The organism is Flavobacterium sp. (assembly GCF_025352425.1).
Taxonomy (GTDB): Bacteria; Bacteroidota; Bacteroidia; order Flavobacteriales; family Flavobacteriaceae; genus Flavobacterium.
The window spans coordinates 1-50,266 of the sequence record NZ_JANXTI010000032.1; the positions used below are offsets into that span (position 1 = coordinate 1).

Annotated in this window: 37 protein-coding genes; 27 read left to right on the forward strand and 10 right to left on the reverse strand. The window is 39.1% G+C overall.

The annotated features are described in order from the left end of the window. Positions 1 to 203 precede the first annotated feature (203 nt). The 3 genes from galK to Q0Q99_RS04700 form a co-directional block, all read right to left on the reverse strand. Positions 204 to 1,463, reverse strand: a complete 1,260-nt coding sequence (gene galK / locus Q0Q99_RS04690; protein WP_293892198.1) for a galactokinase — start codon at positions 1,461 to 1,463, stop codon at positions 204 to 206. Between the two features lie 127 nt (positions 1,464 to 1,590). Next, positions 1,591 to 2,589, reverse strand: a complete 999-nt coding sequence (locus Q0Q99_RS04695) for a glycosyl hydrolase 53 family protein (protein WP_293892201.1) — start codon at positions 2,587 to 2,589, stop codon at positions 1,591 to 1,593. A gap of 2 nt (positions 2,590 to 2,591) precedes the next feature. Then, positions 2,592 to 3,632 carry an aldose epimerase family protein gene (locus Q0Q99_RS04700; RefSeq protein ID WP_293892204.1) on the reverse strand — a complete coding sequence of 347 codons (1,041 nt, stop codon included), beginning with the start codon at positions 3,630 to 3,632 and terminating at the stop codon, positions 2,592 to 2,594. A 96-nt stretch (positions 3,633 to 3,728) separates the two neighbouring features. On the opposite strand from Q0Q99_RS04700, the gene Q0Q99_RS12880 reads away from it, so the two are divergent. Both Q0Q99_RS12880 and Q0Q99_RS12885 read left to right on the forward strand, forming a co-directional pair. Continuing rightward, entirely contained in the window at positions 3,729 to 4,013 is a 285-nt protein-coding gene (locus Q0Q99_RS12880) for a GntR family transcriptional regulator (protein ID WP_367174987.1), read from the forward strand. Positions 4,014 to 4,159: 146 nt separating this feature from the next. Continuing rightward, on the forward strand, positions 4,160 to 4,726 hold the full coding sequence (locus Q0Q99_RS12885) for a substrate-binding domain-containing protein (RefSeq protein WP_367174988.1): 567 nt from the start codon (positions 4,160 to 4,162) through the stop codon (positions 4,724 to 4,726). Positions 4,727 to 4,780: 54 nt separating this feature from the next. Here Q0Q99_RS12885 and Q0Q99_RS04710 read toward each other — a convergent pair whose 3' ends face one another. Beyond that, positions 4,781 to 6,802: a M13-type metalloendopeptidase gene (locus tag Q0Q99_RS04710; RefSeq protein ID WP_293892206.1), complete on the reverse strand. Its 2,022-nt coding sequence runs from the start codon at positions 6,800 to 6,802 to the stop codon at positions 4,781 to 4,783. A 245-nt stretch (positions 6,803 to 7,047) separates the two neighbouring features. Here Q0Q99_RS04710 and Q0Q99_RS04715 point away from each other — a divergent pair, with 245 nt between their 5' ends. The 3 genes from Q0Q99_RS04715 to Q0Q99_RS12890 all read left to right on the forward strand — a co-directional run bounded on the left by Q0Q99_RS04715 (position 7,048) and on the right by Q0Q99_RS12890 (position 15,515). Next, positions 7,048 to 14,103, forward strand: coding sequence for a PKD domain-containing protein (locus tag Q0Q99_RS04715; RefSeq protein WP_293892208.1), 7,056 nt, complete (start codon positions 7,048 to 7,050; stop codon positions 14,101 to 14,103). A gap of 12 nt (positions 14,104 to 14,115) precedes the next feature. Continuing rightward, the gene (locus tag Q0Q99_RS04720) at positions 14,116 to 15,144 is read left to right on the forward strand and encodes a PorP/SprF family type IX secretion system membrane protein (protein ID WP_293892209.1); all 1,029 of its coding nucleotides are present in this window, start codon (positions 14,116 to 14,118) and stop codon (positions 15,142 to 15,144) included. A gap of 134 nt (positions 15,145 to 15,278) precedes the next feature. Next, entirely contained in the window at positions 15,279 to 15,515 is a 237-nt protein-coding gene (locus Q0Q99_RS12890) for a DUF5763 domain-containing protein (protein WP_367174992.1), read from the forward strand. A gap of 32 nt (positions 15,516 to 15,547) precedes the next feature. On the opposite strand, the gene Q0Q99_RS04725 is transcribed toward Q0Q99_RS12890, so the two are convergent. After that, entirely contained in the window at positions 15,548 to 16,273 is a 726-nt protein-coding gene (locus Q0Q99_RS04725) for a hypothetical protein (RefSeq protein WP_293892212.1), read from the reverse strand. Positions 16,274 to 16,667: 394 nt separating this feature from the next. On the opposite strand from Q0Q99_RS04725, the gene deoC reads away from it, so the two are divergent. The 17 genes from deoC (at position 16,668) to Q0Q99_RS04810 (ending at position 34,778) form a co-directional block, all read left to right on the forward strand. Continuing rightward, on the forward strand, positions 16,668 to 17,570 hold the full coding sequence (deoC, locus tag Q0Q99_RS04730; RefSeq protein ID WP_293892215.1) for a deoxyribose-phosphate aldolase: 903 nt from the start codon (positions 16,668 to 16,670) through the stop codon (positions 17,568 to 17,570). 5 nt (positions 17,571 to 17,575) lie between these two features. After that, positions 17,576 to 19,042, forward strand: a complete 1,467-nt coding sequence (locus Q0Q99_RS04735; RefSeq protein ID WP_293892217.1) for an aldehyde dehydrogenase family protein — start codon at positions 17,576 to 17,578, stop codon at positions 19,040 to 19,042. Between the two features lie 11 nt (positions 19,043 to 19,053). After that, on the forward strand, positions 19,054 to 19,935 hold the full coding sequence (locus tag Q0Q99_RS04740) for an aldehyde dehydrogenase family protein (protein WP_293892220.1): 882 nt from the start codon (positions 19,054 to 19,056) through the stop codon (positions 19,933 to 19,935). Between the two features lie 356 nt (positions 19,936 to 20,291). After that, complete coding sequence (locus Q0Q99_RS04745; RefSeq protein ID WP_293892223.1) at positions 20,292 to 21,749, forward strand: CoA-acylating methylmalonate-semialdehyde dehydrogenase; 1,458 nt, start codon at positions 20,292 to 20,294, stop codon at positions 21,747 to 21,749. 39 nt (positions 21,750 to 21,788) lie between these two features. Next, positions 21,789 to 23,141 (forward strand): aminotransferase class III-fold pyridoxal phosphate-dependent enzyme, encoded by a 1,353-nt coding sequence (locus tag Q0Q99_RS04750; RefSeq protein ID WP_293892226.1) that lies wholly within the window; start codon positions 21,789 to 21,791, stop codon positions 23,139 to 23,141. 107 nt (positions 23,142 to 23,248) lie between these two features. Then, entirely contained in the window at positions 23,249 to 24,688 is a 1,440-nt protein-coding gene (locus tag Q0Q99_RS04755; RefSeq protein WP_293892229.1) for an NCS1 family nucleobase:cation symporter-1, read from the forward strand. A gap of 105 nt (positions 24,689 to 24,793) precedes the next feature. Beyond that, positions 24,794 to 26,176: a dihydropyrimidinase gene (gene hydA / locus Q0Q99_RS04760; protein WP_293892231.1), complete on the forward strand. Its 1,383-nt coding sequence runs from the start codon at positions 24,794 to 24,796 to the stop codon at positions 26,174 to 26,176. 31 nt (positions 26,177 to 26,207) lie between these two features. Continuing rightward, positions 26,208 to 27,074 carry a nitrilase-related carbon-nitrogen hydrolase gene (locus tag Q0Q99_RS04765; protein WP_293892233.1) on the forward strand — a complete coding sequence of 289 codons (867 nt, stop codon included), beginning with the start codon at positions 26,208 to 26,210 and terminating at the stop codon, positions 27,072 to 27,074. 116 nt (positions 27,075 to 27,190) lie between these two features. Beyond that, on the forward strand, positions 27,191 to 28,573 hold the full coding sequence (locus Q0Q99_RS04770) for an NAD(P)-dependent oxidoreductase (protein WP_293892235.1): 1,383 nt from the start codon (positions 27,191 to 27,193) through the stop codon (positions 28,571 to 28,573). 91 nt (positions 28,574 to 28,664) lie between these two features. Beyond that, positions 28,665 to 29,933, forward strand: a complete 1,269-nt coding sequence (gene preA, locus Q0Q99_RS04775; protein WP_293892237.1) for an NAD-dependent dihydropyrimidine dehydrogenase subunit PreA — start codon at positions 28,665 to 28,667, stop codon at positions 29,931 to 29,933. Between the two features lie 126 nt (positions 29,934 to 30,059). Then, on the forward strand, positions 30,060 to 31,295 hold the full coding sequence (locus Q0Q99_RS04780) for a M20 family metallo-hydrolase (protein ID WP_293892240.1): 1,236 nt from the start codon (positions 30,060 to 30,062) through the stop codon (positions 31,293 to 31,295). Positions 31,296 to 31,403: 108 nt separating this feature from the next. After that, positions 31,404 to 32,357, forward strand: coding sequence for a 2-hydroxyacid dehydrogenase (locus Q0Q99_RS04785; protein WP_293892243.1), 954 nt, complete (start codon positions 31,404 to 31,406; stop codon positions 32,355 to 32,357). Next, complete coding sequence (locus Q0Q99_RS04790) at positions 32,350 to 32,748, forward strand: VOC family protein (protein WP_293892246.1); 399 nt, start codon at positions 32,350 to 32,352, stop codon at positions 32,746 to 32,748. The genes Q0Q99_RS04785 and Q0Q99_RS04790 overlap by 8 nt, the downstream gene beginning before the upstream one ends. Positions 32,749 to 32,803: 55 nt before the next feature. Further along, a complete protein-coding gene (locus Q0Q99_RS04795; protein WP_293892248.1) occupies positions 32,804 to 33,142 on the forward strand; it encodes a TM2 domain-containing protein in 339 nt (112 codons plus the stop codon). Then, positions 33,143 to 33,550: a DUF2752 domain-containing protein gene (locus tag Q0Q99_RS04800; RefSeq protein WP_293892250.1), complete on the forward strand. Its 408-nt coding sequence runs from the start codon at positions 33,143 to 33,145 to the stop codon at positions 33,548 to 33,550. Beyond that, positions 33,547 to 33,978: a DUF4870 domain-containing protein gene (locus tag Q0Q99_RS04805; RefSeq protein ID WP_293892253.1), complete on the forward strand. Its 432-nt coding sequence runs from the start codon at positions 33,547 to 33,549 to the stop codon at positions 33,976 to 33,978. The genes Q0Q99_RS04800 and Q0Q99_RS04805 overlap by 4 nt, the downstream gene beginning before the upstream one ends. Next, a complete protein-coding gene (locus Q0Q99_RS04810; RefSeq protein WP_293892256.1) occupies positions 33,978 to 34,778 on the forward strand; it encodes a M48 family metallopeptidase in 801 nt (266 codons plus the stop codon). The genes Q0Q99_RS04805 and Q0Q99_RS04810 overlap by 1 nt, the downstream gene beginning before the upstream one ends. 27 nt (positions 34,779 to 34,805) lie before the next feature. Here the strand turns inward: Q0Q99_RS04810 and Q0Q99_RS04815 are convergent, their stop codons facing one another. After that, entirely contained in the window at positions 34,806 to 36,623 is a 1,818-nt protein-coding gene (locus Q0Q99_RS04815; RefSeq protein WP_293892258.1) for a lysophospholipid acyltransferase family protein, read from the reverse strand. Positions 36,624 to 36,787: 164 nt separating this feature from the next. Between Q0Q99_RS04815 and Q0Q99_RS04820 the strand changes: the two genes are divergently transcribed. From Q0Q99_RS04820 to Q0Q99_RS04830, 3 genes are all read left to right on the forward strand, one after another. After that, positions 36,788 to 37,549: an exodeoxyribonuclease III gene (locus Q0Q99_RS04820; protein WP_293892260.1), complete on the forward strand. Its 762-nt coding sequence runs from the start codon at positions 36,788 to 36,790 to the stop codon at positions 37,547 to 37,549. A 115-nt stretch (positions 37,550 to 37,664) separates the two neighbouring features. Next, positions 37,665 to 38,630, forward strand: coding sequence for an OmpA family protein (locus tag Q0Q99_RS04825; protein ID WP_293892263.1), 966 nt, complete (start codon positions 37,665 to 37,667; stop codon positions 38,628 to 38,630). 313 nt (positions 38,631 to 38,943) lie between these two features. Next, the gene (locus tag Q0Q99_RS04830) at positions 38,944 to 41,757 is read left to right on the forward strand and encodes a leucine-rich repeat domain-containing protein (RefSeq protein ID WP_293892265.1); all 2,814 of its coding nucleotides are present in this window, start codon (positions 38,944 to 38,946) and stop codon (positions 41,755 to 41,757) included. Positions 41,758 to 41,857: 100 nt separating this feature from the next. On the opposite strand, the gene Q0Q99_RS04835 is transcribed toward Q0Q99_RS04830, so the two are convergent. Together Q0Q99_RS04835 and Q0Q99_RS04840 are read right to left on the reverse strand one after the other, a co-directional pair. Beyond that, positions 41,858 to 42,022 carry a transposase gene (locus tag Q0Q99_RS04835; RefSeq protein WP_293892279.1) on the reverse strand — a complete coding sequence of 55 codons (165 nt, stop codon included), beginning with the start codon at positions 42,020 to 42,022 and terminating at the stop codon, positions 41,858 to 41,860. Between the two features lie 71 nt (positions 42,023 to 42,093). After that, the gene (locus tag Q0Q99_RS04840) at positions 42,094 to 42,822 is read right to left on the reverse strand and encodes a DUF6261 family protein (protein WP_293892267.1); all 729 of its coding nucleotides are present in this window, start codon (positions 42,820 to 42,822) and stop codon (positions 42,094 to 42,096) included. 309 nt (positions 42,823 to 43,131) lie between these two features. Here Q0Q99_RS04840 and Q0Q99_RS04845 point away from each other — a divergent pair, with 309 nt between their 5' ends. Both Q0Q99_RS04845 and Q0Q99_RS04850 read left to right on the forward strand, forming a co-directional pair. Further along, positions 43,132 to 45,732, forward strand: a complete 2,601-nt coding sequence (locus tag Q0Q99_RS04845) for a T9SS type A sorting domain-containing protein (RefSeq protein WP_293892270.1) — start codon at positions 43,132 to 43,134, stop codon at positions 45,730 to 45,732. Between the two features lie 125 nt (positions 45,733 to 45,857). After that, positions 45,858 to 46,892: an NADP(H)-dependent aldo-keto reductase gene (locus tag Q0Q99_RS04850; RefSeq protein ID WP_293892272.1), complete on the forward strand. Its 1,035-nt coding sequence runs from the start codon at positions 45,858 to 45,860 to the stop codon at positions 46,890 to 46,892. Here Q0Q99_RS04850 and Q0Q99_RS04855 read toward each other — a convergent pair whose 3' ends face one another. Together Q0Q99_RS04855 and Q0Q99_RS04860 are read right to left on the reverse strand one after the other, a co-directional pair. Beyond that, positions 46,893 to 48,335, reverse strand: coding sequence for a PQQ-dependent sugar dehydrogenase (locus Q0Q99_RS04855; protein WP_293892276.1), 1,443 nt, complete (start codon positions 48,333 to 48,335; stop codon positions 46,893 to 46,895). A 60-nt stretch (positions 48,336 to 48,395) separates the two neighbouring features. Further along, on the reverse strand, positions 48,396 to 50,228 hold the full coding sequence (locus tag Q0Q99_RS04860) for a DUF4139 domain-containing protein (RefSeq protein WP_293892282.1): 1,833 nt from the start codon (positions 50,226 to 50,228) through the stop codon (positions 48,396 to 48,398). Positions 50,229 to 50,266: the final 38 nt, after the last annotated feature.

Genomic DNA, 50,266 nt, shown 5'->3' on the forward strand with positions numbered 1-50,266 from the left:
TCTAAAACTCTAAAATAATTTTTTACTATATTTGACATAGATATTGGTTTGTTTGGCGACATCAAGATACTGAATTTCAGTATCTTGACCAATATCTAATCAATTTATTTTACTTCAAATAATTACACCCAACGGGTTAAGGTAATTAAGTCTTAATGACACGAGCATTGCTAACTGGCGAAGCAAACTTAATCTCTTAATGGTTAAAGAATATTATTTTTATATTGAGTTGTTCCTTTTGAGATTTTTACTTTGTAAGCTTTTAGTTCGATACCAAAAGTGTCTGCGTAGCGTCCAGAAATAGTTTTAATTAGTGCTTCTTCGGTTCCTTTTTCAACTAAGTTAATTGAACAGCCGCCAAAACCCCCGCCCATCATCCGGGAACCTAAAACGGTTTTTTCATGTTGAACGGCATCGACTAAAAAGTCAATTTCTTTGCAACTCACTTCGTATTCTTTTGATAAACCTTGATGCGTTTCCGACATCAATTCACCTAGTTTTTTAAAATCTGATTCTGATAAAGCGGCGGCCGCATCCTGAACACGTTGAATTTCCCTGACTACAAAATGACAGCGTTTAAAAATAGTTTCGCCTAATTGGTCCTTCAGTTTCAAAACCATTATTTCATCACAATCACGAAACGTTTTTACCATAGGGAAATGTTCTTTAATAATCCTCAAGCCTTGCTCTACTTCCTGTCTGCGTACATTATAACCCGAAGTTAAATGCGTATGTTTTACATTGCTGTCTAATAAAAGTAACGAATATTTCTTGAAGTCGGCTTTGTAATATTCATATTCCAGTGAATTGCAATCAAGTTTGATGACTTTGTTTTTTTTGCCAAAAACCGAAGCAAATTGATCCATAATCCCACACTTTACGCCTACAAATGTGTGTTCTGATTTTTGTCCAATTAGGGCGATTTTCTCTTTGGTTAAACCCAAATCAAACAACGTATTCATCGCATAACCAATTCCACATTCAAGAGCTGCCGAAGAAGAAAGTCCGGCTCCCATAGGAATGGTACTGCTGAAAACAATATTGAAGCCTTGTGCCAATCCATGCGTATTTTTTAGCTGGCTCAATACGCCCAAAATATAATTGGCCCACATCGTATCGACAGGCTCAAGTTCGTCTTTCAGATTAAATTTGTAGGTTTCGTTGAGATCCATCGCAATAAGATTACACTCGCTGTTTTGATTTTTGGAAATGGCAAAGCAAATGTACTTGTTGATGGCAGCGGGCATTACAAAACCGTCGTTATAGTCAACGTGTTCACCAATTATATTGATTCTCCCCGGGGAAAGAAAAATGTATTGAGGTTGCGTATGAAACAACTTTTCAAAATGCTCTGAAGTAGGTTGAATTAATTTCTTTTTACTCACAACTTTAAAGTGTTTTTTTTGTGTTCGTGAATCTTCGATGATTTGCTGAATTCCCAAAATGGAACTTCCAATCTTCATCGAGACTTATTTTAGCTTTGCTCCGTTCGGCTTCGGCTCGGGTGCTCGGGTCTTTTGTGCATTTGCTAAAGCAAACGACAAAAACAAGAAACAAATAAGAATCGATTTTTTATACATCTTTAGTAATTTATTCTTTAAAAGCATCCAATGCGGGCGAAGGTTTTCCGTCCGCTTGCCAAGCACTTAAGTTATAATGGCTCCAGCTTCTTGCGCCTTCCGGTTCCCAATATAATACGCCAATCCCTTTGTGATTCGGAACGTTCTTCGCGGCTTTAATCGCGGTGGCCAAGAGTTGGTAAGTATTCTCGACTTTGTCATCTTCGCCGCCAATTTCTACAATCATAACTTCTTTGCCGTAGCGTTTTGCCATGTCGTTTAAATTGGATTCTAATTCGGCGATGACTTCAGTATAATCTTTTTTAATCCAAAACGGATAATACGAAAGACCGATTACATCATAACGTACTTTTTGTGCGGTAGCATTATCAAAGAACTTCCTAAATTTGGCATTGTTATTTCCTTCGTCTACGTGCACAATAACTTTTATTTTTTTGTCCACGGCTTTTACTGCATCATAACCTTTGTTTAATAATTGTCCCAGTTGTTGCCAATTATCGGTGCTGCCATCAGGCCATAGCATTCCTACTGGGATTTCGTTTCCAATCTGAACCCATTCCGGAGTTACGCCAGCTTTTTTTAGAGCAGAAATCACATCAAAAGTGTGATTATAAACATCGTTTAATAATTCGGGAAAAGAATGATTTTTCCAGGCTTTCGGTTTATATTGCTTTGTCGGATCGGCCCAGGAATCAGAATAATGGAAGTCAATCATAACGCGCATTCCCATTTTTTGTGCACGCAAAGCCATAACTACGGTTTCTTCCTTACTACAATGTCCGCTTGCTTTATCATCATTTGGATTCACCCAAACGCGTAAGCGAATTGAATTCATTCCGCGGTCTTTCAGTAATTGCAGACAATCTTTTTCTTTGCCATCTGCATCATAAAATTTGTAACCGGTAGCTTCCATTTGAGGCAGCCAGCCTACATCCGCGCCTTTGGCAAAAGGTTTATTCTGGCTGAAGCCAAATGTCGAAAAAAGCAATAATAAAAGAAATTTATTCACGATTATAAATTTTCAAATTTGAATGTAGTTTGATGATGATATATTTCTCCTTTTTTCAAAACAGAATTTGGAAAATGAGCATGATTTGGAGCATCAGGAAAATTTTGTGTCTCAAAACAAATGCCACTGTTTGTGTGATAATCTGCATTTTCCCTTCCTTTGATCCTGCCGAAACAGTTTCCTCCCACATAAATATGCACCGCAGGCTGATTGGTTATAACAGACAATTTTAGTTTATTTTTTTCACTAATGAGCGTGGCTGCATCCCGCCCTTCCACAACAAACGTAGTGTCTATGGAAATTGGCGGTGGTTTTTCTTCATCAAAATCAAAAGCATGATTTTTCAGGTCAATAAAATTCCCTGACGGAATAAGCTTTTCATTCATTTCTAATATTTGTTTCGAATTAATGACAAGTTTTTGATCTGAAATACTGTTCAAATGTCCGTCAAGATTAAAATAACTGTGCTGCGTTAAATTGACAATGGTATCTTCTGATGCGGTAGCAGTAAATCTGACTTGGAGTTCATTCTCTTCTGTCAAAGTATACGTAACCTGAACTGTCAATTCTCCCGGATAGTTTTCTTCATTGTTTTTGCTGATATATTCTAACGTAATGGACGGATTCTCCTCTGATGAAATTGAAATAACTTTCCAAAGTTTTCTGCTAAATCCTAAAAATCCACCATGCAGATGGTGTTCGCCATGATTTTTGTTTAGGAAGTATTGTTTCCCGTTCAATGAAAATTCTCCGTTGTTTATCCGTCCTGCATAGCGCCCGGCAACGGTTCCAAAATAAGGTGGACTCGACAGAGAATAGGAATTGATATAATCCTCCAACGTATCAAAGCCCAAAACAATATCAATTTTTTCGCCATTGACCAAAGGGATTTTTAGCGCCATTATCGTCGCGCCGTAATCCATAACCTTGAGTTCAGCGCCTTTTTTATTAACCAGCGTGCGGCAAAAAACCTGACCTTCGTCCGGTACTGAACCCAGTAATGTTGCATTTGCGGTATCCATATGTAAATTATCTGAAAGCATCTTATTTTTATAAACTACTAAAAGTATAAAACATTATAATGCGACCACACCAGTACCTACCGGTTTTTCCGTATCTTCCCACCAGTTATTATGATTATGAAAATAATAAACATAGAAAACCAATCGGGGACACCCAAATACAAACAGATTGTTTCGTCCGTAGAAATAGCCATCGCGGAAAACCGGTTGCAAAAGGGCGACAGATTGCCTTCGGTAAATAAAGTCAGCTTAGAGTTTTCGATTTCAAGAGATACGGTTTTACTAGCTTATGACGAGCTCAAAAAAAGAGGAATTGTTTTCGCCATTTTAGGCAAAGGATATTACATCAAAAGCGTTGAGTTTAGTTTTGAGCAGAGGATTTTTTGTTGTTTGATGAACTGAATTCTTTTAAAGAGGATATTTATAATTCCTTTAAGGAAGAAATAAATAACGTTGCTCAAATTGATATTTTTTTTCATCATTTTAATATTGAGATGTTCAAAAAACTTGTTTCTGAAAGCAACGGTAATTATTCAAAATATATCATAATGCCAACAAACTTGACTGGTACAGCTTCCATAATCAAAACCTTACCGAAGCAGGATGTTTACATTTTGGATCAAACCAACAACGGCTTAAATGATTTCCCATCGGTTCATCAGAGTTTTTCAAAAGATATTTATGCTGCTTTGCAGAAAGGTAAATTACTCTTGTCAAAATACAAAAAAATGATTTTGATTTTCCCCGGAGATAAAGAACCTTTGGGAATGGTAGATGGATTTACCAAGTTTTGTAATGACGCAGCATTTGAAAACGAAATTATAACCGGTTTTGAGGAAAACACAATTCACAAAGGCGAGGTTTTTATTATTCCAACCGACAGACATTTGGTAAACGTAATTGAACAGGCAAAAAGGCAAGATTTAATCATTGGGAAAGATTTCGGAATCATATCCTATAACGATACGCCTTTAAAAAAAGTAGTCGAAAATGGAATAACTACAATTTCAACAGACTTCAAAGTAATGGGAAAAACGTTAGCTGCAATGGTATTAAATTCAGGAAAAGAACAAATAGAAAACCCTTCCGATTTAATAATCAGAAATTCGCTTTAAATAAAAAAAGCCCAACCTCGTTGATGAGATTGGGCTTCCAATATTTTTAAAATACTACCAAATCTTAACCCGCTTTTCCGGAGCAAGATATAACGAATCCGTTGGTTTGATCTTGAATGCTTCATAGAATTCAGGCACGTTTCTAACAACACCATTAATCCTGAATTTAGCTGGTGAATGTGGATCGCCTGCAATTTGGCTGCGAACTGCTTCTTCACGCGCTTTTTCTCCCCATACTTGTCCCCAACCCAGAAATACTCGTTGCATGCCTGTAAACCCATCCAATACAGGTGCTTCTTTTCCGCCAAGGCTTTCTTTATAGGCTTTGATGGCAATACTTAGTCCACCCAAATCCCCAATGTTTTCACCAAGCGTATATGCTCCGTTTACATTTAAATCCGAGAATGCTTTAAATCCGCTGTATTGCGCTACCAACGCACCTGTTTTAGCTTTGAATGCCGTCAGATCGGTTGCGGTCCACCAGTTTTTCATTACTCCCGCACCATCATAAGCGCTTCCCTGGTCATCGAATCCGTGACCGATTTCGTGACCAATTACCGCTCCGATACCACCATAATTTACAGCATCATCAGCTTTTAAGTTAAAGAAAGGCGGTTGTAGGATTGCTGCAGGAAATACGATTTCGTTAAGCGATGGATTGTAATAAGCGTTCACCGTTTGTGGCGTCATGCCCCATTCGGTTCTGTCAACAGGCTTTCCTAATTTGTTTAGGTTTCTTTGGTATTCAAATTCGTTTGCTCTTACGGCATTGCCATACAAGTCATTTTTGGCAACCTTCAAACTGGAGTAGTCTCTCCATTTATCCGGATACCCAATTTTTATCATGAATTTATCAACTTTCGCTAAGGCTTGCTTTTTGGTATCGGCACTCATCCAGTCTAATTTCTTAATGCTTTCAGCGTAGGCTTTCAATAGGTTTTTAACCAAGGTTACCATACGTTCTTTCGCTTCAGGAGAAAAGTGTTTTTCAACATAAACTTTGCCTACCATTTCTCCCATTGCGCCATTAACAGCGTTTACACCACGCTTCCAGTCTTCCTGTTGTTTCTCAACGCCATACAATGTCTTACTATAAAACTCAAAACTCTGCTTGTCTAATGCCGAGTTTAATCGGTTAGCATTTCGGTTAATTAATCCCCATTTAAGATAGATTTTCCAGGTGTCGAGCGGTGTATTCTTGATGATATTGTTTAAGTTTTTTGTATTCTCAACCTGTGATATGATGATTGATTTTTCTTTATCCATACCAGCAGTTTTAAGCAAAGCAGCCCAATCAAAATCGGGCATCAGGGTCTTTAAATCGGCCGTATTGTATTTGTTGTAAAGCTTTACAACATCACGCGTGTCTTCTTTTTTCATGTGAGTTGAAGCTATGGTAGTTTCAAGTGCCATGATTTTAGCAGCACTTCCGGCAGGGTCCGCAATGCTACATAACTGCAACATCTTCTCAATATGGGCTACATATTTTTTACGGATGTCCATCATCTTCGCGTCCGTTGAGGTATAGTATTCTCTTTCAGGAAGTCCTATTCCGGACTGCCATGTGGTAAGGGCATACTCATTTGGGTTTTTGGAATCCTGATTGACAAATATGCTAATCGGAACCGTTACTCCAGTTCGGTTCGAAGCGCCAAAATAAGCGGCCAGAGCACTATAATCCGCAATCGCATCAATGGCTTTTATATCACCCTGAATAGGAGTTATACCTTTAGCATCCCGATCTTTTCTATTCATAAAAGAGGCGTAGTAATCACCTATTTTTTGTTCGTCGCTGCCTTCCGCGTTATCGCTTTTGGCAGCATTTTCAATAATAGCTTTTACATCTACAAGCGATTGGTCATACAGCATATCAAAAGCACCATAAGAGGCTTTGTCTGCAGGAATTTTGGTGTTTTTATACCAGATACCATTTACATAATCGGCGAAGTTGTCGCCGGGATTTACTTTGGTATCCATGTTTTTTTTATCGATACCCGAAGTAAGCTGTTCTTCTTTTTTAGCACAGGAAGCCATTACGACTGCCGCGGCAATAATAGAGATTTTAATGTTCTTCATTATACATTTTGGTTGATTAACCCGCTAAAGGTAATAAATAATAATAACGGATTTAAGTTAATTGAATGGTTAGACTGCGGCGTGGGTGGTTTGTTACATTTATGAAGTTTTAATATTAATTAGATATGCGCTTCAGCGCATTTATTTGTTTTTTAACGATTAAAACTCGCGCTTTGACGATTATTTATGTGTTATTTTTAATATTGTAACGTTTGAATAATTCCTAATGTAATTCACTTTTGAAAATGGGGAAACATCTGAAAATAAGTGACAAAAAAATATTGCCTTTATATCATTTGGATTTTTTATTAAAGTTCAGGAAGGATGTGATCAGCAAGTTTCCAAAGGCTAGCTTCCTTGTTTTAGTATTGTTGTGCGGTCAGTATGGGTTTGCCACAAGTCTGCTAGTACCTTCCGCAACCATTTCAGGAAGTACTACGGTTTGTCAGAACGCTGCAAGCCCTTTAATAACTTTTACAGGAAGCGGAGGGACAGCACCATATACTTTTATTTATACCGTATCGGGTACCCCTGGAAATCAAACTATTTCAACCACGGCACCAAGTAGTACTGTTACCTTCCCCGCACCAACGAATGCCACGGGTATTTTTACCTACAGTTTGGTTAGTGTTCAGGATTCTTCCCCTCCGCCCAATCCGATTAATGTCACAGGAACTGCTATTATTACAGTTAACGCAGCACCAACAGTCGATTTTACAATTGTTTATAATAATTCTTGTTCCGGAACAATAGTTCAGTTTAATTCGTCTGTCATTGGAAGTGGTTCTTATACGTATTCCTGGGATTTTGGAGATGGTTCTGCTCTTTCGACAGCGGTTAATCCTACACATGCTTTTACATCTCTGGGATGTGGAACCGCTTCTTTTAATGTAACATTAACGATTACAGGTGGTGGTTGTACGGTAACCAGAAGCTATCAGGTTAACGTGAACCAGAAACCTGATATTAGTTTTATCGATCCCAATGCAACAAGTGCAGCGAGTCAATTCAATAATTGTACTGTAGCATCAATTACAAGCACAACATATTCAATAACTGTAGAAAATACATCAGCTTCATCGAGTTGTATAACATCATATTCAGTAAATTGGGGTGATACAACGCCACAAGAAAATAATATTAGCTTTCCAATTTCTCACACATATACGCAACTGGGAGTTTATAATATGACTATAACGGCTATTGGCAATTTTGGATGTAGTAATTCGATAACTTATACTGTTAAAAATATTTCAAATCCATCGGCGGGAGTTCTTAATCCCGGAGGAACTGTAGATATGTGTATCCCGACTCCAATTATTCAATATACAATTGGTAACTGGGCACAAAATTCACCCGGAACAACTTATGCTGTTAATTATGGTGACGGCTCTCCTACTCTTAATTTAGATCAGGCTACAATGGTTGCTTCACCATATTATAACGCAGCTAATCCACTCCTCTCAGCAAATTATCCAATACCATACTCTTACACAACCAATAGTTGTCCCGGTGGTGATTTTATAATAACCTTAGTTGTGACAAATGCATGTCGAAGTACTACTGGAACTGTTGTTGGAGGGAATACAAGGTCAAAGCCTATTGCGAATTTTACAGCCCCTCTAATTGGATGTGTAACTTCTAATATTCTATTTACTAATACGACCACCTTAGGGTATGATAGCGGCTGCGTTAGTAGTACCAGATTTACTTGGAATTTTGGTGATCCTGCAAGTGGTGCTAGTAACGTAATTACAACAGGTTGGGTAACTAGTGCGACGAATGGTAATCATATCTTTTCAGGGACAGGTACTTATACGGTTACACTTACCGCTCAAAACGGATGTGGAACAACTACAAAAACTCAACAAATTTGTATTGAATCGCCATTAATCCCTCTATTTACCATAAATCCTAATTCTGGATGTACTCCATTAATAATTACCCCTGACAATACTACAATCATTACTAATTCTTGCCCAGGTAATCCCACATACCAGTGGAACGTTACATATGCTAGTGGCTTTTGTGGAAGCGTACCAGCAACTTGGAATTATGCTTCTGGAACTACATCTACAACTGCAGAACCAACATTTAATTTTGTCACCCCCGGAACCTATACTATTAGTATGACTATTAATAATTCTTGCGGTTCTGTTACGAGCGGAACCCAAACAGTAACCGTTAAAAAACCACCAACAGTTATTTTGGCTGTCATAAACACTGCCTGCGGTAGCGCCTCCATTACACCTTCAGCTACAGTTACTAATTGCGCACCAATAGGAGGTACATTGACCTACGCCTGGAGTCTTCCCGGCGGAAGCCCTTCTACATCAACCGCTGTAACCCCCGGAACTATTACTTATCCCGCAGGAGGGCCTTATACAGTTTCCCTGGTAGTAACTAATGAATGTGGCCCTTCCAATACTGCCGCACAAACTTTTTCGGTCAATACTGCTCCCGTAATAACCAATAGCAGTTTGAGTCAAACTATCTGTTCTGGCTCATCTACTACTTTGGTAAACTTAACAGCCAATTCTAGTGGTACAACTTTTAGCTGGACAGCGTCTGCTACAACTGGTATAAGCGGATTTACGCCTTCAGGAACAAATACGATTCCAGTTCAAACTATTACCACAACGAATACCTCTCCAGGAACTGTAACTTACACTATTATTCCAACGATTGGGTCAGACCCAGGAGCATGTGCAGGACCTTCTGTAATGTATATTGTCAATGTTAATCCGGCACCAACCATTACGACGCAACCCGCTTCGAGCTCAGTTTGTTTAGGAGGAACTCCAACACCATTAACGGTTGCTTTAAACAGCTCTTCGGTTACACCAACTTATCAATGGTATTCCAATATTTCTAATGCTGCATCAGGAGGGACGTTAATTTCCGGGGCAACTAACGCAACTTACAATCCGCCGGCAACAACCGCAGGAACTTTGTATTATTATTGTATAATATCCTTGTCCTCTGGTGGATGTGCAAGCGTCACCTCTAATGTTGCGACAGTAATTGTCAGTCCCTCACCCACAATAAATACACAACCAACGCCAACACAAGATTTGTGTATAGGTGTTACAATTGCATCTCCTCTAACAGTTTCATATTCTGGGGGAACCGGAACAGCAACATATCAATGGTATAATAATATAAATAATACCACGACTGGAGGCACACCTGTTGGTACAAATTCTCCTAGTTACACACCGCCAGTATTTACCACGGCAGGTACATACTATCACTATGTTACAATTAGTTTGTCTGGAAATAATTGTGGGGCAGCAACCAGTAATGTAGCTCAAATAAATGTTTTTAATGACCCTACTATAACAACCCAACCAACAACAACCCAAACTTTATGTCAGGGAGCAACCCCAACAACATTACAGGTCGTGGCAACTGGCGGGAATGGAGCTTTTTCATATCAGTGGTATAGTAATAACACCAACAATACAACTTCAGGAACAGCAATATCAGGTGCTAATAGTTCAACTTATTTACCTCCAACAACTACAGTGGGAATAAATTTTTATTATTGTATAATATCCCAAACCGCAACATTAGGCTGTAGTGTAACAAGTACGACGGCAGAAGTCATAATTAATGCCTCTCCAACAATTGTAAACCAACCCGTTTCAAGTACTGTTTGCTTGGGTGGGACGCCAACTGTTTTATCTTTAACGTATAGTAATGGAGCTGGTACACCAACCTACCAATGGTACTCGAACACATCTAATAACAATACAACCGGGACGGCAATAAGTGGTGAGACCAATCCAACTTATTCGCCACCCGCAACAACTGTTGGAACTATTTATTATTACTGTACAATTACCTTTTCCGGCATAGTTGGAAGTTGCGCCACAATATCAACAAATACTGCTGATGTAACTATAACAACTGGTTCAACTATCAATCAACAGCCACAACCAACGCAGAGTTTATGTGTTGGAATTACCATTCCAAATCCGCTTACGGTAACATATACTGGCGGAACCGGTACGCCAAGTTATCAATGGTATTCTAATACGACTAATTCTAATGTTGGAGGAACATCTATTCCCGGAGCAACTGGTGTTAACTATTCCCCACCTGTCTATACCTCTTCTGGTAATTATTATTACTATGTAGTAATCAACTTTAGCGGTAGTGGATGTGGAGCAAAAACAAGTACAGTTGCAGAGGTAATTATTGTCAATGATCCAATAATAAATACACAACCCTTGGCAACACAAACAGTTTGTCAAAATACTACAGCTACTATACTAACAGTTGCAACTTCTGGAGGCATAGGAACGACTTATAACTATCAGTGGTATAGCTCCAGTACCAACAACATTACTTCTGGAACTGCTATACCTGGAGAAACCAACAGTACATTCACCCCACTAACAATAACAGCAGGGACAGTGTATTACTATTGCACAATAACGCAGGCTGCAGGTTCAGGCTGCAATGCAACTACCAATACCGCAGAGGTAATTGTAAATGTAGCGCCTACCATTGCTAACCAACCCGCTTCCAGCACGGTCTGTGTGAACGGAACTCCAACACTCCTATCATTAACATATAACAACGGAGTGGGAACTCCAACATACCAATGGTACACAAACACGATAAATTCTAATACAGGAGGAAATATCATTATAGGTGCAACTAACGCAACTTATTCTCCACCAGCCTTAACATCGGGAACGACATACTATTACTGTGTGGTTACTTTCTCAGCATTAACTGGAGGTTGTTCTGTAATAACTACCAATCCAGCTACAGTAATAGTTAATGACAATCCTGTAATATCATCAACAGCTTCAACTATTTGCAGCGCAACAACATTTACGGTTACGCCCGCTAATGGAGGAGGTAATATTGTCCCATCGGGCACAACCTATACATGGTCAAACCCAATAATAAGCCCAACAGCTACGGTAACAGGAGCATCGGCACAACCTACAGCGCAGCCAAACATTAGTCAAACGTTGGTTAATACAACCACAAGTCCATCTACTGTAACTTATACGGTAACTCCTGCTTCCGGAACTTGCGTCGGCGCTAATTTTACGGTAACAGTAACTGTAAATCCAGCAATCAATCCTAATATAGTATTGAATGATAATAGGTGTTTCGGAGTAAATATTGCTTCAATTACAACTAACATTACCGGGGGAATTCCTTTTTCTTCAGGCACACCTTATAATATATCTTGGACAGGTCCAGGTGTGTTTACTTCTACAGCGACGAGTATTTCAAATTTAGCACCAGGGACTTATAACGTGACGATTGCAGATGCAGGCGGATGCCCATTTTCCAACTCGTATACCATCACTGAACCTGCAGATATTATCATTACAGTTGATAATGAAAGTGATGTCACCTGTTACAATGCTGCAAACGGAAGCATTCAAATTACGGTTACCGGGGGAACAGGTAGTTATGTTTACACCTGGACAAAAGGAGGTAGTCCGTATGCCGTAACCGAAGATATTTCTGGTTTGAGTCCCGGAAACTATACTGTTTCAGTTACAGATGCTAATAATTGTGGACCAAGAGCAGCAAGTTTTACTATCACCGAACCCCCGCTTTTAGTATTGAGTTTAGTAAGTCAGACAAATGTCCTTTGCTATGGAGCTTCAACCGGAGCTATAGTAGTAAATGTTACGGGTGGAACCGTTGGTAGTGGTTATGGTTTTTCATGGAGTGGACCTGGTGGATTTACATCCGCCAGTCAAAATCTTTCCGGAATACCGGCAGGCACTTATAATCTGACGGTTACTGATGCTAATGGATGTATAAAAACCTTATCAGTAGTGATTACGCAATCTAACGATATAGTAATTGCGTATACAACGACTCCGATAACCTGTTATGGAGCAAATAATGCTTCAATGACTGTTACATTGTCTGGTGGAAACGCTCCCTATACATTTCAGTGGAGCAATTTGTCGACAAGTTTAATACAAACTAATTTATCAGCAGGGAACTATACCATAACTGTAACCGATAACGTTGGATGTATTAAAACGGCAACTATTGTAATACCGGAAGCTCCTGTTTTTACAGTTAATCCAACTGTATCAAATATTACCTGTTTTGGTGCACATAACGGTAGTATAAATTTAAATCTGACTGGAGGCATTGCACCGGTTGCTTTATCGTGGAGTGATGGCAGCAGCGCGGGGCTTATTCGGAATAATTTAGCCGCAGGAACTTATACAGCAACCATTTCTGATGGAACACCCTGCTATATTGTAAGAACATTTACCATAGTCGAGCCACAAGCTTTGGTTCTTTCGGCTAACCTTACAAATGCATTTAATTGTACTACTGCTAATTCTGGGGCAATTGACTTAATTGTGGCAGGAGGAACACCACCATATACTTATTCATGGTCAAATAGTAGCGCAACAGAGGATTTAAATAATATCACTTCCGGAAACTACCTGGTAACGGTAACCGATGCGAATGGTTGTATCAAAACAGCACAATATTCAATTACAAGACCTGACCCGATTCTAATTAATGTTATAACACAAACCACTTTTGATTGCGCAGCACATTCCGTTAATCAAAACTTTACAGCTCAAGTGTCAGGGGGGATACCTCCATATCAACTTCAATGGTCGAGCGGTACAATTAGCGGGGCAAATAATGAAACAATGCATTCAGATGTAAACGGAACGGTTTTGCTAACCGTAACCGACAGTTATGGCTGTATTGCTACACAAACCGTAGTTGTCGATACGCCGGAACTGGGTTATCCTACTTTTGATCAAACTTCTATTGGATATACTACTTATGGAATTTATTCCATTGGTGATCCAATTCAATTTACAAGCAATATTACAGGTGATTATGTATCGGTTTCCTGGGATTTTGGCGATGGGACTTTTTCTACCGAAGTAAATCCTGTGCATACCTATCTTATCCCAAAGGATTATATAGTTACCCAAACTGTAACGTATCCTTTTGGATGCGTTTATACCCAAACCATTAGTCTTATAATTGAAAAAGGGTATGTTTTAGTTGTGCCTACCGCTTTTACACCAAATAATGATAGGCTAAATGACACCTATCGCCCAGTCACAAAAGGCTTAAAAAATATTGTCCTAGATATATATGATACCTGGGGTTCGCTAATTTATTCCGAAAAAGGCGATGTATTGATCGGTTGGGATTCAAAAATTAAAGGATTTAATGCAGAAAACGGAAATTATTACAGTAAGGTTACTGCTGAAACATTTTATGGTACCATCGTTAATTCAAACCAAACCTTCGTTTTAATTAAATAAGCTGGTATAAAAATGAAATTACGACTTTTTTTGTATTTGCTTATGATTTTTACAACTCTGGAATCCACAGCTCAGGACCCAGTCTTTACACAATATATGCTCGTGCCCGAAACACTTAACCCAGCCTTTACCGGTTTAGCTAATGCATGGAACGCAGGTTTGCTTAATCGTAGGCAATGGCCTGATGGTAATAGGAGAATGGATACCAGATACGGCTATGCAAACAATATGGTTACCGATCAGCTTGCGGTCGGCGGCAATGTCTTAAACCACCATGAAGAATTTACCAATTATAATTATTTTCAATTGAATGGAGCTGTCTCTTATAGAGTCGAGCTCGATTATGACTGGCGACTACGAATGGGAATTGAAGGGGGCTACGGACGTAAAAATTTTAATTTCCGCAATTTATTATTAGAAGATCAAATCAATATTAACGATGGTTCAATTAGTGGTGGGAGTATTGATCCGGGAGTTTTACATGGTACAGACAAGATTGATTTTTTTGATGTTTCCGTTGGCATCGTGGTAGATCAGGAAAATGCCTGGTTCGGTGCAGCCTTAAAACATATTAACCGGCCTGACATTTCTTTTACTGAAACGGGTAATATGCCTTTAGATATGTTTCTGACAGTTCACGGAGGGTATTATTTGACTTTCGAAAGGGCTTCACTGAGATTTTTGCCTGATGATACCGATGTATTGTTTACGTTTAACTACATGAGGCAATCCCAATACAATAGATTAGATATAGGCGGTATGTTGGAAATGCCCATGTTCACTTTTGGAGTAATAACGGCAACTAATCCGGAGCGTAAAAGCGGGAATGGTCATTTTATAACTTCTGTTAATCCCATAGTTTCCATGAAATCGGGCGAATTTACTTTTGGATATTCCTATGATTTAAATATTTCAAAATTAGGTCATACACAAGGAGTACATGAACTCACTCTGACATGGCAGTCCAATCACACTTGTAATCGTTGCGATAATTACAAAGTCAGACTCAAAAGAAATGGTGAAGCGGGTTATACGCATTGACCAACACCAGAATGAATTGAAAAATCATTATGAAGAAATATCTGCTTTACTTTTTATTCATTGCGGTGGCTGCAACCGCACAAAGAATTTACAAAACCCCTTCAGGTTCAAAGTATCACTTAGGTAGTTGCAGGATGGTCGAGAATGTATCTGAGGAAATTTCATATCAACAGGCAGCAGAACTTGGACTGGTTCCATGTAAAATATGCAAACCTACCAAATATCAGTCGTTGGGGTTAACTTCTTCAAATACAGCTAGAGGCCACGATGTAACGGTCCAATGCAAAGGAATCACAAAGAAGGGCACACGTTGCAAACACATGACAAGCATTGCCAACGGTTATTGTTTCCAACATAACCCCGATAAGTAACGCCTGTAAACCAAGATGTTAAATTCCCGGCGCTACCCCACCATCACCACCCTCATCGGACAACACTCCTTACTATTCACATAATGCTTTTCGGTAAAGCGGGTGGTGTTATAAAACTGCAGCTTGGCACATACCAATAGCAGGTATCCTTCGGGGATCGGCTTGCTGGTCCATAACGTTTGGGGAACCACCGCAAAATTGTTTGGTATCGGGATTAACGTATAGTCATCAGGAAAGCCGGTGTTATTGTCAAAATTAGTTGCCAGTACATAAATCAGCAGTTCCGCCTGTTTGGTATTTTGCGCAAACTGCAGTGCCGTCCTAGGATCAAATTCAGGAACGGTCACCACTACCTGCCGCTGTTCATCGAGCATCGCTTCTATTGGCAGTGCAAAATAATCCATAAAAGGCGAGTGGGTGTTGAATTCAAATCCCGCCAAAGTACTCATATCACTGTTTAGCGGAGTGCGTTCGCCTTTGGGTAGCACCGTATTCATTTGTATCGCTGCATACAATTGTCCGTTGAGCCTGCTGTGCATATAACCACCTTCCTCGCCGGCCAAAAAGGAACGCAGTCCATGGCGGAGCCGTTGTCCCCAAAGGCTGCATTGCCTAAACTCCGAGCCCGCCGCTTTTGTGCTTTTTGTCTGCTTAACCGAATCAGGCTTGCTTTGCAGGATCTGCTTGTTGCCTATTTTCTTAAATACTATGTTGCCAATCGCCCCGGTAATTGACTTACTTCTGTCTAATTGCGCCATAATTTCATTATTTTAATTAGAATAATATATGGCTGCCTTACACATATATGATGCCAGACTTTAGTTTGGGTCGTGTTGAATGTGTAAAAGATATAAAGTAAATCTATAGTCGTTCTATAATTTATACTTAATTTATAGAGTTATTATAGACTCACTATAGATTCATTATAGAGTAATGAGGAATCAGGCAACAACAAAATACCCTTTATCCAAAGAGCATGCATGCAGCATCATATATACTGTAGATTAGTAAAAAGTAATATCGATTGGGTATAGATGCGCCCGGTAAACTTTTAAACCTTTAAACCCTTAATCTTTAAACTAATTTATATATTTGTCTGTTCGTGGTGGTTCTACACCAATAATCACCACGGCTTATTAACTACATTTATAAATGAAACAGATTGATTTTTTAAATTCCCCAAGAATAGACCAGGTTGGGATTGAAGATAGGATTGCCCGAATTACTGCCCGAAGCATTAAAAAAGAATCAAAAATGCAAGGCCTGCTTATGGCGCTGAACATGATTGACCTGACTACGCTAGAAGGTGCAGATACCGACGAAAAAGTAAAACAACTTTGCTTCAAAGCACACCATTTGCACGATGATATTCCCGGATTGCCTACTACAGCTGCGGTTTGCGTGTATCCAAACTTTGTCAAACTTGCCGTAAATGAACTTAAAGGAACCGGCGTTAAGGTGGCTTCGGTGGCAACAGCGTTTCCAAGCGGGCAATCGAGTGCTGAAATCAAACTATTGGATACTAAAATGGCCGTTGATGGAGGTGCGGATGAAGTTGACATGGTAATCAGCCGTGGCAAATTCCATAGCGGTGAGTACAATTTTGTTTTTGATGAAATCGCGATGATCAAGGAAGCCTGTGGCAAAAACGTCCGCTTAAAAGTTATCCTTGAAACAGGAGAAATAGGAACCCTAGACAAAGTGCGGCAGGCTAGTGATATTGCGATGTATGCAGGAGCCGATTTTATAAAAACCTCTACCGGGAAGATAAAACCAGCGGCAACGCTACCGGTAACTTTAGTAATGTTGGAAGCAATACGTGACTATTATTATAAAACCGGAATCATGATTGGGATGAAGCCTGCAGGCGGAATTTCGAACTCTAAATTGGCGCTACATTATTTATTAATGGTAAAGGAAACCCTTGGCGGAAAATGGTTAACCAACGAGTACTTCCGATTTGGAGCCAGTAGTTTAGCCAACGATGTATTACTTCAAATAGTAAAACAAAAAACTGGCATTTACCAGTCAAACGATTATTTTTCTAAAGTTTAACCCGAATGAAAAAAACACATACAATAGATTTTAGTTCAGACTGGAAATTAGCTCCGGCACCCGAAAGTACTACACATTTTAAACTAAAGGATACGTACGATTTGTTTATCAATGGCAAGTTCGTTGCACCAAAATCAGGAAAGTATTTCGACACCATAAATCCGGCCAACGAGAAAGTGTTAGCCAAAGTAGCTGAAGCCAATGAAGCCGATATCGATTCTGCAGTAAAAGCGGCACGAAAAGCATACGATACCGTCTGGTCAAAATTATCAGGGAAAGAACGCGGGAAATACATTTATAGAATCGCAAGGATAATACAAGAACGTGCAAGGGAATTTGCAGTTGTAGAAACCTTAAACGGCGGAAAGGCAATCCGCGAATCTCGTGACGTCGATGTTCCTTTGGCAGCAGCACATTTCTTTTATTATGCAGGATGGGCAGATAAGTTGGAATACGCTTTTCCAAACAGAAGGCCACAGGCAATTGGTGTTGCGGGACAAATAATTCCATGGAACTTTCCATTATTAATGGCTGCCTGGAAAATTGCGCCGGCGTTGGCTGCAGGAAATACTGTAGTCATTAAATCATCGGAAACGACTCCACTAACGGCCTATTTATTGGCAGAAGTTATTCAGGAAGCAGGTCTGCCGGCGGGAGTTGTAAATATTGTTTCAGGTGCCGGACTTACAGGCTCACACATCGTAAACCATCCCGATGTTGATAAGATTGCTTTTACTGGGTCTACAGCTGTGGGTAAAATAATCATGAAAGCAATTGCGGGAACTCCGAAAAAATCCACAATGGAATTGGGAGGAAAAGCCGCCAACATCATTTTTGAAGATGCTGCTTTAGACCAGGCAGTGGAAGGAATTGTAAACGGAATCTTCTTCAACCAGGGACATGTCTGCTGTGCAGGTTCGCGTCTTTATGTTCAGGAATCGGTATTTGATACTGTCGTTCAGAAATTAAAAGACCGAATGAATTCGTTACACGTTGGCGATCCATTGGATAAAAATACTGATATAGGTGCTATCAACTCCAAAAAACAATTAGACACCATCGCCAAATATATCGAAATAGGAAAAAGCGAAGGTGCCGAAATGTACCAGCCAGCTTGTGACTTACCATCAAAAGGGTATTGGTGCAGGCCAACGCTTTTCACCAAGGTAAGCCAGTCCAACAGGATTGCTCAGGAAGAAATCTTCGGGCCGGTTCTCGCAATCCAAACTTTCAGAACGGTTGATGAAGTTATCGAAAAAGCAAACAATACACCATACGGATTATCTGCGGGAGTGTGGACAGATAAAGGTTCAAAAATCTTTAACATGACGTCACAAATGCGTGCCGGAGTGGTTTGGGCAAACACCTTTAACAAGTTCGATCCGGCGTCTCCATTTGGAGGTTATAAAGAAAGTGGCCATGGAAGGGAAGGCGGAATTCCCGGATTGGAAGCGTATTTAAAATTTGAATAAAAAGTATCATCATGTCAAGAATAGAAGTTTTGAAAACCTATAAAATATATATCGGCGGAAGTTTTCCAAGAACCGAATCGGGGCGTTATTATCCGCTTGTTGTCAATAAGAAAACGGTGGCTAACATGTGCCTGTCCTCTGTAAAGGATTTTAGGAATGCCGTTGTAGCTGCACGGAATGCACAAGGTGGATGGTCACACAAAACAGCTTACAACCGCAATCAGATTCTGTATAGGATTGCAGAAGTTCTCGAAGGAAGAAAAGCACAGTTTGTTTCTGAATTAGAACTACAAGGAATCCCTAAAGCTAAAGCAGAACAAGAGGTAGATTTGAGCATCGATCGCCTAATTTACTATGCCGGCTGGTGTGATAAATACACTCAACTATACAGTAGCGTGAATCCTGTTTCGGGAAGTTTTTTTAATTTTTCCGTACCTGAACCAACCGGAGTTGTGGCAGCTTATGCTCCTCAGCAAAGTGGCTTACTTGGTTTAGTGACACAAATAGCAAGTATCATTTCCGGTGGAAATACTTGCGTGGTTTTGGCATCTGAGCAGTTGGCATTATGCGCTGTTACCTTTGCAGAAGTTTTGGCAACTTCAGATGTTCCGGGCGGTGTGGTTAATATCCTTACCGGAAATCAAACCGAGTTACTGACTCAATTCGCGGCTCATAAAGATGTCAATGCCATTTTGTATTGTGGGAATAATTCAGAAATCATCGCCAAAATTCAGGACTTAGCAATCGAAAACATGAAGCGTGTAGTTCTTCGTGAAGACAGCGATTATTTTGATGACAAGCACGAATCTCCGCATCTGATTTATGATTTCCAGGAAACCAAAACAACCTGGCATCCAATTGAAGTTATTGCTGGTGCTGGTGCAGGATATTAGGATAAAGTTCAAGATTCTGCCACTATTCTAAATTTTTTTAGTAAAATAATTTTTTAACCATTTTACTTATTGTTAAACCATTAAGGGATTAAGAAAATTAAGAAATATAAATCTTAATGAAACTTAATACCTTAAATGGTTTTTTGTGCCTTTTTGTGTTTAATTATATTTAAAAATGAAGACTTTTACCTATTTAACAAGGATATTATGGATTTATGGGTAGGCAAATTATTAAAAATGAAAACAAACTACCTTTTTTAACAAAAAATATGAAAGATTATTTTTTTTATACCGAATAATTAATCAAATTAGCTATCCTAAAATTTTCAATTTAACAAAAAACAATAGCGATTTCAATGAAATATTCAGCAATTCAGAATTACATCGGAGGAAAATTTGTCGATGCCTCAACCTCAAAAACAATGGATGTAATTTCTCCTTTAGACGGGAATTATTTATCTACCGTTCCATTATCAAGCGCTAAAGATTTAGACGATGCTGTGAAGGCTGCTCAGGCTGCTTTCCCTGCCTGGAGCAAAACACCAATTAAAGAACGGGTTCAGGTTTTTTTCAGATACAAAACCCTACTGGAAAAAAACCTTAAGGAACTAGCCGAACTATGTAGCGAGGAAAACGGGAAAACCTACGGAGAATCGGTAGCCGAAATAGAAAAATGTATTGAACTTACAGAATTTGCCACGTCATTGCCGCAATTAATTACAGGTGAATTATTAGAAGTGAGCCGGGGTGTTGAGTGCCGAACAGAACATGTTCCGCTTGGCGTTGTAGCCTCAATCGTACCATTCAACTTTCCATCGATGGTGCCAAACTGGACCATCCCGAATGCAATTGCGTTAGGAAACTGCATGATTATCAAACCTTCTGAAAAAGTGCCACTAAGCTGCGGAAGATTAGCCGAGCTTTTGAAAGAAGCGGGCTTACCTGATGGAGTTTTCAATGTAGTACATGGCGATGTAGAAATCGTAAATGCCATTTGTGATCACCCGAAAATTGAAGCAGTTTCGTTTGTTGGTTCGACCAAAGTGGCAAAAATTGTTTACCAACGCGCTACTTCAAATTATAAAAGATGTTTATCCCTTGGCGGCGCTAAAAACCACCTAATGGTTTTACCAGATGCTATTCCCGATATGACGGCTCAGAACGTAGCGGCTTCTATGTCGGGCTGTGCAGGTCAGCGTTGTATGGCAGCTTCAGCAATGGTGGGCGTTGGCGATGTAGATCATATCGTAGCTAAAATTTGCGACGAAGCAAGAAAGATAATTCCGGGAGTGAATCTTGGTCCCGTTATTAATAAGGAATCGCAGGAACGTATTGAAAATTATATCTCCCAAGCGGAAAAAGATGGCGCCAAAGTATTAGTCGACGGACGGAATTTTAAGGTAGCCGGAAAGGAAAAAGGAACGTATGTTGGGCCAACCGTAATCGACTTCGTAACACCTGAAATGAGTGTCGCGACAGAAGAAATCTTTGGACCCGTAATTTCCATCATCAGAACCAAAACTGTTGATGAAGCATTGGCTATCGAAAACAAAAATCCATACGGAAACGCGGCTAGTGTGTTCACCCAAAACGGCGGAATGGCGCGTTACATTATTGACAAAGCGAGTGCCGGAATGATCGGCGTGAACGTTGGTGTGCCGGTGCCAAGAGAGCCGTTCAGCTTTGGTGGCTGGAACGAAAGTAAATTCGGAGTTGGTGACATCACCGGGAAAAGCTCAATCGAGTTTTGGACAAAATTGAAAAAAAGCACAATAAAATGGAATGCCGAAGCCGGTGTTAACTGGATGAGCTAAAAAATAGAAAAAAGAGAAAAGAACAAAGAGAAAAGAAATATGATTACGAAAGAACAAACATTGACCAAAGAGCAAATCATAAGCGACAGCAAAGAGTTTAGTTTATTTTCATGGTCAGCACAGGCGGCAGTGAATCCAATTGCCATTGAAAGAGCCGAAGGCGTTTATCTATACGATTACGATGGCAACAGGATAATCGATTTTTCATCAGGCTTAATGTCCGTAAATATTGGTCATGGCGACCAACGTGTTACGGATGCGGTGGTTGAGCAAATGCAAAAAGTGAGCTTTGTAACGCCATCCTGCACGACGGAAGTCAGAGCAAAATTATCGCGTAAGTTAGCAGAAATTTGCCCCGGCGATTTGAACAAAGCATTCTATACGTTATGCGGAACTTCATCCATTGACAACGCGATAAAATTAGCAAGATTATATACCGGAAGACACAAAATCATTGGAAGATACAGAGCCTTCCATGGTGGTTCGATTGGCGGAATGTCAGCCGGTGGCGATCCTAGAAAACTGGCGAACGATTCCCAACAAATGCCAAATTCGATTCATATTGATGATCCGTATTATTTCTTTGGAATGAAAAATTTAGACGAAGCTACAAAGTTGAGTTTGAGTTTGGAATATGTGGAAAGAGTAATTCATCTCGAAGGAAAAGCCAATATTGCAGCCTTTATCTTTGAAGGCGAAAGCGGTTCGTCGGGTTGTTTGCATTATCCAAAAGGATATCTAAAAGGAGTAAAAGCACTTTGCGAAAAATACGGAATCCTATTCATCGCCGATGAGGTAATGAGCGGTTTTGGCCGCACCGGAAAATGGTTTGGTTTTGAAAACCACGATATCGTTCCTGATATGGTATGCATGGCGAAAGGATTGACTTCATCTTATTTACCATTGGGATGTTTAATGGTGACCGACAGAATTGCAGAAAAATTCGAAAACACTCCAATGATGATCGGCCTGACTTATAATGGTCACCCCGTAGCATTGGCAGCGGCTTTGGCAGTAATCAACATCTACGAAAGTGACAGATTGATTGAAAACACGCGTGAAATGGCTAAATATCTAGAATCTAGGATTGACCAGATGAGAAGCCAGCATCCAAGCATGGGAGCATTCAGAAACACCGGACTTTTGGGCTGCCTGGATGTTTTAAAAAATAAAACTACTGGCGAATTAATGGCTCCCTATAACGGAGCTGGAGATGATATGAAAGTATCTAATCAAATCGCCGCCAAAATCAGGCAGTTAGGAATGTACACCTTTGTGCGTTGGGGTTATATTTTCATCGCTCCGCCATTATGTGTAAACAAAGACCAAATAGATGAAGGTTTAGTAATTATAAGCGAAGCCTTAAAAATCTCGGACGAAGCTTTAATTTAAAAAAATCAAACATTAAGAAATTAAGCGTTTTAAGTAAGACTATGTTTAAAATCCTTAATGCCTTAATGGTTTAAAAAATCAAACTGTTTTACAATTAACCAAAACCAATGAATACAAATTCGGCTTTGTACAGCGAAGACCTGGCTCCAATTTCGGCTGAAAAGCGAACCTGGACAACTTGGAATTATGCAGCACTTTGGATAAGCATGAGTTTGTGCATTCCAACGTACATGCTGTCGAGTTCATTGATTGAAGGTGGAATGAATTGGTGGCAGGCAATACTAACCATATTCTTAGGAAATACAGTTGTTTTAATCCCGATGATTCTAAATGGTCATGCCGGAGCCAAATATGGAATTCCATTTCCGGTTTTTGCAAGAGCAAGTTTTGGAACGGCTGGAGCTAATATTCCGGCAATGCTTCGGGCGATTGTAGCTTGTGGCTGGTTCGGAATCCAAACTTGGATTGGCGGATTTGCGATTTTTCAAATGACACGATTGTGGATTCCATCAATAGAAACTTTACCCCAAATTTTTCCTGATTCCTTCGGATTACAAACCGGACCGGCAATATGTTTCATTTTGTTTTGGTTGTTGAACATGTACGTGGTGTATTTGGGCGTAGAGAGCATTCGAAAATTATTGGTTTTCAAGGCAATTTTTTTACCGGTTGCAGCTTTGGCACTTTTGTTTTGGGCTTTGAGCGCTGCTCATGGTTTGGGACCAATATTAAACACGCCGTCAAAATTTACAAATAGTACCGATTTCTTTCATTTCTTTTTTCCGGCTTTGACCGGAATGGTTGGATTTTGGGCAACCTTATCCTTAAATATTCCCGACTTTACACGATACGCAACTTCTCAAAAAGCACAAATCAAAGGACAGATTTATGGTTTGCCCACATCAATGACGCTGTTTGCATTTGTTGGCGTTGTAGTAACTTCGGCAACCACAATTGTTTTCGGAACAATGATTTGGGATCCTGTAGTTTTAGCCGGAAAGTTTGATAGCAAATTATTAGTAAGCATTGCTATGATTGCGGTGGCGATTTCCACATTGGCAACAAATATTGCAGCGAATATTGTAAGCCCGGCGAATGATTTTGCCAATTTATCGCCGTCAAAAATCGACTTCAGAAAAGGCGGATATATTACAGGAATAATCGGGATTCTAATCTTTCCATGGAAGTTAATTGCAGATCCAACAGGATATATCTTCACTTGGCTGGTTGGCTATTCAAGTTTGCTTGGACCAGTTGGCGGAATTATGATTGTCGATTATTATTTCATCCGAAAACAAACATTAGTCGTGGATGATTTATACAACACGAAAGGGATTTATTCCTTTTTAAACGGATTTAATTTCTGCGCCATTAGTGCTTTAATTCTTGGAATTTTACCCAATGTGCCCGGATTTTTAATGACGATAAAAGTGGTAGATGCAAATGCTTTTCCACAATGGTTAACAGGTTTATACAGCTATGCTTGGTTCGTTGGATTCAGTATCAGCGGATTTATTTATTGGATTGCAATGAAGAATAAAGGTTGAAAATTTAATTTTTTAACTATTAAGGCATTAAGAAAATTAAGATTTGTATTTTTCTTAATGAACCTTAATTCCTTAATGTTTGAATTTTAATTAATTTTTTAAAAGATGAGTATTTTAATAAAAAATGGAAGAATTATAACAGCTACCGATGATTATGTGGCTGATATTTTTATTGAAGGCGAAACGATTTCAATTATTGGTAAAAACTTAAATGTAAAAGCCGATACTGAAATTGATGCGTCCGGTAAATTAGTAATGCCAGGCGGAATCGATCCTCACGTACATTTAGATATGCCGTTTATGGGAACCTATTCCAGCGATAATTATGAAACAGGAACGCGTGCCGCGCTTTTTGGTGGAACAACAACGGTTATTGATTTTATACTTCAAACGCAAGGCAAAAGTCTGCAATCGGCTTTGAAGGACTGGAAAGGGAGAAGCGATAATAATGCGGTTGGTGACTACAGTTTTCATATGGCAGTAACCGATTTCAATGCCGAAACCAAAAAGGAAATTCAGCATTTTATTGAAGTGGAAGGAATCACTTCTTTCAAAACATTTATGGCGTATAAAGGAGCATTAATGATTGATGACCGCCAGATGATTGGCCTTCAGGAAGAGGTCAAAAAACATGGCGGATTAATCAACGTTCACGCTACTAATGGTGACATGATTGATTACCTAATCCAAAAGCACAGGGAAGAAGGGAAATTGTCTCCTCTTTATCATTATTTATCACAACCTGAAGTTACTGAAGCGGAAGCCAGTGAGCGTTTTGTAGATATGATAAATTACACAGGCTGTCCGGGTTATATCGTTCATCTAACTTGTGAAGGCGCTTTGAATGCAGTTCGTAACGCCACCAGAAGAAACCAGAATTTATTCGTAGAAACCTGTATCCAATATTTGATTTTGGATGCAAGCTTGTACGAGCAAAATTTTGAAGGAGCCAAATGGGTAATGTCGCCACCACTTCGAGAAAAGAAAGATCAGGAAACACTTTGGGCTGGATTGAATCAAGGTTTAGTACAAGTTGTTGCAACCGATCATTGTCCATTTATGTGGGAACAAAAACTAATGGGGAAAGACGATTTCTCCAAGATCCCAAATGGTCATCCGGCGGTAGAAAACCGAATGGAATTGCTTTTCAGTGAAGGCGTAAACAAAGGAAGAATCACACTGAATAAATATGTAGAGGTTGCTTCAACCAATGCTGCAAAAATCTTCGGGATGTTTCCAAAAAAAGGAACAATTGCAATCGGCAGCGATGCCGATATAGTGTTGTTTGATGCCAATGAAAAACATACGCTTTCAGCAAAAACACATCACATGAATGTTGATTATAGCGGCTACGAAGGCTGGGAAGTAAAAGGAAAAGTAAAAAGCGTTTTACTCCGAGGGCAAGTCGTAATCGATAACAACGAATGTAAAGTACAGAAAGGCTACGGCCAGTTTGTAAAACGAAATAAAGTACAAAGCAAGATTTAGAAAAAAGAAAGCAAGAAGCAAGAGAAAAGATATGTCACGAATAGTAAAATCAGGCTTAATCCAATTGAGTTTGGCCAAAACAGAAGGAGAAGGAACCATTCCCGAAATCATGGAAGCGATGCTGCAAAAGCACATTCCATATATTGAAGAAGCCGGAAAACAAGGCGTTCAGATTCTTTGTTTCCAGGAAATCTTCAATACGCCCTATTTCTGTCCGGGACAAGACAGCGCCTGGTATGCTTCGGCAGAAAGTGTTCCTGGTCCAACTACGGAAAGAATGCAGGTCTATGCCAAAAAATACGACATGGTTATTATTGTTCCGGTCTACGAAAAAGATCAGGCCGGCGTTTTATACAACACCGCTGCTATCATTGATGCTGACGGAAGTTATTTAGGCAAATACCGAAAAAACCATATTCCACAAACAGGTGGTTTTTGGGAAAAATATTTCTTCAAACCGGGGAATTTAGGATATCCAGTCTTTCAAACCAAGTATGCCAAAGTCGGCGTTTATATTTGCTACGACAGGCATTTTCCAGATGGTGCAAGATGTCTTGGATTGAATGGTGCTGAAATCGTATACAATCCATCTGCAACAACCGTTGGACAATCCCAAAATTTATGGAAATTAGAACAACCTGCTCATGCCGTTGCCAATGGCTATTTCATGGGCTGCATTAATCGTGTGGGAATTGAAAAACCTTGGAATCTCGGACGCTTTTACGGCAGTTCCTATTTTGTAAATCCTTTAGGCGAAATTTTCGCCTGCGCTTCCGAAGATAAAGACGAACTTTTGGTAGCCGAATTTGATTTGGATTTAATCGAACAAATCCGTGGCAAATGGCAGTTCTACAGAGATAGAAGACCGGAAACGTATGGCGAAATTACAGCGCCTTAAAAAAATAAAATAAACCGCAAATTCGCAAATTGGATAATTGAATTAATTAATTTTTTAAAAAATAAATTTACGAATTTGTGGTAAAGCTTTCAATTACAAATAAAACCAACTAGAATATGAGTATTAAAAATAACCGCTTAACCACTGCGGAATATCAAGAAAATTTTGCGGACATCCATCCGCCTTTTGAAACAGCGGATGCGGCGTTGACAGAAGCAAATCGTTGCCTGTTTTGTTACGACCCACCTTGTATGAAGTCATGCCCGACGTCCATCAACGTGCCAAAATTCATCAAGCAAATTGCTACTGATAACCTAAAGGGTTCAGCACACACCATTTTTGCTTCCAACATTATGGGCGCTGGTTGTAGTAAAGTGTGCCCGGTAGAAAAATTATGTGAAGGTGCCTGCGTATACAATCTGATGCACGAGGAACCAATTAACATTGCCCGTCTCCAACGCTATTCTACCGAAAAGGCAATGGACAATAATTGGCAATTATTCAAAAGAAAACCATCAAAAGGTAAAAGAGTTGCGATTGTCGGCGCTGGTCCGGCCGGATTAAGTTGCGCGCACACTTTGAGTCGTGAAGGAATCGATGTAACCATTTATGAAAAAGAAGCCAAAGGCGGCGGATTAATGACTTACGGAATTGCAGCTTATAAAGTAACTCCAGAATTCTGCGAAGATGAAGTGAACTATATTACTTCCATTGGGGGGATCGAAATTAAATACAACCAAGAATTTGGAAAGGATATTACGTTAGCCCAATTACAACAAAACTACGATGCCGTTTATATGGCGTTCGGAGTTGGATTGGCGCGCCAATTAGATATTCCGGGCGAACATTTGGAAGGAGTTGAAGACGCGATAAAATTTATTTACGAATTACGCGACAATGCCTATTCCAAAATTGCCGTTGGCGATAAAGTAGCGGTAATCGGAATGGGAATGACCGCTATTGATGCGGCAACGCAGGCAAAACGATTGGGTGCGAGCGATGTAACTCTGGTTTATAGAAGAACACAAGCCGAAATGCCGTGTACCCAAAAAGAACTTGACATTGCAAAACTTGACGGCTGCAAAATCATGTGGCTTACCTCTCCAAAGGAAATTTTGGGTAATGGAAAGGTAACTCAATTAGTTTGCGATGTGATGAAATTGGGCGAACCGGATTCCAGCGGAAGAAGAAGCCCAATAGTTTCAGGCGAAACATTTACGCTTGATGTTGATATGGTTATCAAAGCCGCCGGGCAGATGCCGTTTACTTCTTTGGTAAACGATAATAATATTGAAAATAACAACGGAAAAGTAGCTGTAGAAGGAAAGTCTTCAACAAAAATGACTGGAGTTTTCGCCGGCGGCGATTGTGTAAACGGTGGAAGAGAAGTCGTAGATGCTGTTCAGGCAGGAAAAGACGGGGCAGCAGCCATATTGAAATACATGATTGGACCACATTACATCATCGAATCCGAATTAAAACCCACATTCAACAATTAAAAACTTAATCAACGTTAATCTCTTAATGGTTTAAAATTTTTTACCATTAAGGAATTAAGCAAGATTAAGCTAAACAATAAAATAGAAAATTATGGCAGATATATCAACAGATTTCCTCGGAATCAAATCTCCAAATCCATTTTGGTTAGCAAGCGCGCCTCCAACCGATAAATTAATCAATGTTGTCCGTGCTTTTGAAGCCGGTTGGGGCGGCGTAGTGTGGAAAACATTAGGCTCGCAAGTGAAAAATGTTTCTTCGCGTTATTCCTCCGTGAATTATGGCGGAAAGCGTATGATGGGCTTCAACAATATCGAACTAATCAGCGACAGACCTTTGGAAATCAATCTAAAAGAAATATACGAAGTCGTAAAAATGTTCCCAGACAGAGCAATGATTGTTTCCCTAATGGCGGACAACGACCGAAAATCATGGCATGATTTAATCATGAAAGCAGAAGATGCCGGAGCAATGGGATTTGAATTAAACTTTGGATGCCCACACGGAATGACAGAAAGAGGAATGGGAGCAGCAGTAGGACAAGATCCGGAAATTGCCAAAATGGTAGTCGAATGGGTAATGGAAAAAGCAACAATTCCGGTAATTACTAAGCTTACGCCCAATGTACATTCGGTAGTTCCAACGGCGCGTGGAGCCGTAGAAGGTGGAACAAGTGCATTGAGTTTGATAAACACCATTCAAAGCGTTACCGGAATTGATTTGGATACTTTGGTTCCAAATCCATACGTTGCCGGACAAAGCGTTTTCGGTGGTTATTGCGGTCCCGCCGTAAAACCAATCGCCTTAAAAATGCTAACAACTGTAGCGCAGGATCCAATTGCATCTAAGGTTCCAATTTCAGGAATTGGCGGCGTGAGCACTTGGAAAGATGCGGTTGAATTCATGCTTTTAGGCGCAACTTCTGTGCAGGTTTGTACTGCGGCGATGAATCACGGTTTCCGAATTGTTGAAGATATGTGCGAAGGTTTAAGCAACTGGATGGATGAAAAAGGGTTTGAAAAAACTACCGACTTCATCGGAAAATCAGTAGAGAAAATAACGCATTGGGAAGATTTAGACATCAATTACCATCATATTGCGAAAATCGACCAAGACAAATGCATCCACTGCGGACTGTGTTACATCGCCTGCGAAGACACATCGCATCAATCAATCAATGTCGAAAGAGGAAATCCATATAACAATTACACAGTTAAAGAAGAAGAATGTGTCGGCTGTAATTTATGCAAATTGGTTTGCCCTGTTGATGCCTGCATCACGATGGAAGAACACAGAGTTGCTCCCGAATATGTAAACTGGAAAGACTGGCAAAGAGAAGGCCGGCCGTTGAATGATCATTAATTTTGGGCGTGTCCCTTCGGGTCGGGCTTTCCGTTGCAATCTTGTCATTGCGAGCTTGCGAAGCAATCTCACAATAACAAGGATTTCCACTGCAATCCCTCACGCTGACGTTAAATTAGAAAACATATGAAAATAAACCCAACAAGGCTTCAATCGTATTTCGAAGCCATGTCCAAAATCGGAAAAATTGGTGAAACTGGAACCTGTCGCCCTGCGCATACGGCTTTGGAAAAACAAGGTTTTGAAATCGCCGGTTCCTGGATGAGCGAAGCGGGAATGTCGGTTCACATTGACAACTTTGGAAACTTAATAGGAAGACTGGAAGGCAAAAATCCTGACTTGCCGGTTTTGATGATGGGTTCACATCTCGATTCCCAACCTTACGGCGGAAGATTTGACGGAGTTGCTGGAGTTTTGTGCGCCATTGAAGTGGTTCGAACATTGCACGAAAACGACGTTATCCCTGAAAGAAGTATCGAAGTAATTTCGTTTGCCGATGAAGAAGGCTGGCGTTTTAACAAAGGCTTATTCGGTTCGCGTGGAATTTTAGGCAAATTTGAAGAAGGCGAATTGCAAAGAAAAGACCAAGACGGAATCACAAGAGAACAGGCATTAAAGGATTTTGGCTGCGATATTACCAAGTTTAAGGAATCAGAGTACAAACAAGGAAGCATTTTTTGCTTTTTGGAATTACATATTGAACAAGGCCCCGTTTTGGATATGGCAAACAAACCGATTGGCGTAGTTTCCGGAATTTCGGGACCGCTTTGGTGGACAGTCAAACTCAAAGGAATGGCGGGTCATGCAGGTTCTGTTCCAATGCCAATCCGAAAAGATGCTATGGTCGGTGCAGCGGAAATAATCATCGCCTTAAACGAAATTGCGACTCAGGTTCCCGGAAATCCAACCGTAGGAACTGTCGGAACCCTGAATGTTTTTCCCGCTTCGCGAAATATCATAGCTGAAGAAGTTACCATGACAATTGACTTACGCGATATTGATTTGGATAGAAGAAACCGTTATGAAAAACAACTTCGAGACAAAATTGAAGCAATAACCAAAAAACATAATCTGACGTATTCCATTTCCGAAGACACCAAAAGCGACCCGCGTTATTGCGCTGATTGGATTAAGGAAATCATTCACGCCGAATGCCAAAAACTGCAATTGGACGAAATTGAATTGATGAGCGGTCCATTTCATGATGCGTTGGCACTGTCTTACGTTTGCGATTATGGGATGATATTCGTGCGTTGTAAAGATGGCATCAGCCACAATCCGCTGGAATATTCCTCGTATGAGGATTTAGCGCTTGGGGCCAATGTTTTATTAGGAACAGTAACTCAGGTTTTGAAAAAATAAAACGAAACAGTACACGCCTTTCAAACCAACTTTAGCCGTCAGAGAAATTTGATGGCTTTTTTTATTGTCTTTTAATAAATAGTATATTTACTTCTTTAACACGCAACAATGTCCAATCAAGACGTCAGAATACTTCATATCGACAGCAATCATCCCTTATTATGGGAACAATTGGGAGAAGCAGGATTTCAAAATGAAGCCGATTTTGAATCCAACAAAGCCGAAATTGAAGCCAAAATTCACAATTATCAGGGCATCATTATCCGCAGCCGGTTTAAAATTGACAAGGAATTTATTGATAAAGCCACCAATCTAAAATTCATAGCCCGCGTAGGTGCTGGTTTGGAAAGCATTGATTGCGAGTATGCCATTTCCAAAAATATCCATTTGATTGCCGCTCCGGAAGGTAACAGGAATGCTGTTGGCGAACATGCACTGGGAATGCTTTTGTCCTTAATGAATAAACTGAATCGTGCCGATAAATTGGTAAAAGAAGGACATTGGATTCGAGAAGGGAACCGTGGTTATGAGTTAGAAGGCAAAACTATAGGGATGATTGGTTACGGCAATATGGGGAAATCATTTGCAAAAAAACTGCGCGGATTTGATGTGGATGTTTTGTGTTATGATATGCTTCCAACTGTTGGCGATGAAAATGCCAAACAGGTTTCATTGTCAGAATTACAGGCTAAAGCCGATGTTTTGAGCCTTCATATTCCATGGACACTTGAAACAGATAAAATGATTAATACTGATTTCATTAATGCTTTTGCCAAACCATTTTGGTTTATCAATACGTCACGCGGGAAAAATGTGGTGACAGATGATTTGGTTACAGCATTACAATCTGGAAAAATTCTTGGTGCGGGACTGGATGTTTTGGAATATGAAAAATCATCTTTTGAAAATCTTTTTGTTGACGCCCAAAAACCAAGAGCCTTTGACTATTTATTACAGGGAGAAAATGTTTTATTAACACCACATATTGCCGGCTGGACATTTGAAAGTCATCAGAAACTGGCGCAAACCATTGCGGATAAAATCAAGAAATTACATGAGTAATAAAGACATTAAAAGAGTAACAGGCTTAGGTGGGTTTTTCTTCAAATGTGAAGATCCCAATGCTATAAAAGAATGGTACAAAAACCATCTCGGAATTCCGGTAGATTCATATGGCTGGACGTTTTGGTGGAAAGACAAAGACGGCAAAGAATGCTCTACGCAATGGTCGCCTTTTGACGCGGACACCAAGTATTTTTCGCCAAGCGATAAACCGTTTATGATGAATTACAGGGTGCATGATTTGGAAGCCTTGCTAAAGGTGCTAAAAGAAGAAGGAGTAACCATTGCAGGAGATATGGAAACTTACGATTATGGAAAGTTTGGCTGGATTTTGGACCCCGAAGGAAATAAAATTGAACTTTGGGAACCAAATGATAGCGCTTTCTTATAATTTTTTATATTTTAGTCGAATAAATAAAACAAAACCAATAAAAACCAAACGTATTATGGACGCACAAAAAGTTGACATGTTTATGATTGCCAATAACAAGTATTTTGAAGGACACCATCTGAATGCTGTAAGAGAAAAATTATTAAGTTTAGATGATGCTAAATGGGCTTTGGTACAAACACTACAATTTAAAAATCCTGATACTGCACAAATTTTATCAGTTTTAGGTGGTCAAATTGGAATGGATCGCTTCTTTATTGGTGATACCGGGCTGGGAATTGCGAAATTATTAACGTGTGGCGGACTTTACATCTGGACAATTATTGACTGGTTTTCCATCAGTGGCGCTGCCCGTGAAAAAAATATGGAAACGTTCCAAAACGCATTATACTAAATGACACCAAGAAATAAGCTGTATGCCACATTCTTGACGGCAGCAATTGCCGGCTACACTTATTTTGCCATTTCACTTTATCGCTCGAAAAGTACTGACGTTAGTTTTTGTATGATTAAAAATGTGACAGGTTATGCCTGCCCTTCTTGTGGTACAACCCGGGCCATACAATTACTTTTGCAGCAAAGATGGATCGCTTCATTAGAAATGAATCCTTTCGGTATAATTGTATTATTACTTATGGCAATTGTGCCATTTTGGATAATAACGGATATGGTTTTAAAAAAAGACAGCTTTTTTAAATCGTATAAAAAAACAGAAACTACTATCAGAAAACCTTGGATTGCTTTCATTTTGATAGTGCTGGTATTTCTCAATTGGATTTGGAATCTATACAAACATTTATGATACACGAAACAACTTTTGTTTACAAACCCGGCGAACACGAACGCGAAAAAGCATCCAACAGCTATTTGATGTCTTTGGTAGCACTTATCGCCGGACTGCCGTTACCGATTATTAATTTATTGGCAACATTCTTCTTCTATTTAGCCAATAGAAAAGGAACTTATTTTGTTCGTTGGCATTGCACACAGGCCTTATTTTCGCAACTGGCTTTGCTCGGAATTAACAGCGCCAGTTTCTGGTGGACAATGTCTATTATTTTTACCGATGAAAAAGTAAGCAATCAATACTTCGCTTATATTTTCACCGTGATCTTATTTAATCTGTTAGAGATTTTTTCTACCATTTATGCCGCTACACAAGTCCGCAAAGGGAAACACGTCCAGTTTTTGTTTTTTGGAAATCTTACTAATTTAATATGCAGACCCTAATGACTAAGAAAATTTTATTACAAGCAGTTCTATTAGTAGCATCTTTTTTTCTGGTATGGTTTGGATTTTCCCAAGTCGATTTTATGAAGATGTTCAAAGTTGAGAAACGAACTGAAAATATGGAACACAAACTCGGTGATATGATTTGGAAACAAATTGAAGATTCTGAAGATATTGTCACCAATGACACCATTGTAAAATCATTGGATAAATTACTAAAACCATTATGTGATGCTAATGATATTGACCAAGATTCATTGAAAGTACATATTATAAAAAAAGATGAAATCAATGCCTTTGCATTACCTAATAATCATTTGGTAGTTTACACAGGATTGATTAAAGACTGCAAAAGGCAAGAAGCACTACAGGGTGTTTTAGGCCATGAGATAGCTCATATTGAAAACCATCACGTGATGAAAAAACTATCAAAAGAAATTGGCTATTCGGTATTATTGACTGCTGCCGGAGGTTCAAAAGGAGGCCAGATGGCGAGAGAGATACTGAAAACACTTTCCTCTTCTGCTTATGACAGATCTCTCGAAAAAGAAGCTGATATTGCCAGTGTTAAATATATGATAGAAGCCAAAATTGACCCCAGACCTATGGCGGATTTTATGTATCAGATGGCGCAGGATATCAGAATTGATAAAAGCATGTATTGGATTGCCGATCATCCGGAATCCGAAGAGCGAGCCAAATATATTTTGGAATATATCAAAGGCAAGAAGTTAAAAAGTAACCCCACACTTTCTGAAAAAGATTGGAAAACGTTTCAGGAACAAGTTGGAAATGAATAAAAAAGTCCCGATTAGTTCGGGACTTTTTTATTTATCATGCTTTTCTTTTCTCTCGAGCTCTGCCTGAAATTCTTCCATCACTGGCTTCATGGTGCTTTCAGGAATATCTGCAATCCGAATGTACATCAAACCATCAATAGCATTGTTAAATTTTGGGTCAACATTGAACGCCACTAATTTAGCATTTTGCTTTATATATTTTTTTATAAGCACTGGAAGTCTCAAATTTCCAGGCTCCAATTCATCAATAATTTTATCAAACTTATTCAAATCGGCTTCCGCTTCATCAAAAATAAAGTCTTTATCCGCGTCTTTTAGCTTTACTTTAAATTCCTTTTTAGGATGAATGTATTGCGCAATGTAGGGATCATAATAATTAGATTTCATAAACTCAATCATTAACGATTTTGAGAAATCAGTAAATTGATTGCTGATACTTACACCACCAAGGAGGAATTTGTGTTCCGGATAACGCAAGGTTGTATGTATAATGCCACGCCACAATAAAAACAAAGGCATAGGTTTTTGCTGGTAATCTTTAACGATAAAAGCTCTTCCCATTTCAATGGATTGCCTCATCATTTCGTGCAATTCTGATTCAAGCCGGAATAAATCATTCAGGTAAAAACCATCCATGCCATATTTTGGAAAAATCTCTGAACCCAATCCCATTCGGTAAGCACCGGCAACACGTTTCGCGTCTTCATCCCACAAAAACATGTGATGATAATATTGATCATATTTATCTAAATCAATTGACTCGTTGGTTCCTTCGCCGACCTCACGAAAAGTGATTTCACGTAATCTTCCTATCTCATGCAGGATATTCGGAATTTTATTGGCTTCTGTAAAAAAAACTTCGTAGTTCTTGCTTTGAAAAAATCTACAATCTGTTTCCCTCAATTTCTTTACTTCGTCCACCATTTTCTCATGATTGGCAGCAAACACTATTTCTTTTGGTGCTTTTGGAGTTTTTAAGTTCAGGTTTAAGTTCAGATTCTGTGAGCTTAATAACTTATTTGCCTCGTTGAATGAATTGGACAACATATAAGTCTTTCTTCTAAGGAATTCAGCATATTCTTCGATGCTTTTGTGCTCATTTTGTTCGGCAACAGAAATAGGTTTCCCAATGCGAACTTTAATTACCCTGTCTTTTTGGGTCAATAATTCCGAAGGCAATTTTGCTGTTCTTAAGGTTGGATTTATTTTGGACAGCAAATAGAAAAAGCGACTGTTTTTGGCATGGAAATAAATCGGAATTACAGGAACCTGTGCCTTGCGAATTACCTTTATAGCGCCTTCTTCCCAAACTTTATCTACAACTAATTTCCCATCCTTATAGGTAGAAACTTCTCCGGCAGGGAACATTCCCAACGGTTTTCCATCGCTCAAATGACGCAGTGTTTCTTTGATTCCAATTACGCTCGATTTTGCATCCTTTCGGTCTTCAAAAGGATTTACCGGCATAATGTATTGTTTCATTGGTTCGATGCGATGCAAAAGAAAATTAGCTATAATCTTAAAGTCTGGTTCTTTTTCGAGCATCAGTTTCAATAACAAAATACCGTCAATTCCGCCTAATGGATGATTGGAAATGGTAATATAAGCCCCATCTTTTGGCAAACGTTTAAAATCTTCTTCCGGAATTTCAAATTTGATTTGAAGCTCATCCAAAATAGCATTGAGGAATCCCACTTCGCTCAGATGTTTATTCCTGTCATACATTTTATTTAGGGTAGAAATCTTTAAGGCTTTCATTAACATCCAACCAAAAAAAGTGCCGAAAACGCCGTACTTCTCAGTGTTAATTGCTTTTGAAACTTCTTTGGCCGTAACTAAACCCATGTATAACTTTTGGTTTTTGAGTAGGAAACAAAGATAGCAATTCTAGCGAAACAGGGGTAACAAAAAGAGGAAATCACTCCCGGTTTTATAAATTTTATTATTGATTTTGGGTTTCAAATGTTTAAGTTTTTATCTACATTTGAACAAACTCTGAACAACATTTAATGCGGATTATTTCTTATAACGTTAATGGCATTCGGGCGGCTATCGCCAAAGGATTTTTAGATTGGCTGCAACAGGCAGATCCGGATGTAATTTGCCTTCAGGAAATAAAAGCTACCGAAGACCAGATTCCAACTGAAGCCATCACCGCTGCCGGATATCCGTATCAATATTATTTTTCGGCACAAAAAAAAGGGTATAGCGGTGTTGCCATTTTATCCAAAACAAAACCCAACCGGGTGGTTCATGGAACTGAAGTTACACATATGGATTTTGAAGGAAGAAATCTCAGGGCTGATTTTGACAATATTTCGGTGATGAGTTTGTATTTGCCTTCGGGCACCAATCTTGACCGGTTGGACCACAAGTTCAAATACATGGATGATTTTCAGAATTACATTGATGCTTTAAAAAAGCAAATCCCTAATCTTGTCATTTGTGGTGATTACAATATTTGCCACGAAGCAATTGATATCCATGACCCAATAAGGAACAAAGCGGTTTCCGGATTTTTACCCGAAGAACGAGCATGGCTGGATAAGTTTATGAAGTCCGGCTTCATTGACAGCTTCCGGCATTTTAATAAAGAACCTCATAATTATAGTTGGTGGAGTTATCGTGCAGGTGCAAGAGGGAATAATAAAGGTTGGCGCCTCGATTACAATTTGGTAAGCGAAAATCTAAAGGACAGAATGAGCCGAGCCGTTATTTTAAAAGGAGCAATACATTCTGACCATTGTCCGGTTTTGGTAGAGATAGATTAAGAGAAGCAAGAAGCAAGAAGAAGCAAGAAGAAAGAAACAAGAGACCCGAGGCGTAGCCGAATTGTATGGAGCGCAGCGTAATAAAAAGAGTATAGAACATAGAAAATAGAAGATAATGATAAGAAAAATAGTTTTTTGCCTGACAATAATAAGCATGATGACATCATGTGTATCCAAAAAAATCTACAACGATTTGGAAAACAAATACACCGATTTAAAGAAAGAAAACCGTTTGATTGCGGATGAAAATGATGAATTGCACAAAGCCAACGCCGACTTTGATTCGGTTAACCGTTCGCTTCAGGCGGAGTTGGAAGCATTAAAAGCAGATAAAGCCAAACTTCAGGCTGACTGTACCGCAACGAGCAACAACCTTAAAGCGTTGCAGGATTCCTATGCCGCTCTTGAGAAAAACAGCAACGATGCCTTGGAAACCAATATGGCAAAGAATCGTGATTTGCTGGCCCAACTTGACGCTAAAGAAAAAATACTGGCGGCAGAGCAGGACCGTTTGAATAAGCTAAGCAGCGAATTGGCATCAAATACCAAACGATTAAACGAATTGGAAAGCATGATTGCTGCAAAAGATGCCGCTATGAAAAAACTAAAAGACACCTTGTCAAAAGCGTTAAATGCCTTTGAAGGAAAAGGGCTTACCGTACAAATGAAGAACGGAAAAGTGTATGTGTCAATGGAAAATAAATTGCTTTTCCAAACCGGTAGCTGGGCTGTTGGTTCTGAAGGAAGAAGCGCAGTAGTTGAGGTTGGGAAAGTTTTGGCTCAAAATCCTGATATTACCGTTTTGATTGAAGGGCATACCGATAACGATAAAATCCTTGGAAACATTGGCGGCGGAATAGAAAACAACTGGGACTTGTCTACCAAAAGAGCGACAGCCATTGTAAATATTTTGTCTGAAAATAGCGGAATCAGAAAACAAAACTTAACCGCAGCCGGTCGTGGTGAATTTGCGCCACTACTGAGTAACGACACCAATGAAGGCAAAGCTAAAAACCGGAGAATTGAAGTGATACTAACGCCAAAATTAGACGAGATTTCTAAGATGCTGAATGAGTTTTAGGAATTGGGAAAAGCCAATAGGCAGTAAGTTTTTTTTATGGCCAATACGGTCGACAGTTTGTTTTCCAACACATAATTTTTTTCTCCACCAATACGGTAGACAAAAAAATTATGCAGCCTCGACAAAATGTTGAAGCCACGTCGAGAAAATGTTGAAGCCACGTCTACAAAATGTTGAAGCCGCGTCGAAGGATTGTTTAGGCTGCATGATTTTTTGAATGTATTTGGTTATCGATAGCGATGCGATTAAATGAGTCTTTTACAACTTTTTTTCTTACAGTCTATTTGTATATATTTGAAGCTCAAACTATTTTATGAAAAAACTTTACACACTATTGATTATTGCGTTTATTGGATTTGTTGGCAAGGCGCAGATTGTGAATATACCGGATGCTACTTTTAAAGCAAAGTTGTTGGCAGCGAGCACTTCATTCCACATAGCATCAACGCAAATCCCGAACGCTTCAGGGCAAGTAACGGTCTACACTAAAATTGACATTAATAATGATGGAGAAATACAAGCCAGTGAAGCTTTGGCCATTAAATGGCTCACCCTGGGTCTTAATGTCAGCAGTACCAGTGGCCACATAGTGGATTTGACAGGAATAAATTCTTTTCAAAATTTACTGTATTTGAATTGTGGCGGACAACATTTAACGACTTTAGATGCCACTAGTCTGATTAATCTTAAGACGTTGCAGTGCAATAGTGATCAGCTAACAAGTATTAACGTAAGCGGGTTATTCAATCTTCAAACCTTAAACTGCAGCGTTAACCAACTTATATCAATAGATGTTAGTTCGTTAACCAGTCTTCTGGATTTTAATTGCCAGGCAAATCAACTACCCACTATTGATGTGAGCACAGCAATGAACCTTCAATCCTTAAATTGCTCACAGAACCTGATGCCCGGCATAGATTTAAATGGCCTAACCAATCTAAAAACTTTGCATTGTGGCTATAATCAATTTACCACAGTAGACCTGAGCACAGTACCGCTTTTGGAGACTTTTAGCTGTGGTTTTAATCAACTGACCAATATCGATCTAAGTCACGTTCCTAATCTTAGATACATCCTTTGTACCCATAACATGTTGACGGCTTTGGATGTAAGTTTAGTGCCCAACCTTCAATATTTATATTGTTATGACAACCAAATCACCAGTTTAGAGGTAACAGGATTAACCAGTCTGAATGGTTTAGGTTTTAGTAATAACCAGATTTCAAGTATCGATGTAAGCGGATTGATTAATCTTGCATTTTTTTATTGTGACAACAACCTACTTCCAAGTGTAAACCTGAGCGGATTAACCAGTCTTTATAGTCTTGACTGTGGAAGCAATCCAATTCCAAGTTTAAATCTGACCGGACTAACGAATCTTAACTATTTGGAATGTGCTAATGCCCAACTCACAACATTAAATCTAACCGGATTGACAAATCTTCAATATTTAGATTGCCGTAATAATCAGCTTACGGGTATAGATGTAAACGGATTGCCTAATTTTCATAAGTTATATTGTATTGACAACCTGATTACCACTATAGATGTAACCGGGGTAACCGGGTTACAGGAATTGTTTTGCGATAACAATCACCTGACCTCGTTATTCATTAAAAATGGAGCTGTAGAAAATTTGTCTTTTGACTCCAATCCCAATCTGGAATACATTTGTGCAGATGAGAGTCAAATTAGCCAAATACAAGATTTAATACTGGGGTATAATTACAATAATTGCCATGTAAACTCGTATTGCAGTTTTGTGCCGGGCGGGACTTTCTATACAATACAAGGCGAGAATCACTATGATAGTAACAATAATGGCTGCGAAATTACCGATGTGAACTATCCGAATTTGAAATTGAACTTTACCAATGGAACCAATGCAGGAAGTTTAATTCCCGATCCAACAGGAATATACCAATACGATGTGCAGGCAGGTACCCATACCCTAACCCCGGTACTTGAAAACCCTAATTATTTTAGTGTTTCCCCAACGACTGCAACCGTTACTTTTCCAACAAGTACCAGTCTTTATACGCAAAACTTTTGTATTACAGCTAATGGTATTCACCAGGATATAGAAATGGTTTTACTTCCTATGAATGAAGCCAGACCAGGGGCGATTGCCCATTACAAACTAATTTATAAAAATAAGGCAAGTGTTGCCGTAGATGGTTTTGTCAAGGTTGATTACAGCGGTAGTTCAAATGTTATGGTTTTTAATTACGCGTCTGTCCCGCCAACAAACCCTACGCCGTCCGAGTTGCAATGGGATTACACAAATCTGCAGCCTTTTGAAACCAGGACGATTACTTTTGGCATGTTATTAAATTCAACTACGCAGGTACCCCCTTTGAACAACGGGAGTACTATTAGTTTCTCGGCACTAATCACTCCATTCGTAGGTGATGAATATGTTCAGGACAATCATTCGCAAATAAAACAAAACGTGGTAAACTCGCATGATCCCAACGATAAGACCTGTATAGAAGGGGATACTGTCGGAACAGAGATGATTAACAATTATGCACATTATATTATTAGGTTTGAAAATACCGGTACGGCGAATGCTCTTAACATAGTAGTGAAAGACCTTATTGATACCGTTAAGTTTGATAGCAACAGTTTAATACCATTAAGTGGCAGTGCTCCATTTATAACCAGGATTACCAACACCAACCAGGTTGAATTCATCTTTGAAAACATCAACCTGCCTTTTGATGATGACCATAATGATGGCTATGTTGCCTTTAAAATTAAAACAAAACCAACACTTGTCGTGGGCGATACTTTTACTAATAGTGCAAGCATCTTCTTTGATTATAATGCGCCAATAGTTACTAATACTTATACGACTACCATTACTGCTTTGGCAACACAAGATTTTGATTTTAGCAGTGTGTACAGTTTGTCGCCAGTACCAGCAAAAAGCAACCTCACGATTACTTCCAAACAAAATGTTACGATTAGTTCGGTAAGTATTTTTAATACGCTTGGCCAATTGGTCCAGGTAAATACCAATCCAACTGAAACCATTGATGTTACTAGTTTAAAGACAGGAACTTACTTTATTAAAATTATAAGCGATAAAGGGACAGCCAGTTCGAAGTTTATAAAAGAATAACAAAGAGAAGCCGTCTCAATATTAAACTTTGAGGCGGTTTTTTTATTCTGATTTTTTTGATTTCATTTTCTGCTTTTTTGATTACATCAAAAAATTAGCTTTAAGCAGCAATTTTCTTTCTTAGATTATGACCTAAAGCCATTAATCCGAACTCTAATTCAACTTTTTTAGTTCCTTTTAAAGAAAATCGTCTAAATCCGTTGTTGTGTTTGAGTTGGGCAAATACGGGTTCTACATCGGCTGAGCGTTGTTTTCTTTTTTGTATTCCGAAACGCTATTGCCAAGTAAAATCATAAAAAAAAACCGCCTCAGTTTTGAGACGGCTTCTTCTTTTTCTTATGGTGTTGGCGTTTCTTCCACGCCATTGGCAAGCCTGTTGATTAAAAGTGTATTGTATTGCTCTACCAGAGCGTTAATCTCGTTACCCGTTTTAGTATTTGCCGCCGACGGTTGCACGATGCTAAAAGAATTTAAAAAATCTCTTAAAGTATAATACACCCCATTGGTTTCTTCTCGTTTTGCTTTTATAGTATCAGGATTAGCCGCACCATATTCTTGTGTTCTTGCCAAATAACGCTCGTCAAACAAGACATTAGCCGCCTTTAGTTCATCTTTCCACGACTTTAATTGCAATGTATTGACAGCATCAATCAAAGCAGGTTTGGTTTCCCAATCGTTTGCGATGCTGTTGATGGTGGCGGTTGCCGCCTGATAATTTTGCTTGGCAATACTGGAACCATACAATTTAAGATTGTCATTAAGCACATTGGCAGCTTGCGCTAAAACCGCGTCATAATGATACAGATAACCAGAAACCACGAAGCCTAAACCTGTAATGGCGTTGTCGCGGCGCTCGTCGATGAGTACCAATTCTTCCGTAATTTCGCTGGCTACTCGTGTTTTAAACAACCCGTCAAGTACCGAGATTGCGTTGTTCAGGTCATTGTATTGTGTTGCAACGTTCAATACCAAGGGATCATTAGCTTGCACTAACGACGCCACGTTTTTCATAAATTGTAAGTACTCTGCGTTGCGAAGAATACTAATGTTGATGGCATTAATCATAATGTGAATTGTTTTAATGAATAAAGTAGTTTTTGTTCTTACGTAAAGAAACGTATTATTTCTTACTTTATTATTGTAAGAATCATTTTTTTTGCAAGAAAGTTGCCCTCACTTGGCAGGGGTGAATTTTGCCCTCAAGAAAGTTCCCCGCGCTCGGCAGGAAGGTTTCTTGAACCTAAGAAAGTTCCTCGCGCTAGGCAGGAAGTTTTCTTGAAATTAAAAATGTTCCCCGCGCATGGGAGGAAGTTTTCTTGAAATCAAGAAAGTATTATGCGCCAATTGTATACATTTGACGCTCAAACTAATCTTATGAATAAACTTTACATGCTTTTAGTTATTACGCTGATTGGATTTGTTGGAAACGCGCAAATAATAAATATTCCGGATGTTAATTTTAAGGCGAAGCTGTTATCGGCCGATGCTTCAAACCAAGTGGCCTCTACTGAAACGCCTAATCTTTATGGAATCGTAACATCCAATAACCCCATTGATACCAATAGTAATGGCGAAATAGAGGTAAGCGAAGCATTGGCTATTAAGTATATCAATGTTAACGGGAGTTCAATAGCCGATTTAACAGGAATAGAATACTTCACCAATATAGAAGCGTTATTTTGCAATAATAATCAGCTCCTGAGCCTGGATGTGAATAGCCTGACCAATCTTCATTTTTTAGTTTGTGGACAAAATCTATTTACCTCATTAACCATTAGTAACCTGCCTTTGCTTTGGGAGGTGCATTGTGTTGAGGGGCAACTAATAACCTTAAACCTGTCTAATTTACCAAATCTTAACTATTTGATGTGCTGGAGTAACCAGATTACCTCTTTGGATTTACACACTTTTACCAATCTTCTGAAAGTAAGATGTGATGGTAATCAGATAACCACATTAAATGTAAGCGGCTTAACGAACCTTACAGAATTGAACTTCACTCAGAATCTGGTTTCCTCTTTCGATGTCAATAGTTTGACCAATATTAACCGATTGGAGTGTGGCTATAACCAGCTTACGACATTGACGGTTACAGGCTTAACAAATCTTCAGACGCTTTTCTGTTATTATAACCAATTGATTTCATTAAATTTAAGTGGCCTGACGCAGCTGAATATATTGAATTGTAGTAATAATGCGCTCACTTCGTTAGATGTCAGCGGATGCCCTTACCTTAATGGCCTTGGTTGCAGTTATAATCAGCTTCAGTCCATTACTATAAATGGTTTATTCAATCTTGCTTCACTATCTTGTACAAATAATCATCTTGCAGCTATAGACCTAAGCGGAGTACCCAATCTTCATACTTTACACTGCTGGGATAACCAGCTTACGAGCCTAAATATAAACAGCTTACCTTTACTTGATGATCTTTACTGTTATAATAATTTACTCACCAGTTTGTTTTTAAAAAATGGGCACTTTGAGTCTAGTTTAGGCTTTTCAAATAATCCCAATCTTGAATATATCTGTGCCGATGAGGATCAAATTGCCGAAATTCAGGCTACATTAATAAGCTATGGTATAACCAATTGCCATGTTAATTCGTATTGCAGTTTTACTCCGGGTGGTACTTTTTATACCATACAAGGGAATACTCATTATGACAGCAATAATAATGGCTGTACTGCTACTGATATCAATTATCCAAGCTTAAAGCTTGCTTTTACTGATGGTATCAATACCGGTAATTCTATTGCCGATACCAGCGGAGCATATCGATATGATGTGCAGGAGGGTACACAAACTATAACGCCTGTTTTAGAAAACGCTTCTTATTTTACGGTTTCGCCTGCTTCGGCTATCGTTACTTTTCCGGATGCTGCGAGTCCGTTTGTTCAGGATTTTTGTTTAACGGCCAATGGGACGCACAATGATTTGGAAGTAGCTATAGCGCCTATGGGCGGTGCCCGACCAGGTTTCGATGCTCAGTATAAAATCATTTTCAAAAACAAAGGAACAGCTACGCAGAATGGTTCGGTAAACTTAAGCTTTAATGATGCGGTATTGGATTATGTGTCGGCTTTACCGGCCGTAACAACACAAACTACAAATAATCTGAGTTGGAATTTCAGTAATTTACTGCCGTTTGAATTCCGTGCAATTACCGTAACACTCAATGTGAATTCGCCTCTGGAAACGCCTCCGGTTAATGCCGGTTATGTTTTAACATATACCGCTACAGTTGCCGGTGCTACTGATGAAACTCCGGTTGATAATACTACAACCTTTAACCAGGTAGTGGTAAACTCGCTCGACCCTAACGATAAAACCTGTACAGAAGGAACAACCATAACACCGGCTATGGTGGGTAAGTATGTGCATTATGTTATCCGTTTTGAAAATGATGGTACAGCTAATGCGCAGAATATCGTTGTGAAAGACATGATTGACACAAGTAAATTTGATATTTCTACTTTAGTACCGTTGAGTGGGAGTGCAGCATTCACTACAAGAATATCCAATACAAACCAGGTAGAGTTTATATTTCAAAACATCAACCTGCCTTATACATCAGGAACGAATACAGGTTATGTAGTGTTTAAGATTAAGACAAAACCAACGCTTGTTGTGGGCGATACTTTTACTAATAGTGCAAGCATCTTCTTTGATTATAATGCGCCAATAGTAACCAATACTTATACGACTACCATTACTGCTTTGGCAACACAGGATTTTGATTTTAGCAGTGTGTACAGTTTGTCGCCAGTACCAGCAAAAAGCAACCTAACGATTACTTCCAAACAAAATGTTACGATTAGTTCAGTAAGTATTTTTAATACGCTTGGGCAATTGGTTCAGGTAAATACCAATCCAACTGAAACCATTGATGTTACTAGTTTAAAGACAGGAACTTACTTTATTAAAATTATAAGCGATAAAGGTACAGCCAGTTCGAAGTTTATAAAAGAATAACGAAAAAGCCCGATGATTCGGGGCTTTTTTTATCATAAACGTTTCCAAAAAATGTGTTAATCAGCCCGCTTAAACGCCCACAATATTTTACTTTTGTGCCACAAAAATGGCTTCAAATTCCAAAAATGAACTACACTACCTTACCCAAAACCAATATAAAAGTCAGTAAAATTTGCCTTGGCACCATGACTTTCGGAGAACAAAACTCGGAAAGCGATGCCCATTCGCAATTGGATTATGCTATAGATAAAGGCGTCAATTTTATAGACACTGCCGAAATGTATCCTATTGCTGCCCGCGAGGCCACACTTGGGAAAACGGAAAAACACATTGGAACCTGGTTAAAGAAATCGGGAAAGAGAGAGAGTTTAGTTATTGCCACCAAGATTTCAGGACCAAACAGAGGTATGTCATATATTAGAAACCCATTGGACTTTTCAAAGAAGAGCATTCACCAAGCGGTTGACGTGAGTCTGAAAAACCTGAAGACAGATTATATCGATTTGTATCAGATGCACTGGCCGGAACGCATAATGAACATGTTTGGTCAACGCGGCATTTCAGAAATTGACACACAGTGGCAGGAAAACTTCTTTGAAGTATTAAGCGTTTATGACGGTTTAATCAAAGAAGGAAAGATAAAACATATTGGCGTTTCAAACGAAAACCCATATGGCGTCATGAAATTTATCAGCGAAAGCGAGAAACATAATCTGCCTAGAATTGTTACTATTCAGAACCCCTATTCTTTACTGAACAGGTTGTATGAAGTGGGACTTTCCGAAATAGGAATGCGCGAAAATGTTGGTTTGTTGGCTTATTCTCCTTTGGCATTTAGCTTTTTGACTGGTAAACACCTGAATGGAATTTTACCAACTTCACGTTTGGGATTGTTTCCACAATTTACCAGATATGCTAATGCAAATTGCCATAAAGCCACAAAATTGTATCAGGAATTAGCACACGAAAACGGATTGACTTTAATCCAAATGGCATTAGCTTTTGTAAACCGGCAGGATTTTGTGACTTCAACGATTATTGGCGCGACAACTATGGAACAGCTTCAGGAAAACATTGCCGCTTTTGAAACTGTTTTATCACAAGAAGTAGTAAACGAAATCAATACAATTCAGGAATCAATTCCGAATCCTGCTCCTTAATTATTCTACTACCAATTTTGACTGATATTGATTTCCTGTAATATCTATAACCGAAATCATATACAATCCGCTGGATAAAGCTGCGATATTTAGGGAAGGAGTAGTCTCATTATTGGCAACGGCTTTTGTCAACACTAACTTTCCGGTTAAATCAAAAACGTTCACTTTGGTAAGTGTTGTTCCCGAATTGTTTTTAATAAATACTTCAGTCTTCGCCGGATTTGGATACAATGAAAAGCCATTTTTTTCAAATTCGGAAACTCTTAATGAAGTGTCTATCAATTTATAAATAGTTGAAGCCGTTGTTGGGGAATATTGCGCATTAATAGAAACATACAATTCTCCATTCATATCTTCTCCAAAAGTGCCTAAATAATTTGGCGCATCGTATGCCCAGGTTATCGCTCCTGATGTTGTATAGCCTATTTCTGCGGTGCAGAAATCGGCAAAGAAATATTTGTTCTGAAAGTTTGGATACATTGTTCCGGAATAATAATAACCGCCGGTAATAGAGCATCTGCCGGAAGCATGGGTATATTGCGTTAGTGGCGGAACGGTTGAAGCATAAGCAGGACATGTGCCGAGGGAAGTGCTGTATATGGCATTTCCTTCGTAACATCGCCATCCAAAATTTAATCCGGTGTTTGGCAATGGACTTGTTATTTTGTCAACCTCTTCAATGGCATCCTGACCAACATCGGCAATCCACAAATCACCATTGGCACGGTTAAAGGAAAATTTCCATGGATTACGCAACCCAACTGCCCAAATTTCTTCTTTCCCTGCTTGGCCAACGTAGGGATTGGTTGGTGGAAATCCGTAATTTAAGGAACCTGCTATAGTGTTAACATCTATGCGAAGCATTTTGCCCAAATAAATCCTGGTTGGATTTGCAGCGACATTTCCATAATTCAAATCTAAATTTTGTGCGTAGCCACTTGTGTCTCCTGCTCCACCGCCATCACCCATTCCGATGTATAAATAACCATCAGGGCCAAATCGCAGCGTGCCTCCGTTATGGTTTGAATAAGGTTGGCTGATAGTCATTAAAATAGTTCCGGTTGGATTGGCTATGTTTGGATCGGCACTTACGCCATATCGTGCAATAACCGTACTGCCATCACTGGCACGAGTATAATTTACAAAGAAAAGACCGTTGGTCGCATAATTGGGATGAAAAGCCAAGCCAAGCAAACCTCGCTCACTACCACTGGAACTTACAAGGGAAGTTAAGTTTAAAAAAGGAGTTGCGTTAATTGTACCATTTGGATTCACTATACGTATCAAACCACCTTGTTGAACCACAAAAAGGCGAGAGTCATTTGCTGGGTGCGTTAATTCTATAGCAGCGGTGAATCCGGTGGCAAATTGCTGTAAGCCGATTGTTTGTGAATGATTCACTAAAGAACACAGGCAAAAACTTAGAAGTAAAAATTTTTTCATAGCATGAATTTTTTGGTACGTAAAGTTAGCAATAAAAAGCCACTAATCATGTTTCTAATTTTATAGATTATCTATGATTTTATCTTTTGGGTATTTGACTTTGTAACTGAGTCGGATTTTCCTGGTTTCGTTGGGAGCCAATTTTAATTCCCAGGTTAGGATTCCGGTTTCTTTATTTTCTTTGGCATTGTCGCTTTGCACTAATTCAATTTCAATTTCTTTATCAGTGCTTAGTGGATATTGGTCTTTTAAAGTCAACTCTACGGCTTCTTTTTTGTTATTCCTAACGGTAATATCATAGGTAAATGTTTGTTCTTTTTTGGAAGAAAGAAAACGTGTGCCGGATTTGTCAACCACTTTTTCGCGTTTGATGGATATTTTTTTATCCCTTCCCATGCTCAGATTCAACGTGTCTGAAGTTTGATTTGGATTAATCATTGTTTTACCTACATACAATCCTTCAAAGATAATGTTAGCCTCGCCAGGCAATAAATTATACTTAGAATACTCATTGATTTCTGCCAGAAGAAACGCTTCCTTATCCGCTCTTGGCGCAGCATAATATTTATAGGTTGCCGGCAATTTGATTTCTTTCAAGCCTACACTGTGCGGTTTTCCATTGGATAAAATATCATACGGAATGTCAATGTCAAAAGAAACATTGAGTTGGTTTTCATTGATTTCTGTATAATCATCCATACCTTGTTTTGTGGTAATGACAACAACACCATTGCTTCCTTTTGAGCCATAGATTGCAGTAGCTGAAGCATCTTTTAGAACATTCACATTTTTAATTGTTTCCGGTGGAATTTGTGCCGCTTCTTCTTCTGATACAAATCTACCATCAACAACATACGTTGCTCCTTTATATGATCCAGCCAATGATACATCTCCTCTAACAGTTACATGATCACCTTGTCCTGGGATCCCTTTTCTGGCGGTTACTTGGAGCCCTACTGCTTTACCTTGTAATGCATTTGTGAATGCTTGGCTTGGACTTTCCTTCGTGTATTCATAATTTGGATTTTGATATTTCAAAAACCAAGCGCTCAACAACGGCATTTGATTATTCTGATTCGGATTCCCTGATGACAAAGTAAGCTTTACTTTTTTCCAGTCAATCCCCGTGTTCTGAACCACTTGTGCTTTGTAAATCATATTGATAGGCGATGTGATGTTCTCTGCACGTAAATCATAAAATGGTGTCCATGAAGCATTGTTGGTAATGTAATTGATATCTAAATTTACCGCGCCGGCTATTTCATTCATCACCTGGATAATCAGTTTTCCTTTGGAATTTTTCTCTTCCTTTTGGGTGTTGATTTCCAGTTTGTTGTTTAGGTTTTTGAGCTTCAGATTTAGTTTGGTTTCTTTCTCCTGCAAAGCAACAACGGCATTGTCAAGTTCGCTTCGTTTGGCTTTGTAGAAATCAACTAACTTCATTAATTCGGTTACATTCAAACCCGTATTTGCACCACTAACATTTTGATTTGCATCTAAAAGCGCAATAGTTTGTTGGTTGGAATAGGTTTCGATTTGTACTTTTTTAATTTCCTTTTGCGTCAAAGAAATACTGTCCCGCACTTTTTTAATCACGGGATTTGTTTCATCAATTTCGTATTCCGAAATATAATTTTGTGTAAACTGGACTGATAAAACGGTTACCGAATTCGGTGCGCCAATCTGCACAGTGCTTTCGTTCAAATAATCGGCGACATTTTTTATCACAATTTCACTTGTCCCCGAAGGAAGATTTACAGAAGTAGTTTGTGATAATTCGGCAGCATTAAAATAAACCGTTGCTGCTTTGACTTTGGCTGTGGTAAAGATTGGCTTTTGCGCAAAAATTATTGAAGAAGCCGAAAACAAAATAATAAAAAAGAGGTTTTTCATGTGAAATAAATTAGGTGTATATAATCTTATGGATTTTA

Bases quoted from the DNA above. Each gene is read 5' to 3' on its own strand.
- galK (WP_293892198.1), bottom strand. From the start codon at position 1,463: ATGAAGATTGGAAGTTCCATTTTGGGAATTCAGCAAATCATCGAAGAT.
- Q0Q99_RS04700 (WP_293892204.1), bottom strand. From the start codon at position 3,632: ATGCTTTCAGATAATTTACATATGGATACCGCAAATGCAACATTACTG.
- Q0Q99_RS12880 (WP_367174987.1), top strand. From the start codon at position 3,729: ATGAAAATAATAAACATAGAAAACCAATCGGGGACACCCAAATACAAA.
- Q0Q99_RS12885 (WP_367174988.1), top strand. From the start codon at position 4,160: ATGCCAACAAACTTGACTGGTACAGCTTCCATAATCAAAACCTTACCG.
- Q0Q99_RS04710 (WP_293892206.1), bottom strand. From the start codon at position 6,802: ATGAAGAACATTAAAATCTCTATTATTGCCGCGGCAGTCGTAATGGCT.
- Q0Q99_RS04715 (WP_293892208.1), top strand. From the start codon at position 7,048: ATGGGGAAACATCTGAAAATAAGTGACAAAAAAATATTGCCTTTATAT.
- Q0Q99_RS04720 (WP_293892209.1), top strand. From the start codon at position 14,116: ATGAAATTACGACTTTTTTTGTATTTGCTTATGATTTTTACAACTCTG.
- Q0Q99_RS12890 (WP_367174992.1), top strand. From the start codon at position 15,279: ATGGTCGAGAATGTATCTGAGGAAATTTCATATCAACAGGCAGCAGAA.
- Q0Q99_RS04725 (WP_293892212.1), bottom strand. From the start codon at position 16,273: ATGGCGCAATTAGACAGAAGTAAGTCAATTACCGGGGCGATTGGCAAC.
- deoC (WP_293892215.1), top strand. From the start codon at position 16,668: ATGAAACAGATTGATTTTTTAAATTCCCCAAGAATAGACCAGGTTGGG.
- Q0Q99_RS04735 (WP_293892217.1), top strand. From the start codon at position 17,576: ATGAAAAAAACACATACAATAGATTTTAGTTCAGACTGGAAATTAGCT.
- Q0Q99_RS04740 (WP_293892220.1), top strand. From the start codon at position 19,054: ATGTCAAGAATAGAAGTTTTGAAAACCTATAAAATATATATCGGCGGA.
- Q0Q99_RS04745 (WP_293892223.1), top strand. From the start codon at position 20,292: ATGAAATATTCAGCAATTCAGAATTACATCGGAGGAAAATTTGTCGAT.
- Q0Q99_RS04750 (WP_293892226.1), top strand. From the start codon at position 21,789: ATGATTACGAAAGAACAAACATTGACCAAAGAGCAAATCATAAGCGAC.
- Q0Q99_RS04755 (WP_293892229.1), top strand. From the start codon at position 23,249: ATGAATACAAATTCGGCTTTGTACAGCGAAGACCTGGCTCCAATTTCG.
- hydA (WP_293892231.1), top strand. From the start codon at position 24,794: ATGAGTATTTTAATAAAAAATGGAAGAATTATAACAGCTACCGATGAT.
- Q0Q99_RS04765 (WP_293892233.1), top strand. From the start codon at position 26,208: ATGTCACGAATAGTAAAATCAGGCTTAATCCAATTGAGTTTGGCCAAA.
- Q0Q99_RS04770 (WP_293892235.1), top strand. From the start codon at position 27,191: ATGAGTATTAAAAATAACCGCTTAACCACTGCGGAATATCAAGAAAAT.
- preA (WP_293892237.1), top strand. From the start codon at position 28,665: ATGGCAGATATATCAACAGATTTCCTCGGAATCAAATCTCCAAATCCA.
- Q0Q99_RS04780 (WP_293892240.1), top strand. From the start codon at position 30,060: ATGAAAATAAACCCAACAAGGCTTCAATCGTATTTCGAAGCCATGTCC.
- Q0Q99_RS04785 (WP_293892243.1), top strand. From the start codon at position 31,404: ATGTCCAATCAAGACGTCAGAATACTTCATATCGACAGCAATCATCCC.
- Q0Q99_RS04790 (WP_293892246.1), top strand. From the start codon at position 32,350: ATGAGTAATAAAGACATTAAAAGAGTAACAGGCTTAGGTGGGTTTTTC.
- Q0Q99_RS04795 (WP_293892248.1), top strand. From the start codon at position 32,804: ATGGACGCACAAAAAGTTGACATGTTTATGATTGCCAATAACAAGTAT.
- Q0Q99_RS04800 (WP_293892250.1), top strand. From the start codon at position 33,143: ATGACACCAAGAAATAAGCTGTATGCCACATTCTTGACGGCAGCAATT.
- Q0Q99_RS04805 (WP_293892253.1), top strand. From the start codon at position 33,547: ATGATACACGAAACAACTTTTGTTTACAAACCCGGCGAACACGAACGC.
- Q0Q99_RS04810 (WP_293892256.1), top strand. From the start codon at position 33,978: ATGACTAAGAAAATTTTATTACAAGCAGTTCTATTAGTAGCATCTTTT.
- Q0Q99_RS04815 (WP_293892258.1), bottom strand. From the start codon at position 36,623: ATGGGTTTAGTTACGGCCAAAGAAGTTTCAAAAGCAATTAACACTGAG.
- Q0Q99_RS04820 (WP_293892260.1), top strand. From the start codon at position 36,788: ATGCGGATTATTTCTTATAACGTTAATGGCATTCGGGCGGCTATCGCC.
- Q0Q99_RS04825 (WP_293892263.1), top strand. From the start codon at position 37,665: ATGATAAGAAAAATAGTTTTTTGCCTGACAATAATAAGCATGATGACA.
- Q0Q99_RS04830 (WP_293892265.1), top strand. From the start codon at position 38,944: ATGAAAAAACTTTACACACTATTGATTATTGCGTTTATTGGATTTGTT.
- Q0Q99_RS04840 (WP_293892267.1), bottom strand. From the start codon at position 42,822: ATGATTAATGCCATCAACATTAGTATTCTTCGCAACGCAGAGTACTTA.
- Q0Q99_RS04845 (WP_293892270.1), top strand. From the start codon at position 43,132: ATGAATAAACTTTACATGCTTTTAGTTATTACGCTGATTGGATTTGTT.
- Q0Q99_RS04850 (WP_293892272.1), top strand. From the start codon at position 45,858: ATGAACTACACTACCTTACCCAAAACCAATATAAAAGTCAGTAAAATT.
- Q0Q99_RS04855 (WP_293892276.1), bottom strand. From the start codon at position 48,335: ATGAAAAAATTTTTACTTCTAAGTTTTTGCCTGTGTTCTTTAGTGAAT.
- Q0Q99_RS04860 (WP_293892282.1), bottom strand. From the start codon at position 50,228: ATGAAAAACCTCTTTTTTATTATTTTGTTTTCGGCTTCTTCAATAATT.